At 60.3% G+C, this 57,293-nt stretch carries 49 protein-coding genes and 2 tRNA genes (2 of these 51 only partly in view); 32 read left to right on the top strand and 19 right to left on the bottom strand.

All coding sequences use genetic code 11. The features are described from left to right. From ACQY47_RS12020 to ACQY47_RS12005, 4 genes are all read right to left on the bottom strand, one after another. Positions 1-948, bottom strand: partial view of an ABC transporter permease gene (locus ACQY47_RS12020; RefSeq protein ID WP_428557151.1) — the 5' portion only. 606 nt of this gene lie to the left of the window's left edge; 948 of the gene's 1,554 nt are visible here — the first part of the coding sequence; the start codon lies at positions 946-948; its stop codon lies off the left edge, out of view. Then, the gene (locus tag ACQY47_RS12015) at positions 948-1,973 is read right to left on the bottom strand and encodes an extracellular solute-binding protein (RefSeq protein WP_017138455.1); all 1,026 of its coding nucleotides are present in this window, start codon (positions 1,971-1,973) and stop codon (positions 948-950) included. Before ACQY47_RS12015 ends, ACQY47_RS12020 begins: the two co-directional genes overlap by 1 nt. A gap of 144 nt (positions 1,974-2,117) precedes the next feature. After that, a tRNA-Leu gene (locus tag ACQY47_RS12010) sits at positions 2,118-2,204 on the bottom strand. A gap of 153 nt (positions 2,205-2,357) precedes the next feature. Next, positions 2,358-2,444, bottom strand: a tRNA-Leu gene (locus tag ACQY47_RS12005). A 224-nt stretch (positions 2,445-2,668) separates the two neighbouring features. Between ACQY47_RS12005 and rnr the strand changes: the two genes are divergently transcribed. The 13 genes from rnr to ACQY47_RS11940 all read left to right on the top strand — a co-directional run bounded on the left by rnr (position 2,669) and on the right by ACQY47_RS11940 (position 21,017). Beyond that, the gene (gene rnr / locus ACQY47_RS12000; RefSeq protein WP_017138454.1) at positions 2,669-5,305 is read left to right on the top strand and encodes a ribonuclease R; all 2,637 of its coding nucleotides are present in this window, start codon (positions 2,669-2,671) and stop codon (positions 5,303-5,305) included. Beyond that, positions 5,302-6,057 (top strand): 23S rRNA (guanosine(2251)-2'-O)-methyltransferase RlmB, encoded by a 756-nt coding sequence (gene rlmB / locus ACQY47_RS11995; protein ID WP_017138453.1) that lies wholly within the window; start codon positions 5,302-5,304, stop codon positions 6,055-6,057. Before rnr ends, rlmB begins: the two co-directional genes overlap by 4 nt. Before the next feature lie 327 nt (positions 6,058-6,384). After that, positions 6,385-6,807, top strand: coding sequence for a 30S ribosomal protein S6 (gene rpsF, locus ACQY47_RS11990; RefSeq protein WP_003217491.1), 423 nt, complete (start codon positions 6,385-6,387; stop codon positions 6,805-6,807). A gap of 28 nt (positions 6,808-6,835) precedes the next feature. Then, entirely contained in the window at positions 6,836-7,066 is a 231-nt protein-coding gene (rpsR, locus tag ACQY47_RS11985; RefSeq protein WP_002551829.1) for a 30S ribosomal protein S18, read from the top strand. A gap of 36 nt (positions 7,067-7,102) precedes the next feature. Next, the gene (locus tag ACQY47_RS11980; protein WP_099548099.1) at positions 7,103-7,996 is read left to right on the top strand and encodes a hypothetical protein; all 894 of its coding nucleotides are present in this window, start codon (positions 7,103-7,105) and stop codon (positions 7,994-7,996) included. An 18-nt stretch (positions 7,997-8,014) separates the two neighbouring features. Further along, positions 8,015-8,461, top strand: coding sequence for a 50S ribosomal protein L9 (rplI, locus tag ACQY47_RS11975; RefSeq protein ID WP_003171376.1), 447 nt, complete (start codon positions 8,015-8,017; stop codon positions 8,459-8,461). Positions 8,462-8,571: 110 nt separating this feature from the next. Further along, positions 8,572-9,969, top strand: coding sequence for a replicative DNA helicase (dnaB, locus tag ACQY47_RS11970; protein WP_017138451.1), 1,398 nt, complete (start codon positions 8,572-8,574; stop codon positions 9,967-9,969). Positions 9,970-10,159: 190 nt separating this feature from the next. Further along, complete coding sequence (locus ACQY47_RS11965) at positions 10,160-12,463, top strand: YgiQ family radical SAM protein (RefSeq protein WP_138451339.1); 2,304 nt, start codon at positions 10,160-10,162, stop codon at positions 12,461-12,463. Between the two features lie 161 nt (positions 12,464-12,624). Beyond that, positions 12,625-13,557: an NAD synthetase gene (locus ACQY47_RS11960; RefSeq protein WP_099548100.1), complete on the top strand. Its 933-nt coding sequence runs from the start codon at positions 12,625-12,627 to the stop codon at positions 13,555-13,557. Next, positions 13,554-14,003, top strand: coding sequence for a hypothetical protein (locus ACQY47_RS11955; protein ID WP_428557150.1), 450 nt, complete (start codon positions 13,554-13,556; stop codon positions 14,001-14,003). The genes ACQY47_RS11960 and ACQY47_RS11955 overlap by 4 nt, the downstream gene beginning before the upstream one ends. 187 nt (positions 14,004-14,190) lie before the next feature. Continuing rightward, positions 14,191-17,481, top strand: coding sequence for a DUF2126 domain-containing protein (locus ACQY47_RS11950; protein ID WP_428557149.1), 3,291 nt, complete (start codon positions 14,191-14,193; stop codon positions 17,479-17,481). A 159-nt stretch (positions 17,482-17,640) separates the two neighbouring features. Beyond that, entirely contained in the window at positions 17,641-20,127 is a 2,487-nt protein-coding gene (locus ACQY47_RS11945) for a circularly permuted type 2 ATP-grasp protein (protein ID WP_017138446.1), read from the top strand. Further along, positions 20,127-21,017 (top strand): transglutaminase family protein, encoded by an 891-nt coding sequence (locus ACQY47_RS11940; protein WP_428557148.1) that lies wholly within the window; start codon positions 20,127-20,129, stop codon positions 21,015-21,017. The genes ACQY47_RS11945 and ACQY47_RS11940 overlap by 1 nt, the downstream gene beginning before the upstream one ends. A 46-nt stretch (positions 21,018-21,063) precedes the next feature. Here the strand turns inward: ACQY47_RS11940 and ACQY47_RS11935 are convergent, their stop codons facing one another. After that, complete coding sequence (locus ACQY47_RS11935; RefSeq protein ID WP_056860514.1) at positions 21,064-21,246, bottom strand: hypothetical protein; 183 nt, start codon at positions 21,244-21,246, stop codon at positions 21,064-21,066. A 333-nt stretch (positions 21,247-21,579) separates the two neighbouring features. Here ACQY47_RS11935 and azu point away from each other — a divergent pair, with 333 nt between their 5' ends. Beyond that, complete coding sequence (azu, locus tag ACQY47_RS11930) at positions 21,580-22,026, top strand: azurin (RefSeq protein ID WP_017138443.1); 447 nt, start codon at positions 21,580-21,582, stop codon at positions 22,024-22,026. Between the two features lie 124 nt (positions 22,027-22,150). On the opposite strand, the gene nadE is transcribed toward azu, so the two are convergent. The 3 genes from nadE to ACQY47_RS11915 all read right to left on the bottom strand — a co-directional run bounded on the left by nadE (position 22,151) and on the right by ACQY47_RS11915 (position 25,298). Next, positions 22,151-22,978 carry an ammonia-dependent NAD(+) synthetase gene (gene nadE, locus ACQY47_RS11925; protein WP_065930662.1) on the bottom strand — a complete coding sequence of 276 codons (828 nt, stop codon included), beginning with the start codon at positions 22,976-22,978 and terminating at the stop codon, positions 22,151-22,153. A 3-nt stretch (positions 22,979-22,981) separates the two neighbouring features. Continuing rightward, the gene (pncB, locus tag ACQY47_RS11920) at positions 22,982-24,196 is read right to left on the bottom strand and encodes a nicotinate phosphoribosyltransferase (RefSeq protein ID WP_017138441.1); all 1,215 of its coding nucleotides are present in this window, start codon (positions 24,194-24,196) and stop codon (positions 22,982-22,984) included. A 214-nt stretch (positions 24,197-24,410) separates the two neighbouring features. Further along, positions 24,411-25,298, bottom strand: coding sequence for a LysR family transcriptional regulator (locus ACQY47_RS11915; RefSeq protein WP_017138440.1), 888 nt, complete (start codon positions 25,296-25,298; stop codon positions 24,411-24,413). A 153-nt stretch (positions 25,299-25,451) separates the two neighbouring features. Between ACQY47_RS11915 and amaB the strand changes: the two genes are divergently transcribed. The 9 genes from amaB to ACQY47_RS11870 all read left to right on the top strand — a co-directional run bounded on the left by amaB (position 25,452) and on the right by ACQY47_RS11870 (position 36,612). Next, positions 25,452-26,942: an L-piperidine-6-carboxylate dehydrogenase gene (gene amaB / locus ACQY47_RS11910; RefSeq protein WP_017138439.1), complete on the top strand. Its 1,491-nt coding sequence runs from the start codon at positions 25,452-25,454 to the stop codon at positions 26,940-26,942. Between the two features lie 156 nt (positions 26,943-27,098). Further along, entirely contained in the window at positions 27,099-28,382 is a 1,284-nt protein-coding gene (gene amaA, locus ACQY47_RS11905; RefSeq protein WP_428557147.1) for an L-pipecolate oxidase, read from the top strand. Positions 28,383-28,756: 374 nt separating this feature from the next. Then, on the top strand, positions 28,757-29,893 hold the full coding sequence (locus tag ACQY47_RS11900) for a branched-chain amino acid ABC transporter substrate-binding protein (RefSeq protein ID WP_177033422.1): 1,137 nt from the start codon (positions 28,757-28,759) through the stop codon (positions 29,891-29,893). Between the two features lie 249 nt (positions 29,894-30,142). Further along, complete coding sequence (locus ACQY47_RS11895) at positions 30,143-31,057, top strand: ABC transporter permease subunit (protein ID WP_017136076.1); 915 nt, start codon at positions 30,143-30,145, stop codon at positions 31,055-31,057. Positions 31,058-31,059: 2 nt separating this feature from the next. Further along, positions 31,060-32,337 (top strand): high-affinity branched-chain amino acid ABC transporter permease LivM, encoded by a 1,278-nt coding sequence (livM, locus tag ACQY47_RS11890; RefSeq protein ID WP_017136077.1) that lies wholly within the window; start codon positions 31,060-31,062, stop codon positions 32,335-32,337. Further along, the gene (locus ACQY47_RS11885; protein WP_017136078.1) at positions 32,334-33,209 is read left to right on the top strand and encodes an ABC transporter ATP-binding protein; all 876 of its coding nucleotides are present in this window, start codon (positions 32,334-32,336) and stop codon (positions 33,207-33,209) included. Before livM ends, ACQY47_RS11885 begins: the two co-directional genes overlap by 4 nt. After that, the gene (locus ACQY47_RS11880; RefSeq protein ID WP_069786861.1) at positions 33,206-33,922 is read left to right on the top strand and encodes an ABC transporter ATP-binding protein; all 717 of its coding nucleotides are present in this window, start codon (positions 33,206-33,208) and stop codon (positions 33,920-33,922) included. The genes ACQY47_RS11885 and ACQY47_RS11880 overlap by 4 nt, the downstream gene beginning before the upstream one ends. An 822-nt stretch (positions 33,923-34,744) precedes the next feature. Then, complete coding sequence (locus ACQY47_RS11875) at positions 34,745-35,509, top strand: SDR family oxidoreductase (RefSeq protein WP_058422443.1); 765 nt, start codon at positions 34,745-34,747, stop codon at positions 35,507-35,509. A gap of 197 nt (positions 35,510-35,706) precedes the next feature. Then, the gene (locus ACQY47_RS11870) at positions 35,707-36,612 is read left to right on the top strand and encodes a cation diffusion facilitator family transporter (protein WP_170040310.1); all 906 of its coding nucleotides are present in this window, start codon (positions 35,707-35,709) and stop codon (positions 36,610-36,612) included. Positions 36,613-36,714: 102 nt separating this feature from the next. Here the strand turns inward: ACQY47_RS11870 and ACQY47_RS11865 are convergent, their stop codons facing one another. The 5 genes from ACQY47_RS11865 to ureE form a co-directional block, all read right to left on the bottom strand. Further along, positions 36,715-37,824, bottom strand: a complete 1,110-nt coding sequence (locus ACQY47_RS11865; protein ID WP_169986511.1) for an AGE family epimerase/isomerase — start codon at positions 37,822-37,824, stop codon at positions 36,715-36,717. A 171-nt stretch (positions 37,825-37,995) separates the two neighbouring features. Then, complete coding sequence (locus ACQY47_RS11860; RefSeq protein WP_428557146.1) at positions 37,996-38,568, bottom strand: HupE/UreJ family protein; 573 nt, start codon at positions 38,566-38,568, stop codon at positions 37,996-37,998. Positions 38,569-38,591: 23 nt separating this feature from the next. Next, the gene (ureG, locus tag ACQY47_RS11855; RefSeq protein ID WP_017136796.1) at positions 38,592-39,206 is read right to left on the bottom strand and encodes an urease accessory protein UreG; all 615 of its coding nucleotides are present in this window, start codon (positions 39,204-39,206) and stop codon (positions 38,592-38,594) included. A 9-nt stretch (positions 39,207-39,215) separates the two neighbouring features. After that, positions 39,216-39,890, bottom strand: coding sequence for an urease accessory protein UreF (locus tag ACQY47_RS11850; RefSeq protein ID WP_428557145.1), 675 nt, complete (start codon positions 39,888-39,890; stop codon positions 39,216-39,218). Beyond that, positions 39,887-40,387: an urease accessory protein UreE gene (gene ureE / locus ACQY47_RS11845; protein ID WP_017136794.1), complete on the bottom strand. Its 501-nt coding sequence runs from the start codon at positions 40,385-40,387 to the stop codon at positions 39,887-39,889. Before ureE ends, ACQY47_RS11850 begins: the two co-directional genes overlap by 4 nt. Before the next feature lie 339 nt (positions 40,388-40,726). On the opposite strand from ureE, the gene ACQY47_RS11840 reads away from it, so the two are divergent. Beyond that, on the top strand, positions 40,727-41,215 hold the full coding sequence (locus tag ACQY47_RS11840) for a C40 family peptidase (RefSeq protein ID WP_017136793.1): 489 nt from the start codon (positions 40,727-40,729) through the stop codon (positions 41,213-41,215). Between the two features lie 6 nt (positions 41,216-41,221). Here ACQY47_RS11840 and ACQY47_RS11835 read toward each other — a convergent pair whose 3' ends face one another. Together ACQY47_RS11835 and ACQY47_RS11830 are read right to left on the bottom strand one after the other, a co-directional pair. Then, a complete protein-coding gene (locus ACQY47_RS11835) occupies positions 41,222-41,854 on the bottom strand; it encodes a TetR family transcriptional regulator (RefSeq protein ID WP_017136792.1) in 633 nt (210 codons plus the stop codon). Between the two features lie 164 nt (positions 41,855-42,018). Beyond that, positions 42,019-42,429 (bottom strand): hypothetical protein, encoded by a 411-nt coding sequence (locus tag ACQY47_RS11830; RefSeq protein WP_099548110.1) that lies wholly within the window; start codon positions 42,427-42,429, stop codon positions 42,019-42,021. Positions 42,430-42,775: 346 nt separating this feature from the next. Between ACQY47_RS11830 and ACQY47_RS11825 the strand changes: the two genes are divergently transcribed. Next, complete coding sequence (locus tag ACQY47_RS11825; protein WP_428557144.1) at positions 42,776-44,842, top strand: AsmA family protein; 2,067 nt, start codon at positions 42,776-42,778, stop codon at positions 44,840-44,842. A 135-nt stretch (positions 44,843-44,977) separates the two neighbouring features. Here ACQY47_RS11825 and ACQY47_RS11820 read toward each other — a convergent pair whose 3' ends face one another. Continuing rightward, entirely contained in the window at positions 44,978-45,508 is a 531-nt protein-coding gene (locus tag ACQY47_RS11820; protein ID WP_017136789.1) for a ferritin-like domain-containing protein, read from the bottom strand. 98 nt (positions 45,509-45,606) lie between these two features. Then, the gene (locus ACQY47_RS11815; RefSeq protein ID WP_428557143.1) at positions 45,607-46,503 is read right to left on the bottom strand and encodes a LysR substrate-binding domain-containing protein; all 897 of its coding nucleotides are present in this window, start codon (positions 46,501-46,503) and stop codon (positions 45,607-45,609) included. 137 nt (positions 46,504-46,640) lie between these two features. Here ACQY47_RS11815 and ACQY47_RS11810 point away from each other — a divergent pair, with 137 nt between their 5' ends. Both ACQY47_RS11810 and ACQY47_RS11805 read left to right on the top strand, forming a co-directional pair. Beyond that, positions 46,641-47,282, top strand: coding sequence for an FMN-dependent NADH-azoreductase (locus ACQY47_RS11810; RefSeq protein ID WP_428557142.1), 642 nt, complete (start codon positions 46,641-46,643; stop codon positions 47,280-47,282). 75 nt (positions 47,283-47,357) lie between these two features. After that, positions 47,358-48,248 (top strand): esterase/lipase family protein, encoded by an 891-nt coding sequence (locus ACQY47_RS11805; RefSeq protein WP_428557141.1) that lies wholly within the window; start codon positions 47,358-47,360, stop codon positions 48,246-48,248. 113 nt (positions 48,249-48,361) lie between these two features. Here ACQY47_RS11805 and ACQY47_RS11800 read toward each other — a convergent pair whose 3' ends face one another. Beyond that, a complete protein-coding gene (locus ACQY47_RS11800) occupies positions 48,362-49,249 on the bottom strand; it encodes a DMT family transporter (RefSeq protein ID WP_017136787.1) in 888 nt (295 codons plus the stop codon). 98 nt (positions 49,250-49,347) lie between these two features. Here ACQY47_RS11800 and ACQY47_RS11795 point away from each other — a divergent pair, with 98 nt between their 5' ends. From ACQY47_RS11795 to ACQY47_RS11785, 3 genes are all read left to right on the top strand, one after another. Beyond that, positions 49,348-50,136: an AraC family transcriptional regulator gene (locus ACQY47_RS11795; protein ID WP_017136786.1), complete on the top strand. Its 789-nt coding sequence runs from the start codon at positions 49,348-49,350 to the stop codon at positions 50,134-50,136. 72 nt (positions 50,137-50,208) lie between these two features. Next, positions 50,209-50,511, top strand: coding sequence for a PsiF family protein (locus ACQY47_RS11790; protein WP_017136785.1), 303 nt, complete (start codon positions 50,209-50,211; stop codon positions 50,509-50,511). Between the two features lie 234 nt (positions 50,512-50,745). Next, complete coding sequence (locus ACQY47_RS11785; protein WP_017136784.1) at positions 50,746-51,759, top strand: AI-2E family transporter; 1,014 nt, start codon at positions 50,746-50,748, stop codon at positions 51,757-51,759. A gap of 123 nt (positions 51,760-51,882) precedes the next feature. Here ACQY47_RS11785 and ACQY47_RS11780 read toward each other — a convergent pair whose 3' ends face one another. Beyond that, a complete protein-coding gene (locus ACQY47_RS11780) occupies positions 51,883-53,157 on the bottom strand; it encodes an Hsp70 family protein (RefSeq protein ID WP_428557140.1) in 1,275 nt (424 codons plus the stop codon). 239 nt (positions 53,158-53,396) lie between these two features. On the opposite strand from ACQY47_RS11780, the gene ACQY47_RS11775 reads away from it, so the two are divergent. Next, on the top strand, positions 53,397-54,335 hold the full coding sequence (locus ACQY47_RS11775) for a DnaJ C-terminal domain-containing protein (RefSeq protein WP_169986503.1): 939 nt from the start codon (positions 53,397-53,399) through the stop codon (positions 54,333-54,335). 103 nt (positions 54,336-54,438) lie between these two features. Beyond that, positions 54,439-57,293, top strand: partial view of an NEL-type E3 ubiquitin ligase domain-containing protein gene (locus ACQY47_RS11770; protein ID WP_428557139.1) — the start only. 3,160 nt of this gene lie beyond the right edge of the window; the window shows 2,855 of its 6,015 coding nt (coding positions 1-2,855); its start codon is at positions 54,439-54,441; its stop codon lies off the right edge, out of view.

The raw sequence follows: 57,293 nt of genomic DNA, 5'->3' as shown, positions 1-57,293 counted from the left end.
ACCAATCTCGGCCACCGGGAATGCCGCCGATGAGCCCACTGCCAGCCAATAAGCGAGCATCCCCAGCGGAATGCCGCTGCCAATGATCGCCAGCGCCAGGCAGTACAGCTGGCCCACGGTCGACCATTTGCCCAGCTTGACCTGTTCAGCATGCCGCGCCGCGCCCTGGCCGATGCGCACATGCCGGCCCTTGCCGCGCACCCGCAGCTCCAGCCACAGCAGTGTCAGGCACATCACCAGCAGCACCGCCGAGAGCATCGCGGCATTGGCGTTGCTGAATTCCAGTTCGAACTGTTGGTAGATCGCGGTGGTAAAGGTTTGCAGGCCGATGATCGACAGCGCGCCGAATTCCACCAGCATATGCAGCGCGATCAGCAGGGCTCCGGCCAGCAGCGAGGGCCAGAGCAACGGCAGTGTAATTCGGAAAAAAACGCCCCAGCGATTCAGTCCCAGCGTGCGGGCCGACTCTTCAAGGGATGGATCAAGATTGCGCAATGTCGCCGCCACCGGCAGAAACACCAGTGGGTACTTGGACAGGGTCATCACCAGTATTGCCCCGCCAAGCCCTTCGAAGTTGGCGCTCAGCGAGACCCAGGTAAAGCTGCTGACAAAGGCCGGTACCGCAAACGGCAGGCACAGGATTACTCCCCAGATGCGTCGCCCCGGCAGGTTGCTGCGCTCCAGTAGCCACGCCAGTGACAGGCCGATCACGCCGCAAGCCACCGTCACCCCAACCATCAAAGCCAAGGTGTTGCGCAACAGCCCGAACACATACGGCCGCCACAGCAGGTGCACCGCCTCCGCCCAGCCGGCCTGCCAGGCCTTGGCCCCGACATATACCAACGGCAGCAGGCTCAGGCCAACCAGAAACAGCACGGGTAACAACAGCCAGATCGACGGGCGTTTGCGCCGGGGGCTGAACACCCCGGCGGGTAGCGATGGGTTCATCAGTTCAAGCCAACGTCACGTTCCAGGTCCAGGGCTTCTTCGGCGTTGCCAAGGTCTGCCGGGGTGACTTTCGGCGGTTGCAGCTCGCTGAACGGCTTGAGGCCGCGATTGGATTGCATGCCCTTGCGCAGCGGGTATTCGGCCGAGGTATTGGTGATGACGCGCTGGCCTTCTTCACTGGCCATGAATGCCAGGAGTTGCTGGGCTTCTTTGGGGTGCTTGCTGGATTTGAGCGCCGCCGCCGAGGACACGGTGATCAGGCCGCCCACATCGCCATCGGTGAAGTAATGCAGCTGAGAATCCAGGTTGGTTTTTTCTTTTTTCAGGGCGAACCAGTAGTAGTTGTTCACCAGCACGGTGGCGACTTCGCCGTTTTCCACGGCCTTGAGCGCGACCATATTGTTGCTGTACACCTTGCCGAAGGCGCGCAGGCCGGTCAGCCATTCTTCAGCAGCTTCGCGACCGTGCAGCTTGATAATCGCCACGGCCTGCTCCTGAAATGCGCCACTGGTGGGCACAAAGCCGACTTTGCCTTGCCACTCGGGGCCAGCGAAATCGAGTACCGATTTGGGCAGGTCTTTTTCGGCGATCAGTTTGGGGTTAAAGGCCACGACGCGGGTACGAGCGGTCACGCCCATCCAGTCACCGTTGCTGCCGACGTAATCCTTGGGCAATACGTCCAGCGTGCTCGCATCAATCTTGGCCAGCAGGCCTTGCTCGCCGAGTTTGTTCAGCGGCGGCGATTCTTCGGTGTAGATCACATCGGCAGGGGAGCGCGCGCCTTCTTCCACGACCTGGCTGGCGAGCTGGTTGCTGCTGCCTTTGCGCACGTTGACGTGAATGCCGGTCTTGGCTTCGAAGGCCTTGGCGAGTTCATCGCCGACTTCTTTGTGCTGGCCGTTGTACAGGGTCAGGGACACCTTGTCGGCGGAGTAGGCGGTGGGCGAGAGCAGCGTCAAGCCAAGCAGGGTGAGGGTCAGGCCACGCAGAAGGGATGTCTTGAGACGGTTATCGCGGATCATCATCCGAAGTGTTCCTCGCTTGTATGCAACAAATCATTGCAAGGATAAACGATAAAACTTCTCAAGTGCGGATGAGGGGAGAATCCTTGGGGAAGTTTTCAAACCCCGGAAACGAAAAAACCCGCTTTCGCGGGTTTGATCTGAATTTGGTGCCCAGGAGAAGACTCGAACTTCCACGACCTTGCGATCACCAGCACCTGAAGCTGGCGTGTCTACCAATTTCACCACCTGGGCATTATCAACAACGCTTGCGCTGTTGATGGAGCGAACTATACGGAGCGCTTTTTAATCTGTAAACCCCTGATATCAAAAATATAATTCAATATTCTTGTTAAAAATCAGAGGCCTGAAACGAAAAAACCCGCTTTCGCGGGTTTAATCTGAATTTGGTGCCCAGGAGAAGACTCGAACTTCCACGACCTTGCGATCACCAGCACCTGAAGCTGGCGTGTCTACCAATTTCACCACCTGGGCAGCATCAACAACGTTGCCGTCGTCGATGGCGCGCACTATACGGAGGCGATTTTGAGCTGTAAAGCCCTGCGATGAAAAAAGCCCGGAAAATTTCGCCAATGGTCATTCAAGGCGCTTTCCGAGGGCTGCAAAGGCCTTTTAAACGCTTGTTGACACCTGAAATTTCCCGTTTCAATACGCGTATGCCAAACTAACCCGCATATAGACAAGGTGAAAACTCTCTAATGGCCGATTGGCAGTCCCTCGATCCCGAGGCCGCTCGTGAAGCGGAAAAATATGAAAACCCTATTCCTAGCCGCGAACTGATCCTGGCGCATCTCGCCGATCGTGGTTCGCCTGCTAGCCGCGAGCAGTTGGTTGAAGAGTTCGGTCTGACCACCGAAGACCAGCTCGAAGCCCTGCGCCGCCGTTTGCGTGCCATGGAGCGCGATGCTCAACTGATCTACACCCGTCGTGGCACCTATGCGCCTGTGGATAAGCTCGACTTGATCCTGGGCCGCATCGCCGGCCATCGGGATGGCTTCGGCTTCCTGATCCCGGATGACGGCAGCGACGACCTGTTCATGAGCCCGGCGCAAATGCGCCTGGTATTCGACGGCGACCGTGCCCTGGCCCGCGTTTCCGGCCTGGACCGTCGTGGTCGCCGTGAAGGCGTGATCGTCGAAGTGGTGTCCCGTGCCCACGAGTCCATCGTTGGCCGTTACTTCGAAGAAGGCGGCATCGGCTTTGTAGTGCCGGATAACCCGAAGGTCCAGCAGGAAGTGCTGATCACCCCGGGTCGCAATGGCGCCGCCAAGGTCGGCCAGTTCGTCGAGGTGAAAATCACCCACTGGCCAACCGCGCGCTTCCAGCCACAGGGCGATATTGTTGAAGTGGTCGGCAATTACATGGCGCCGGGCATGGAAATCGACGTTGCGCTGCGCACCTACGATATTCCTCACGTCTGGCCGGAGGCTGTGCTCAAGGAAGCCGCCAAGCTCAAGCCGGAAGTGGAAGAGAAAGACAAGGAAAAACGCATCGACCTGCGCCATCTGCCGTTCGTCACCATCGACGGCGAAGATGCCCGCGACTTCGACGATGCGGTCTATTGCGAAGCCAAGCCTGGCAAGCTGCGCCTGTTCTCCGGCGGCTGGAAGTTGTTCGTCGCGATTGCCGACGTGTCCAGCTATGTGAAGATCGGTTCGGCCCTGGATAACGAAGCCCAGGTGCGCGGCAACTCCGTGTACTTCCCTGAGCGCGTGATCCCGATGCTGCCTGAGCAGCTGTCCAACGGCCTGTGCTCCCTGAACCCGAAAGTCGACCGTTTGGCCATGGTGTGCGAGATGACCATCTCCAAAACCGGCGAAATGACCGACTACCAGTTCTACGAAGCGGTGATCCACTCCCAGGCGCGCCTGACCTACAACAAGGTCAGCACCATCCTGGAAGCCCCGAAGACCAGCGAAGCCAAGGCCTTGCGTGGCGAATATGCCGACGTAGTGCCGCACCTCAAGCAGCTTTACGCGCTGTACAAGGTGTTGCTGGGCGCACGTCATGTACGTGGCGCAATCGACTTTGAAACCCAGGAAACCCGGATTGTCTTCGGTTCCGAGCGCAAGATCGCGGCCATTACGCCGACCACGCGTAACGATGCGCACAAGCTGATCGAGGAGTGCATGCTGGCGGCCAACGTGGCCACCGCAGAGTTCCTCAAAAAGCACGAAATTCCTGCCCTGTACCGTGTTCACGACGGCCCGCCGCCGGAGCGTTTGGAAAAACTGCGCGCTTTCCTCGGTGAGCTTGGCCTGTCCCTGCACAAAGGCAAGGACGGCCCGACGCCGAAGGATTACCAGGCGCTGCTGGCCAGCATCAAGGACCGTCCGGATTACCACGTGATCCAGACCGTGATGCTGCGCTCTCTGAGCCAGGCGGTGTACAGCGCCGATAACCAGGGCCACTTCGGCCTGAATTACGAGGCGTACACCCACTTCACTTCGCCGATTCGTCGTTACCCGGACCTGCTCACGCACCGGGCGATCCGCAGCGTGATCCACTCCAAGCAGAACACCCCGCACGTCAAGCGCGCCGGTGCCATGACCATTCCGAAGGCACGGATCTATCCGTACGACGAAGCGGCCCTGGAACAGCTGGGCGAGCAGTGCTCCATGAGCGAGCGCCGCGCCGACGAAGCCACCCGCGACGTAGTGAACTGGCTCAAGTGCGAGTTCATGAAAGACCGCGTGGGCGAGTCGTTCCCAGGTGTGATCACTGCCGTGACGGGTTTTGGCCTGTTCGTCGAGCTGACCGACATTTACGTCGAAGGCTTGGTGCACGTCACTGCGCTGCCGGGCGATTACTACCACTTCGACCCTGTGCATCACCGCCTGGCGGGCGAGCGCACCGGTCGCAGCTTCCGTTTGGGCGACACCGTGGAAGTGCAGGTCATGCGCGTCGACCTCGACGAGCGCAAGATCGACTTCGGCATGCCCGACAAGCCGACCGAAACACCGACTGGCCGTAAAAAGCGTGGCAGCGAACCGACTGCGCCAGCCAGCAAAGGCAAGGGCGCGCCTGCGAAAGCAGCGGCCACCGAGCCTGCGCCAGCCAAGGCTGCTCGTCGTTCGTCCACCAAGGAGAAGGCCCCGGAGGCCTACCGCCCGAGCGATGCAGCGGCGAAAAACGCTGAAGTGCGCAAGAGCCGTGAGTTGAAGCAGCAGTTGCTCAACGAAGCCAAAAGCGGTGGTAAAGCGGCGTCTGGGGGAAAGTCCCACGGGGCGGAAAAGCCGTCGAGCAAACCGAGTAAACACCGTAAAGGCCCGCCTAAAGCGGGTTCGGCTCCCGCGAAAAGCGGCGGGTCGCGCAAACCTAAGGCCAAGTCATGAGTCTGGAAAAAATCTACGGCGTGCACGCCGTAGAAGCACTGCTGCGTCATCACCCTAAACGCGTCAAGCAGGTGTGGTTGGCCGAAGGCCGCAGCGAGCCGCGTGTACAAGCGCTGGTCGAGCTGGCTACGCAAAACAAGGTTGCCATCGGCCAGGCCGAGCGCCGTGAAATGGACGTGTGGGTCGAGGGCGTTCACCAAGGCGTGGTTGCGGACGTAAGCCCGAGCCAGGTCTGGGGCGAAGCGATGCTCGACGAGCTGCTCGACCGTACCGAAGGCGCACCGCTGTTGCTGGTGCTGGACGGCGTGACCGACCCGCACAACCTCGGCGCTTGCCTGCGTTCGGCCGATGCCGCCGGTGCGCTGGCGGTCATCGTGCCTAAAGACAAGTCGGCAACGCTGACGCCGGTCGTGCGTAAAGTCGCGTGCGGTGCGGCGGAAGTGATCCCGCTGGTGGCCGTGACCAACCTGGCGCGTACCCTGGAGAAACTCCAGCAGCGCGGCCTTTGGATCGTGGGCACCGCAGGCGAGGCCGAGGTCAGCATTTATGACCAGGACCTCACCGGCCCGACCATCCTGATCATGGGTGCCGAAGGCAAAGGCATGCGTCGCCTGACCCGCGAGCATTGCGATTACCTGGTGAAATTGCCGATGGCCGGTAGCGTCAGCAGCCTCAACGTGTCGGTTGCCACCGGCGTGTGCTTGTTCGAGGCCCAGCGTCAGCGCGGTGCCAAGGCCAAGAGCAAGAAGTAACCCGATCAAAAATGTGCGGCCGGGCTTGTGTGGGAGCAGGCTTGCCTGCGATAGCATCACCTCTGTATCACTGATACACCGAGGTGCCTGCATCGCAGGCAAGCCAGCTCCCACAGAATTTCAGCTCCCGCAGTCGTTTCAGGGTGTTTGGAAGATTGTTCAAATAATCACCAATCACCTTGCGCCGTTTCTCCCCCTTCTCTACAATTGCGCCCCTTGCCTTCCTGGCAGGCACCTATGTGCCTCCCTGCGGCAAGATCCATAAGTGTCATTCACTCCTTGTCTGACCGTTTTTGAGCGGCAGGCTACAACCCGTAAGGAGCATTCATGCGTCATTACGAAATCATCTTTTTGGTCCACCCGGATCAAAGCGAGCAAGTCGGCGGCATGGTTGAGCGTTACACCAAGCTGATCGAAGAAGACGGCGGCAAAATCCACCGTCTGGAAGATTGGGGCCGTCGTCAACTGGCCTACGCAATCAACAATGTTCACAAGGCTCACTACGTGATGCTGAACGTTGAGTGCACTGGCAAGGCCCTGGCCGAGCTGGAAGACAACTTCCGCTACAACGATGCAGTGATCCGTAACCTGGTCATCCGTCGCGAAGAAGCCGTTACCGGCCAATCCGAGATGCTCAAGGCTGAAGAAAACCGCAGTGAGCGCCGTGAGCGTCGCGACCGTCCTGAGCACGAAGGCGCTGAAAGCGCTGATAGTGATGACAGCGACAACAGCGATAACGCTGACGAGTAATCCACGGACCTTTTAAGGAGCCTATCAAATGGCACGTTTCTTCCGTCGTCGTAAATTCTGCCGCTTCACCGCTGAAGACGTGAAAGAGATCGATTACAAAGATCTCAACACTCTGAAAGCCTACGTATCCGAGACCGGCAAAATCGTTCCAAGCCGTATCACCGGTACCAAAGCACGTTATCAGCGTCAGCTGGCCACCGCTATCAAGCGCGCCCGCTTCCTGGCCCTGCTGGCCTACACCGACAGCCACGGCCGCTGAGACCGGGCAGTCGACAAGTAGTAAGGGATTGAATGCATGCGCGCCTTAGCTGAGTTCATCATGCGCGGTCGCGTGCAGGCCACTCTGGTAGTGGCCGGATGTGCGGCATTGCCGCTGCTTTATTGGTTGGGTGCTGCTGCAGGTTGCCTTGTGCTCCTGCGGCGCGGTTTGAAGGACGCCCTTGGCGTTCTTGCCCTGGGATTGTTGCCGGCCTTGATCTGGTGGCTGCAATTTGGTGATCCACGGGTACTTCTGGTACTGCTGGGGTCATCGAGCCTTGCGTTGGTTTTACGCGCAAGTGAGTCCTGGGTCCGCACGCTGCTGGTCAGCGTGGCATTGGGGTTGGTGTACTCAGTGATGCTTGGCGCGGCTTTCCGCCCGCAAATCGAAGCGCTGTCGCAAGAGATCGTCAAGATCCTGCCGATGGCCCTCGGGGATCTCTACCAGCAATTGTCGGTAGATGAGCGAGCGCGGTTTGCGTCACTGATTGCCCCGGTCCTGACCGGCCTGATTGCGGCATTGTTGCAGGTCGTCAGCGTGCTGAGCCTGATTGTTGGGCGTTATTGGCAAGCGTTGTTGTACAACCCGGGTGGTTTTGGTCGCGAATTTCGCAGTATCAGAATCCCAGCGGGGCCGGCGATGTTGCTGCTGGCGTGCATGGTTGTCGGGCCGAACTTCGGCCCACAGATGGCCTTGCTGGCGCCGATTTGCAGTGTACCGCTGGTGTTTGCCGGGCTGGCCCTGATTCACGGGCTGGTTGCGCGAAAGCGCCTGGCCAAGTTCTGGCTGGTGGGGTTGTACGTCACGATGTTGCTGTTTATGCAGCTGATCTATCCGTTACTCGTGGTTTTGGCCATTGTCGACGGCCTGATTGATTTTCGCGGTCGTCTGGCGTCGAAAGACGCCGATAACGCGAACGGTGAAGGTTAAAAGTTAGAGGATTTTCACATGCAACTGATCCTTCTGGAAAAAGTCGCCAACCTGGGCAACCTGGGCGACAAAGTGAACGTTAAGGCCGGCTACGGTCGTAACTACCTGCTGCCATACGGCAAAGCCACCGCTGCAACCGCTGCCAACCTGGCTGCGTTTGAAGAGCGTCGTGCTGAGCTGGAAAAAGCCGCAGCAGACAAAAAAGCTTCGGCCGAAACTCGCGCTGCCCAACTGGCTGAGCTGGAAGTGACTATCACTGCCACCGCCGGTGACGAAGGCAAGCTGTTCGGTTCGATCGGCACCCACGACATCGCTGATGCACTGACCGCCTCCGGCGTTGAAGTGCAGAAGAGCGAAGTTCGTCTGCCGAACGGCACCATCCGCAACGTAGGCGAATTCGACGTAGCCGTGCACCTGCACGCTGAAGTTGAAGCCACCGTACGCGTTGTAGTGGTAGCAGCTTAAGCAACACCTAACTGACTGGCACCTCGCGTGCCAGGCGGTTAACATCGGGCACGATCCTGTTTACAGGTCGTGCCTTTTGTTTTTCTACACACCCCTAATTCCAAGTGGCCATGAACGATATTTCAGCTCCTGAGCAATACGATCTGCAAACCGCTGCCCTGAAGGTGCCGCCGCATTCCATCGAGGCCGAACAGGCCGTGCTCGGTGGCTTGATGCTGGATAACAACGCCTGGGAACGCGTGCTGGATCAAGTCTCGGACGGTGATTTCTATCGCCATGACCACCGCCTGATCTTCCGCGCCATTGCCAAGCTGGCCGACCAGAACTCGCCGATCGACGTGGTAACCCTGGCCGAACAGCTGGACAAGGAAGGCCAGACCTCCCAAGTCGGTGGTCTGGGCTACCTGGGTGAGCTGGCGAAAAACACGCCATCCGTCGCCAACATCAAGGCGTATGCGCAGATCGTTCGCGAGCGCGCCACCCTGCGCCAATTGATCGGTATCAGCACCGAAATCGCCGACAGCGCCTTTAACCCTGAAGGCCGCACTGCCGCCGAGATCCTCGACGAAGCTGAGCGCCAGATCTTCCAGATCGCCGAAGCGCGGCCGAAAACCGGCGGCCCAGTCAGCGTCAACGACCTGTTGACCAAGGCCATCGACCGCATCGACACCTTGTTCAACACCGACAACGCCATCACGGGTATTTCCACCGGCTACACCGACCTCGACGAGAAGACCAGCGGCCTGCAGCCGTCTGACTTGATCATCGTCGCCGGCCGTCCATCCATGGGTAAAACCACCTTTGCGATGAACCTGGTGGAAAACGCCGTGTTGCGCAGCGACAAAGCCGTACTGGTTTACTCGCTGGAGATGCCAGGTGAATCGCTGATCATGCGTATGCTTTCCTCGCTTGGCCGTATCGACCAGACCAAGGTGCGAGCCGGTCGCCTGGAAGACGACGATTGGCCGCGCCTGACGTCGGCGGTCAACTTGCTTAACGACCGCAAGCTGTTTATCGATGACACCGCCGGTATCAGCCCATCAGAGATGCGTGCACGTACTCGCCGGCTGGTGCGTGAGCACGGCGACATCGCCCTGATCATGATCGACTACCTGCAGCTGATGCAGATTCCAGGCTCCAGCGGTGACAACCGCACCAACGAGATTTCCGAAATCTCCCGGTCGCTCAAAGCCCTGGCCAAGGAATTCAACTGCCCGGTGGTGGCGCTGTCCCAGCTCAACCGTTCCCTTGAGCAACGCCCGAACAAGCGCCCGGTGAACTCCGACTTGCGTGAATCCGGAGCAATCGAGCAGGATGCTGACGTGATCATGTTCGTGTACCGCGACGAGGTGTATCACCCCGAAACGGAACACAAAGGCATTGCCGAAATCATCATCGGCAAGCAGCGGAACGGGCCAATCGGCTTTATCCGCTTGGCGTTTATCGGTAAATACACGCGCTTCGAGAACCTGGCGCCGGGTAGCTATAACTTCGACGATGATGAGTAAGTTTCAGCGCCTGTAAGGGCCTTATCGCAGGCAAGCCAGCTCCCACACTCGAACGGTGAATACCTTCAAATGTGGGAGCTGGCTTGCCTGCGATTGCATCAGCACAATTCCGACCATTACCGTCGGAATTGGTCAAAATTTGTGCTATATTCCGCGCCCGCGATTTTTCATCTCAACACCGGTCACCGTCATGCAAACAGCCAAGCCGTTATTTGACTATCCCAAGTACTGGGCCGAATGTTTCGGTCCTGCGCCATTCCTGCCGATGAGCAGGGAGGAGATGGATCAGCTTGGCTGGGATTCCTGCGACATCATCATCGTCACCGGTGATGCGTATGTGGATCACCCGTCGTTTGGCATGGCGATCATCGGCCGGCTGCTGGAGTCCCAGGGCTTTCGCGTCGGGATCATTGCGCAGCCGAACTGGCAGTCCAAAGACGACTTCATGAAGCTCGGCGAGCCGAACCTGTTCTTCGGCGTCGCGGCCGGCAACATGGACTCGATGATCAACCGTTACACCGCCGACAAGAAAATCCGCTCCGACGACGCCTACACCCCAGGCGGCATGGCCGGCAAACGCCCGGACCGCGCCAGCCTGGTGTACAGCCAGCGTTGCAAGGAAGCCTACAAGAACGTGCCGATCGTACTTGGCGGCATCGAAGCGTCCCTGCGCCGCATCGCCCACTACGACTACTGGCAGGACCGTGTGCGCAACTCGATCCTGATCGATGCCTGCGCCGACATCCTGCTGTACGGCAACGCCGAGCGGGCCATCGTCGAAGTTGCCCAGCGCCTGTCGTGGGGCCACAAGATCGAAGACATCACCGACGTGCGCGGCACCGCGTTCATTCGCCGTGACACGCCTGCAGGCTGGTACGAGGTGGACTCCACGCGTATCGACCGTCCGGGCAAGATCGACAAGATCATCAACCCGTATGTGAATACCCAGGACACCCAGGCCTGCGCCATCGAGCAGGAAAAAGGCCCGGTTGAAGACCCGGAAGAAGCCAAGGTCGTACAAATTCTTGCCAGCCCGCGCATGACGCGTGACAAGACGGTCATTCGTCTGCCGTCCATGGAAAAAGTCCGTGGCGACTCGGTCCTGTACGCCCACGCCAACCGCGTGCTGCACCTGGAAACCAACCCAGGCAATGCCCGCGCTTTGGTGCAGAAGCATGGCGAAGTGGACGTGTGGTTCAACCCGCCGCCCATCCCGATGACTACCGAAGAAATGGACTACGTGTTCGGCATGCCTTACGCCCGCGTCCCGCACCCGGTGTACGGCAAGGAAAAGATCCCGGCCTACGACATGATCCGTTTCTCGGTGAACATCATGCGTGGCTGCTTCGGTGGCTGTACTTTCTGCTCGATCACCGAGCACGAAGGCCGCATCATCCAGAACCGTTCCGAAGAGTCGATCATTCGCGAGATCGAAGAGATCCGCGACAAAGTGCCAGGCTTCACCGGCGTGATCTCCGACCTCGGCGGCCCGACCGCGAACATGTACCGCATCGCCTGCAAGAGCCCGGAAATCGAATCCGCGTGCCGCAAGCCGTCATGCGTGTTCCCGGGCATCTGCCCGAACCTGAACACCGATCACTCCTCGTTGATTCAGCTGTATCGCAGCGCCCGTGCGTTGCCGGGTGTGAAGAAGATTCTGATTGCTTCCGGCCTGCGCTACGACCTCGCGGTCGAGTCGCCGGAATACGTCAAGGAGCTGGTTACCCACCACGTCGGTGGCTACTTGAAGATCGCCCCGGAACACACCGAGGAAGGTCCGCTCAACCAGATGATGAAACCGGGCATTGGCAGCTATGACAAGTTCAAGCGCATGTTCGAGAAGTACACCAAGGAAGCGGGCAAGGAGCAGTACCTGATCCCGTACTTCATCGCCGCCCACCCGGGCACCACCGATGAAGACATGATGAACCTGGCCCTGTGGCTCAAGGGCAACGGCTTCCGCGCCGACCAGGTGCAAGCGTTCTACCCGTCGCCGATGGCCACCGCCACCGCCATGTACCACTCGGGCAAGAACCCGCTGCGTAAGGTCACCTACAAGAGCGACGCGGTCACCATCGTCAAGAGCGAGGAACAGCGCCGTCTGCACAAGGCCTTCCTGCGCTACCACGACCCGAAAGGCTGGCCGATGCTGCGTGAAGCACTGACGCGCATGGGCCGCGCCGACCTGATCGGGCCGGGCAAGGATCAGTTGATCCCACTGCACCAGCCGTCCACCGACAGCTACCAGAGCGCCCGTCGCAAGAACTCGACGCCGGCTGGCAGCCATAAGGTTGCGAAGGAGACCACCACCAGGATCCTCACCCAGCACACCGGCCTGCCACCGCGCGGCAGTGATGGCAGCAACCCGTGGGACAAGCGTGAGCAAGCCAAGGCGGCAGCTCAGGCGCGTAACAAGCAGGCGGCTAAAGAACGCAGTGATGCGGCGAAGGGCAAGGGCGGCAAGCCTGCGCGCAAGCCGGTCGTGCCGCGCTGATCGCAACCTGAATATGCAAAACGCCAGCCTCGTGCTGGCGTTTTGCTTTCTATTCGCTGGCGTGCCTGTTTGTTAAGGTGGCGCCCATTAGATCGCCATCGCAGGCAAGCCAGCTCCCACAAAGCCGGCCCGGCCACCCTCATATTCAAGGAAGAACACCCATGAGCAACCCCTTGCTCTCCATCGGCATGGACTCCAACCGCTCCCAATTCATGGCGCGCCAGCGCATCGAAAGCCAGATCAACCTGCCACGGTTGTTCGCCGCCATCGATGCCGACCCCGGCATTGTCGGCGCCGGTGTGGTGTACATCGACGCCGACTTCAATGTCATCACCCTGCGCGAATTCAAGCCCCTCTGCAGCATCAAGCCCAAGCGCATCATTTTGCGCGAAGCACAGAAGTACATTTCGCCCGCGCAATTTGTGGAGCAGGTCAAGACCGACCCACGGGAAGAACGCCTCAGAAAAGAGGCGTTTGATATGGGCTTGTCGTGCACCGCCGCGATTATCGGTTGGATCGTGGTGTTCAGCGGCAGCGTCGCCGTGCCTTTTACGGCGGGCGCCAGCGCGTTCGTGGTGGGCATTGGCGTGACGGCGGCGCTGGCCAGCAGTGCGCAATGCGGGTTTGGCGTGGCGCGTACCTACAACGAGATACTCGACCCTGACGCTAACGACCGGATGGATGACGCCGAATGGTTCGGCGCTGTTTCAACCATCCTTGATACGGCTTCCCTGGTGGGGATCGGCACCGGCGCGCTGACCACGGTGAAGCTGCTCAGGGCCAAAAAGGCTGCCGCTCTGGGCAAGAGTTGGTATGAATTGCTCAAGGGTTTAAATCGCCAGGAACGCAAGAAACTGACCAAGGAGCTGCTAAGCCTGCGCGACCCCAGCCTGACGCCCAAGTTACTCAAGTTGCAGCAGCGTGCAGGCAAACTGACCAAGAGCTTCAGCTCCACGGAAATTCGGCATGCCACCCTGACCCAGATGAAAGACGCATTGGGCGGCATCCTCGGTATCGTGGGCAGCTACCGCAGCGGTAGCGTGGGTACTGCCACCACCCTTGCAATCGGCTTGTACGAGGACCTCACCGAATGAAAGGTTTCCCCGACATGGGCAGTTTCCTCGCGCGCTATTTCCCGGTGTTCATGGGCACGATCTTCATGGCGATCTTTTCCGGCGCGTCTGCTGTATCCCTCGCCGGCGTGACGTATTTGCGTGGTGTCGATCCGTCGCTTAAATCCGACTACTCAGGCCTGGCGATTTTGCTGCTGGTGGCGGTGCTGGTCTTTGCCAACGTGATGGTTACGCGTGGCCGCCCATGGGCCACCGGCCTGGTGGCGGGTTACCTGGGTTGCTGCCTGCTGTTCGTGCTGCCGATGATCCAGTACCCCATTCCCAAACTGGTCTACGGTTCGGCTGTGCTCTTTCCGCTGTTGGGGTTGCTCCTGCTTAACAGCAAGCGCCACCGCGAAATGCGCCAAAAGCTGCTCGAAGTCCGCCACCTTCGCGAAGCCACGATCGCTCGCCACAAAACGCGCTGACTGGGTAGATTCACCACCCGGCCTCACACGCACGCCACAAATATGTGCAAGCCTTGCACCACGGCACCCACGTTGGCGCCGTTTTGGTGCTGTACTGCACCGGGTCTTACGATAAAGCGCAATGACGGCCGCTCTGGCATAAGTCTTGCGCGCTTTGTGTTCATGCCCTGGCTCGCAGGAGGCCGCCGTGTCGATTCATGTCGCGTTGCACCACGTTACGCATTACCGCTATGACCGCGCTGTCGAACTCGGCCCACAGATCGTGCGCTTGCGCCCGGCTGCCCATAGCCGCACGCGGATCTTGTCTTACGCGCTCAAAGTGCTGCCCGAGCAGCACTTCATCAATTGGCAGCAAGACCCGCAGGGCAATTACCTGGCGCGCCTGGTATTCCCGGAAAAGACTGATGAGTTGCGCATTGAGGTCGACCTCGTCGCCGAGATGGCGGTATTCAACCCGTTCGATTTTTTCCTCGAGCCCTACGCCGAAAAAATCCCCTTCAGCTACGCCGCCGATGAGCAGCGCGAGCTGGCGCCGTACCTGGAAACCTTGCCGCTGACGCCAAAGTTTGCCGCCTATCTGGCCGGCATCGACCGCACGCCGCTGCCGGCGGTGGATTTTCTGGTGGGGCTCAATCAGCGCCTGGCGGCCGACATTGGCTATTTGATCCGTATGGAACCGGGCGTACAAACGCCGGAATTCACCTTGGGCGCCGCTTCCGGCTCCTGCCGCGATTCGGCGTGGCTGCTGGTGCAACTACTGCGCAACCTGGGGTTGGCGGCGCGGTTTGTGTCGGGCTACTTGATCCAGCTCACCGCCGACGTCAAAGCCCTCGATGGCCCGTCCGGCACCGAAGTCGACTTCACCGACCTGCACGCCTGGTGCGAGGTGTATTTGCCCGGCGCGGGCTGGATCGGCCTGGACGCCACCTCCGGGCTGTTCGCCGGTGAAGGGCATATCCCATTGGCCTGTAGCCCTGATCCTTCGTCCGCTGCGCCAATCAGCGGGCTGGTGGAACCCTGCGAGTGCGAATTTACCCACGAGATGTCGGTGGAGCGCATTTGGGAAGCGCCGCGCGTCACCAAGCCCTACACCGAAGAGCAATGGCTGGCGATCCAGGCGTTGGGCCGGCAGATCGACGCCGACCTGCTCAAGGATGATGTACGCCTGACCATGGGCGGCGAACCGACCTTTGTCTCCATCGATGATCCCGACGGCGCCGAGTGGAACACCGCGGCGCTGGGGCCGGACAAGCGTCGCCTGTCCGCCGAGCTGTTCCAGCGCATGCGTGCCCACTACGCGCCCAAAGGCCTGGTGCATTTCGGCCAGGGCAAGTGGTACCCCGGCGAGCAACTGCCACGCTGGTCGCTCAATTGCTACTGGCGCCGCGACGGCGTGCCGATCTGGCACAACAGCGCGCTGATCGCCGATGAACAACAGGACTACGGCGCCGATGACGTGATGGCCGGGCGCTTCCTGGCCAGTGTCGCCGAGCGCTTTAAACTGCCGGCACGCTTTGTGTTCCCGGCTTTCGAAGACAACTTCTACTACCTGTGGCGCGAAGGTGCGCTGCCGCAAAACGTCACCGCCCAGGACCCGCACCTGAGTGATGACCTGGAGCGCGAGCGCCTGCGCAAAGTGTTCAGCCAGGGCCTGGATAAAGTCATCGGCCAAGTGTTGCCGCTGGCGCGCACGGCGGCCAATGACCGCTGGCAGAGTGGGCGCTGGTACCTGCGTGATAACCACTGCCGTCTGGTGCCGGGTGATTCGCCGTTGGGTTACCGCCTGCCGTTGGCCTCGCAGCCATGGGTGACGGCGGCGGAATACCCATTTGTGCATCCCACCGACCCGAATCAGGATCAGCCGGAACTGCCGACCACCGCGCAACTGCAAAGCCATGGCACGCCTGCGCCGAGCGACGAGCGCGTGCCCAAGGTCGACGAATCCGCCGATTGGCTGACTCGCACCGCCTTGTGTGCCGAAGCACGGGAAGGGCGTTTGTACCTGTTTATGCCGCCGCTGGAACGCGTCGAGGATTACCTGGAGTTGGTGGCCGCTATTGAAGCCACCGCCGAAGAACTGCATTGCCCGGTGTTGCTGGAAGGGTACGAGCCGCCGTTCGATACGCGCTTGAGCAACTTCCGGGTCACGCCGGACCCGGGTGTGATCGAGGTCAATGTGCAGCCGTCCGCCACTTGGGATGAGCTGGTAGAACGCACCGAGTTCCTCTACGAAGAGGCGCGGCAAACCCGCCTGACCACCGAAAAGTTCATGATCGACGGGCGCCACACCGGCACCGGCGGTGGTAACCACTTTGTGCTGGGCGGCGCTACGCCGAAAGACTCACCGTTCCTGCGCCGCCCGGATTTGCTGCGCAGCCTGATCAGCTACTGGCATAACCATCCGTCCTTGTCGTACCTGTTTTCCGGGCTGTTTATCGGCCCGACCTCCCAGGCGCCACGGGTGGATGAAGCGCGTAACGACGCGCTGTATGAGCTGGAAATCGCCTTCGCACAAATGCCCGAGCCTGGCGAAGAATGCCCGCCGTGGCTGGTCGACCGGCTGTTGCGCAACCTGCTGATCGACGTGACCGGCAACACTCACCGCGCCGAGTTCTGCATCGACAAACTCTACTCGCCCGATGGCGCCACTGGCCGCCTGGGTCTGTTGGAATTGCGTGCGTTCGAAATGCCGCCCCATGCGCGCATGAGCCTCACCCAACAGTTGCTGTTGCGAGCCTTGGTCGCGCGCTTCTGGCGTGAGCCGTATGCGCCAGCAAAACTGGCGCGCTGGGGCACTGAGCTGCACGACCGTTTCTTGCTGCCACACTTTATCGAGCAGGATTTTGCCGACGTGATCGTCGAGCTGAATGCTGCTGGTTACCCGCTGCGCGCCGAATGGTTTGCCGCGCACCTGGCGTTTCGTTTCCCCAAGGTCGGCGACTACGCCGTCAGCGGTATCGAACTGGAGTTGCGCCAGGCGTTGGAGCCTTGGCACGTGCTGGGCGAAGAAGGCGCCGTCGGTGGCACGGTGCGTTACGTGGACTCATCCCTGGAACGCTTGCAGGTGAAGTTGAGCGGCTTGGCGCCGCAACGCTACCTGCTGACCTGCAACTGCATCCCGGTGCCGTTGCAGCCGACCGGGCGTATCGGCGAGTTCGTCGCTGGCGTGCGTTATCGCGCCTGGCAACCGGCCAACTGTTTGCAACCGACCATTGCGGTGCATGCGCCGTTGGTGTTCGACTTGCTCGATACCTGGATGCAACGCTCGCTGGGCGGCTGCCAGTACCACGTCGCGCATCCGGGTGGGCGCAATTACGACAGCTTGCCGGTGAATGCCAATGAGGCGGAGAGCCGGCGCATGGCGCGGTTTTTCCGCCTCGGCCACAGCCCAGGCAAATTGCCTGTGCCGCCCTTGGTGATTAACGATGAACTACCAATGACCCTGGATTTGCGGCGTTTCCCCAATAAAAATGACTAAATGAGATCTAAAATGTGGGAGCTGGCTTGCCTGCGATAGCGGTGTATCAGCCAGCCAATCAGGTGGTAGGAAAACCGCTATCGCAGGCAAGCCAGCTCCCACACAAGATCGCGTTGAATTTGAGTTAATCTGAGCCCCCTTGCCTCTGCCGAGCGTTCCATGCCCGACTTGCTCGACCGTTACCCGCTCACTGCGGGCACCTATCACGAACTGCTCGACGACAGTGGCGCGGTGCGTGCCCATTGGCAGCGCCTGCTCGATCACCTGCAACGCAGTACGCCCGTGCAACTGGCCCAGCGCCAGGCGTTGCTGACCCGGCAGATCCAGGAAAACGGCGTGACCTACAACGTCTACGCCGACCCCAAAGGCGCCGACCGCCCGTGGGAGCTGGATTTACTGCCCCATGTGCTGGCCGCCGATGAGTGGCAGCATCTGTCGGCCGGTATCGCCCAGCGTGCGCGCTTGCTCAATGCCGTGCTCGCCGACCTGTACGGCCCGCAGCGCTTGATCAAAGAAGGCCTGTTGCCGGCCGAACTGGTGTTCGGGCACAACAACTTCCTGTGGCCGTGCCAGGGCATTCAGCCGCCGGACGGCGCGTTTCTGCACCTGTATGCCGTGGACCTGGCGCGCACCCCGGATGGCCGTTGGTGGGTCACCGCCGACCGTACCCAGGCGCCATCGGGCGCAGGTTACGCGCTGGAAAACCGCACCATCGTGTCCCGTGCATTCCCGGATCTGTACCGCGATTTGCAGGTTCAACACCTCACCGGTTTCTTCCGCACGCTCCAGGAAACCCTGGCCCGCCAGGCGCCCGGTGACGACCAGCCGCCGCTGATCGTGCTGCTCACGCCGGGGCGTTTCAACGAAAGCTATTTCGAACACCTCTACCTGGCGCGCCAGCTCGGCTACCCGTTGGTGGAAGGCGGCGACCTCACGGTGCGCGACAGCACGGTGTTCCTCAAAACCCTCAGCGGCCTGCGCCGGGTGCACGCGATCATGCGGCGCCTGGACGACGATTTCTGCGACCCGCTGGAGCTGCGCACCGACTCGGCGCTGGGCGTGCCCGGCCTGCTGGATGCGGTGCGCCAGGGCAATGTGCTGGTGGCCAATGCCTTGGGCAGCGGCGTGCTGGAGTCGCCCGGTTTGCTCGGCTTTCTGCCGAAGATCAACGAGTTTTTGTTTGGTGAAGAACTGATCCTGCCGTCCATCGCCACCTGGTGGTGTGGCGAAGCGCCGGTGCTGGCCGAAGCCTTGGAAAAGCTGCCGGAATTGCTGATCAAACCAGCGTTTCCTTCGCAAAGCTTCGCGCCGGTATTCGGCCGCGATTTGAACGAAGAGCAACGCCTGGCCCTGGCCGAACGCATGCGTGCGCGGCCTTACGCCTATGTGGCCCAGGAGCTGGCGCAACTGTCCCAGGCGCCGGTATGGCACACCGTCGACGACCATCTGCAACACCGTGCCATCGGCATGCGCGTGTACGCGGTGGCCAGCGCTGACGGCTACCGTGTACTGCCCGGCGGCCTGACTCGCGTGGCGGCTGAGGCGGATGCCGAAGTGGTGTCGATGCAGCGTGGTGGCGCGAGCAAAGACACGTGGGTGCTCGGCGATCGCGCTGTCGGCGGCGAGCATTGGCGCGCGCAACGGGCGATTGGCGTACATGATCTGGTGCGGCGCGACCCTTATCTGCCGTCGCGCGTGGTGGAAAACCTGTTCTGGTTTGGCCGTTACTGCGAACGCTGTGATGACAGCGCGCGCTGGCTGCGCATTGTGCTGGCACGCTATGTCGATGGCGACGACCCGCAAGCCTTGCAGGCCGCTGTCGAGCTGGGCGAGACCCTGCGCTTGTTGCCGGAGGAGGGCGAACTGCCCGAGCGCCTGCTTGCCGCTTTGCTCGGCGATGACTGGCCGTCGAGCCTGCGCGCCAACCTGCAACGCTTACAGTGGGCGGCGTCCCAGGTGCGCGGCAAGTTGTCCCGCGAGAACTGGCAAGCGCTGGTGGAGTTGCAGCGCGAAGCCCTGGAGCTGGAAAGCGAGGCCCCGGATTTTGGCGAGTTGCTGGACTTCCTCAACCGCCTGGTGATGTCCCTGGCGGCGCTGTCCGGGTTCGCCCTGGATGACATGACCCGCGACGAAGGCTGGCGCTTTTTGATGATGGGCCGGCGTATTGAGCGCCTGCAATTTCTCAGCAGCAGCCTCGCCGCGTTCCTGCGTGGCGTGGCGGTATTTGATCAGGCCGGGCTGGAATGGCTGCTGGAGCTGGGTAATAGCAGCATCACCTATCGCTCGCGTTACCTGGCCGTGCCGCAACTGATCCCGGTGCTCGACTTGTTGCTGCTCGATGAACAGAACCCGCATGCGGTGCTGTTCCAGTTGAAGCTGGTCAGCCGCACCCTGCGGCGTCTCAATGATGACTTTGGCGTGCCACGGGAAACCGGCCTGGCGCCGTTGGTGGAGCGCCTGTCGCGTTTTGATCTGGGCTGCCTGGAGAACCCGCTGTTCGGCGAATCCAGCGTACGTGCCGCGTTGGACGGCCTGGCGGACCTGCTGCAAGCGGTCGCCGATGAGAGCGGGCAAGTGTCGGATCGCCTGGCGTTGCGCCACTTTGCCCATGTGGATGATGTCAGCCAGCAAACGGTGTCGGTGTGATGAGTGCGCGCTACCAGATTTTTCACGATACCCATTACCACTACGACAGCCCTGTGTCCCTGGCCCAGCAGTTGGCACACCTGTGGCCGCGGCCGTGCGCGTGGCAGCGCTGCAGTTCCCAGCAATTGGATATCAGCCCGCAGCCGTCGTCGCGTCGTGATGAGCTGGACGTGTTCGGCAACCCGATCACCCGGCTGGCGTTCGAGCGGCCCCATGATGAATTGCTGGTCAATGCCGGGCTGACCGTGGAAGTGCTGGCGCGGCCAGCGCTGGATTTCCAGCAGTCACCGCCTTGGGACCAGACGCGCGACAGCCTGACCTACAGCAGCCAGGTACTGTCGCCTGAAATGCTCGAAGCCTGCCGTTATCGCTTCGAGTCGCCCTACGTGCATTTGAAAAATACCTTCGTCGAGTTCTCCGAAAGCTGCTTCCCACCAGGCGTGCCGATGCTGCTGGGTGTACAGGCCTTGATGCAGAAGATCTTCAGCGAATTCACCTTCGATGCCGAAGCCACCCAGGTCGCCACGCCCTTGGTGGAAGTGCTGGAGCGCCGACGCGGCGTGTGCCAGGACTTCGCTCACCTGATGCTCGCGTGCCTGCGCTCGCGGGGCCTGGCCGCGCGTTACATCAGCGGCTACCTGCTGACCCAGCCACCGCCCGGCCAGCCACGGCTGATCGGCGCTGATGCCTCCCACGCGTGGGTCTCGGTGTTTTGCCCGGTGGCGGGCTGGGTGGATTTTGATCCGACGAATAACGTGCAGCCGGCACTGGAGCACATCACCCTGGCCTGGGGCCGTGATTTCTCTGATGTGTCGCCGTTACGTGGGGTGATTCTGGGAGGAGGGAACCATGACCCGGAGGTTCGGGTGACGGTGATGCCGCTGGAGTAACAGTGGGTTGGGTTGAGCAGGGAGGGCCTGCTCACCCCAACAAAATTTATTCAGCCGGGTCTTTCGGTGTCTCGGTGTCATCAGCAGCCACTTCACCTTCAGCATCCGGGTTCAGTGCGCCTGCTTCTTCATCTGCAGCGACTTTCTTGCGTTGCAGCTTTTCCTCTTTCTTCTGCTCCTTGGCCAAGTCTCTCTGACGTTTGGCGAAGGAATAATTAGGTTTGGCCATGGGCGATCCTCTAGGGTCGAAGGTGAGGGTGGGCGGCGCGCAGCTGCCTTGGGTCGCTATGGTAGCAGCTTAGCAGCGCGATTGGCCTTCACTTACCGCAGGCATACGCGGCCAAGAGGCCGTTGAAGAACTGATTGAAGTGCATGGCAGACGCTCCGGTGGGTGATTGAGCGATCATAAGCGGGTGGCGGTTGTTTGGCTGGTAGATTGTGTTGATCAGTCTGATAGCCTAAAGTTGTATACAATCTGTTGATTCAGATCATAAGAATTTCAGCCTGCTTGGGGCACCCTAGTCGCAATACGCGTTTTTTAAACCCTGCCTTGGAGATTCACATGTTTGCCAAAATCGTTGCTGTTTCCCTGCTGACACTGGCGAGCGGCCAGTTGCTTGCTGCAGAGTGCGCGGTCACTGTTGATTCCACCGACCAGATGTCCTTTAACACCAAAGAAATCACCATCGACAAGAGCTGCAAGAAGTTCACCGTGAACCTTGAGCACTCCGGCAGCTTGCCGAAAAACGTCATGGGCCATAACTGGGTGCTGAGTTCCGCCGCCGACATGCCTGGCGTTGCCAGCGACGGCATGGCCGCCGGTATCGACAAAAACTACCTCAAAGACGGCGACACTCGCATCATCGCTCACACCAAGATCATTGGTGCTGGTGAGAAAGATTCGGTGACCTTTGATGTGTCGAAACTGGCTGCCGGCACGGATTACGCGTTCTTCTGCTCGTTCCCAGGCCACATCTCGATGATGAAAGGCACTGTGGTCGTTAAGTAACACCGCGTTATCGTTCTTCGCAGGCAAGCCAGCTCCCACATTTGACCGCGTTCCCCTGTTGGAACTCGGTCAAGTGTGGGAGCTGGCTTGTCTAATCTTCGCACCGCTGCGATTGCGGTCTACCTCACGGCGCAAATGGCATGACGCGCTTGTGCTCAGTCTTGCGATACGTGTCGCAGATAATCTTGAACGCTTCCTCACGCACCGGCTCGCCGTGCAGGAACGCATCGATCTCGGCGTAGGTCACGCCGTGTGAGGCTTCGTCCGGTTTGCCCGGCGACAGGTCTTCAAGGTCGGCAGTCGGGATCTTCTCGACCAGCGACTCCGGCGCACCGAAGTGCCGCGCAATCGCGCGCACCTGGTTCTTCACCAGCCCGCTCAACGGCGCCAGGTCGCAGGCACCGTCACCGAACTTGGTGAAAAAGCCCATCACCGCTTCCGCTGCATGGTCGGTACCGATCACTAGGCCACCGGCCGCGCCGGCGATGGTGTACTGCGCCACCATGCGCATGCGCGCCTTGGTGTTGCCCAGCACGAAATCACGGGAAACCGCCGCCTTGCCTTCAAACGCCGCCACTTCATTGGCCAGGGATTTCACCGCCGGGCCGATGTTCACGGTGTGGCGTTCGTCCGGGTCGATAAAGTCCACCGAAGCCTGGGCGTCGTGTTCGTCGAATTGGGTTTCGTAGGGCAGGCGCACCGCGATAAAACGGTAGGCTTCATCACCTGTGCTGGCGCGCAGTTCTTTCATTGCACGCTGGGCCAGCAGGCCGGCGGTCAGCGAGTCGACACCGCCGCTGATGCCCAGCACCAAGCTCTTGAGCCCGGAATTGCGCAGGCAGTCCTGGATAAACCCTACGCGGCGCGCCACTTCGGCCTCAAGGGCGGCCTGGTCGTTGAACGGTGCTTGGACCTTGAGCTGCTGCGCAATCTCACGCTGTACGGCTTGCATGATTCACTCCTTGCTGGAAAGGGCAGGTACTTTAAAAACGTGACGCAAATAGGCGACAAAATTGGGGTCGGTGCAGTGGGTCTTGCCCGCCTCATCGGAAATTTTCGCGACGGGCTGGCCATTGCAGGCGGTCATTTTAAGCACGATGCTCATCGGTTCAACACCCGGAATGTCACAGGTCAGGTTGGTGCCGATACCGAAGCTGACATTAATGCGACCGCGCAATGCGCGGAAAATCTCCAGGGCCTTGGGCAGCGTCAGGCTGTCGGAGAACACCAGGGTCTTGCTCATCGGCTCGATACCGAGCTTGTGGTAGTGGGCGATGGCTTTCTCGGCCCATTGAATCGGGTCACCGGAGTCGTGGCGCAGGCCGTCGAAGAGCTTGGCGAAGTACAGGTCGAAATCGCCCAGGAACGCGTCGGTGGTGATGCAGTCGGTCAGTGCGATGCCGAGCAGGCCACGGTATTCGCGTACCCAGCAATCGAGGGCGGCGATCTGGCTGTCGATCAGGCGCGGGCCGAGTTGTTGGTGGGCCATGATCCATTCGTGGGCCATGGTGCCCAGCGGTTTCATGTCGAACTCGCGGGCCAGGTGCACGTTGCTGGTGCCGACAAAACGCCCGGGGAAGTCGTGCTTGAGCACGCTGACCACTTCTTCCTGCACGCGGTACGAGAAGCGCCGGCGGGTGCCGAAGTCGGCCACTTGCAGCTCCGACAGTTCTTCGCTGCTGGCATTGGCGGACAGCCAGTCGAACTTGCGGTACAGCTGTTCGCGGGCCTGTTCGAGGATGACGGTTTGGTAGCGGTAGCGGTTACGCACTTCGCTGACGATGGCCAGCATCGGCACTTCAAACAGGATCACATGCAGCCACGGCCCGCGCAGGCGGATAAACAGCTCGCCGTTTTCGATGCCGGTTTGCACGTAGCGCAGGTTGAAGCGAAACAACCCCAGAAAGCGCAGGAAGTCCGGCTTCATAAAGCTGATGCGTTCCAGGAAGCCCAACTGGTCGGGGCTCAGGCTCAACTCGGCGAGGCGTTCGATCTGGTAGCGGATTTCCGCCAGGTACGGGCGCAGGTCTTCACTGTTGCGGCAACGAAACTCCCATTCAACTTCCACGTTCGGGTAGTTGTGCAGCACCGCCTGCATCATGGTCAACTTGTAGAAGTCGGTGTCGAGCAGGTTCTGCACGATGCGATCGGCAAACACACTCTCGCTCATAACGGGAATCTCCAGACGGGTCGGCGATGGGCGCCGGCCTTTACGCACAATTAAGGAAGGGTGCTAGTGGCGCATAGACCTGTAGGGTTTTGCCAGTGATTTTTTCAGTGCGGCCACTGGCCTCATCGCAGGCAAGCCAGCTCCCACACTTGAAATGCATTCCAAAGGTGGGAGCTGGCTTGCCTGCGATGACGGTGGTACAGCCCAAAAAGAGCTAAACCTGCTCCATCATCCACTTCACAAACTCACGCACCTTGGGCACCTCCGCCGAATGCTCGGGATACGCCAGGTAATACGCATCCTGGCTGGGCATCGCATGCTGCCAGGGAATCACCAGCTTGCCCTCGGCCAGCTCTTCTTCCACCAGAAAGCGCGGCAACAAGGCCACGCCACAGCCGACCTGCGCGGCCCGAATGCACATATAAAAGGTATCAAAACGCGGCCCGTGGTAGCTGTGCTCGGTCTGGTAGCCCTGGCTGGCGAACCAGTCATGCCAGCCCTGCGGTCGCGAGGCGTTTTGCAGCAGCACCAGGTTGCTCAACTGCGTGGGGTCGGTGAATGGCTGCGCAGGCAAGCTCTCCGGCGCACACACCGGCACCAACTCTTCGCTGAACAGTTTCAGGCTCTCGGTGCCCGGCCGTGAACGCTGGCCGAAGTAGAAAGCCATGTCGGCCTTGCCTTGCAACAGTTCGTCCGGCTCCTGCTCGTTGCACAGGTCCAGGTGGATCTGCGGGTGACGCAAACGCCAGCCCTTGAGGCGCGGCACCAGCCAGCGCGCGCCGAACGTGTAGGGCGTGGACACGCGCAGCACTTCGGTCTCGCCGCCGTAGGAGCGCAGGTAGTGGGTGGACATCTCCACTTGCGTGAGGATCTTGCGCACTTCCACCAGGTACAAATCCCCTGCCGGGGTCATCTGCAAGCGGCGGCGCACCCGGCGAAACAATAGGTGTTGGAGCAATTCTTCCAGCTGCGCGACCTGCTTGCTCACCGCGCTTTGCGTGAGGTTCAGTTCCTCGGCAGCGCGGGTGAAGCTCAGGTGGCGGGTGGCGGCTTCGAAACACTGCAGGGCGGTGATCGAGGGCAAATGTCTTTTATTCAGCACGGCACGCCTCTTTTTATTCTTTGCATGAGTAAACGGAATGATATCTCGCCTAATCGTCGTTTGTTGGCAAGTCTTGGGCCAGCTACAAATAAGGTCTGGATCGCCGTGTCTGTGGCGGCGCGAATTTTCTGTTTGAGTTTGAAGGAGTGACCCATGGTTGCCGCATTGCTTGACCGTCTCGGGGTAAACCCGGCGCTGTACCAGTCGGGTAAACAGCCCGTGCATTCGCCGATTGATGGCAGCCGTATCGGCAGTGTGCACTGGGAAGGTGCCGCTGAAGTGGAGCAGCAGGTCAGTCGCGCCGAGCATGCATTCGAGGCCTGGCGCAAGGTGCCGGCACCGCGTCGCGGCGAGCTGGTGCGCCAGTTCGGCGATGTATTGCGCGAATATAAAGCCGACCTGGGCGAGTTGGTGTCGTGGGAGGCCGGCAAGATCACCCAGGAAGGTTTGGGTGAAGTGCAGGAGATGATCGACATCTGCGACTTCGCCGTGGGCCTGTCCCGCCAGTTGTACGGCTTGACCATCGCCTCCGAGCGCCCAGGCCACCACATGCGTGAAACCTGGCATCCGCTGGGTGTGGTCGGCGTGATCAGCGCCTTCAACTTCCCGGTCGCCGTGTGGGCGTGGAACACCACGCTGGCGCTGGTGTGCGGCAACGCGGTGATCTGGAAACCCTCGGAAAAGACCCCGCTGACCGCGTTGGCCTGCCAGGCATTGTTCGAGCGCGTACTGAAGAAGTTCGATGGCGCCCCCGACTACCTCAGCCAAGTGATCATCGGCGGCCGTGACGCCGGTGCGGCGCTGGTGGATGACCCGCGCGTTGCGCTGATCAGCGCCACCGGCAGCACGCGCATGGGCCGCGAAGTGGCGCCGAAAGTCGCCGCACGTTTCGCCCGCAGCATCCTTGAGCTGGGCGGCAACAACGCGATGATCCTCGGCCCAAGCGCCGACCTCGACATGGCCGTGCGCGCCATTCTGTTCAGCGCCGTCGGCACTGCCGGCCAGCGTTGCACCACCTTGCGCCGTTTGATTGCCCATGAGTCGGTCAAGGAAGAAATCGTTACCCGTCTCAAAGCCGCCTATTCCAAAGTGCGCATCGGCCACCCGCTGGAAGGCAACCTGATCGGCCCGCTGATCGACAAGCACGGCTTCGAGAACATGCAGGACGCCCTGGAGCAAGCCTTGAGCGAAGGCGGCAAGGTGTTCGGCGGCAAGCGCCAGTTGGAAGACAAGTTCCCGAATGCCTACTACGTGTCGCCGGCCATTGTGGAGATGCCCGAGCAAAGCGACGTGGTGTGTACCGAAACCTTCGCGCCGATTCTGTATGTGGTTGGCTACAGCGACTTCACCGAAGCCTTGCGCCTGAATAACGCCGTGCCGCAAGGCCTGTCCTCGTGCATCTTCACCACCGACGTGCGTGAAGCCGAGCAGTTCATGTCGGCGGTGGGCAGTGACTGCGGCATCGCCAACGTCAACATCGGCCCGAGCGGCGCGGAGATTGGTGGCGCGTTTGGCGGTGAGAAAGAGACCGGTGGGGGGCGTGAGTCGGGTTCGGATGCATGGCGCGGGTATATGCGTCGCCAGACCAATACCGTGAACTACTCGTTGGAGCTGCCCTTGGCCCAAGGCATCACCTTCGACTGATCCCCCAAGTCGAAGTGGGATCAATGTGGGAGCTGGCTTGCCTGCGATAGCGGTGGTGACTGATACACCGCTATCGCAGGCAAGCCAGCTCCCACATTTGGTCTCATTTGCAATTCAGAACAATAGTTGTTTGTTGGGTCTCATCGGAGTCTGGCAATGGCACTACGCGAAACATGTTTATGGGAACAACTCACCCCGGGCCGGCCCGATCGCGCCGCGCTCAAGGGCGAGGTCAAGGTTGATGTGTGCGTGATCGGTGCCGGTATCACCGGCTTGTCGGCCGCCATTCATTTGCTGGAACAAGGTAAAAGCGTCGCCGTGCTGGAGGCTCATCGCACCGGCCATGGCGGTTCGGGGCGTAACGTCGGGCTGGTCAACGCCGGTATGTGGATCCCGCCGGACGAGATCGAAGCCGGTTTTGGCGAGGCGGTGGGCAGTCAGCTCAACCGCATGCTGGGCGCGGCGCCGTCGCTGGTGTTCAGACTGATCGACAAATACAAGATTGATTGCCAACTGCGCCGTGAGGGCACCTTGCACATGGCGCATAACGCCCGTGGCGAGGCGGATTTGCGCAGTCGCGAAGAGCAATGGAAACGCCGTGGCGCCCCCGTCGAGCTGCTCACGGGCCAGGCGTGTGAACAGGCCACCGGGACCAAAAAGATCGCCGCCGCCCTGCTGGACCGGCGCGCTGGCACCTTGAACCCAATGGCCTACACCAGTGGCCTGGCGAATGCCGCCGTGGGGCTTGGCGGGCAACTGTTCGATCATTCGCCAGTCACTCAGCTTGAACGCCAAGGTGCAGTCTGGTCGGTGCAGACCACCCAAGGTTCAGTGCAGGCGGCGCAAGTGGTGATCGCCTCCAACGCCTATACCGAAGGTGAATGGACTGAGCTGCGGCGCAACTTTTTCCCCGGCTATTACTACCAGGTCGCCTCGGCACCGCTGACGGACGACGCCGCCAAACAGATCCTCCCCGGCGGGCAGGGCTCGTGGGACACACGCCAGGTGTTAAGCAGCATCCGCCGCGACGCGGATGGTCGCTTGTTGCTCGGCAGCCTGGGCAATGGCAACCAGAAACCGACGTGGTTCCTCAAGGCGTGGGCCGATCGGGTGCAGCAGCATTACTTCCCGTACCTCAAATCGGTGCAGTGGGAATGCACTTGGACCGGCTGCATCGCCTTCACCCCGGACCACCTGATGCGCCTGTTCGAGCCGGCCCCTGGTCTGGTCGCCGTCACCGGTTATAACGGACGCGGCGTGACCACGGGCAGTGTGGTGGGCAAGGCCTTTGCAGACTATTTGTGTCACCAGAACCCACAGGCGCTGCCGATCCCGTTTGCGCCGATGCAACCGCTGGCCGGGGTGGGCCTGCGCAGTTGCCTGTATGAAGCGGGGTTCTCGCTGTATCACGCCGGGCAATGCCTGCGGATCGTGGTCTGATCAGCGAAATACCTGTCAAAAGCCTGCATCTTCTTAGCAGGCTACTAATCTGTATTGGTGCAAGTCGTAGCAATCACGCACTGTAAATGTGCAGTTCCGTTACGCACATTGTTACAGCTGTAGGAACTGTCGTTTATGCATCCGGTTGCAGGTGCGACCTGCCAGGGTTGTACTTTTTGGATCCATCGGTTGCACCTTTCGATGCTAGACGGTTGCACGTACTGGCAAAGGGAGTCGAAACGCCTGTAATAACAATGACACCGTGTCTTTTTGAAGAATAAAAAAGTAATGGCACGCGCCTTGCTCTGGGCTTTCCTGTGAAAGTTTGACGCGAATTCGTAGTGCCAATAAACAAAAACCTCGGAGCACCACTCATGTCCCAGACGTTTTACAAGAAAGGTTTTCTGGCCCTCGCCGTTGCAGCGGCGTTGGGTGTTTCTGCGTTTGTTCAAGCTGATGTGAAGATTGGCGTGGCAGGCCCGATGACGGGCGCCAACGCAGCTTTCGGTGAGCAGTACATGAAGGGTGCCCAAGCGGCAGCCGATGTTATCAACAAGGCCGGTGGCATCAACGGCGAGCAGATCAAACTGGTTGCCGGTGATGACGCCTGTGAGCCCAAGCAAGCCGTGGCCGTGGCCAACCGCCTGGTCGACCAGGACAAAGTGATCGGCGTGGTCGGGCACTTCTGCTCGTCCAACACCATCCCGGCGTCTGAAGTGTATGCCGATGCGGGCATCATCATGATTACCCCGGGCTCCACCAACCCACAGGTAACCGAGCGTGGTCTGAGCGCCGTGTTCCGCATGTGCGGGCGTGACGACCAGCAAGGCATCGTGGCCGGCGACTACATTGTCGACGTGCTCAAGGGCAAGAAAGTCGCGGTCATCAACGACAAGGACACCTACGGCAAAGGCCTGGCCGATGCTACTGCTGCCCAGTTGACCAAGCGCGGCGTCAAGCCGGTGCTGGAAGAAGGCCTGACCCGTGGCGAGAAAGACTTCAGCGCCCTGGTTACCAAAATCCGCTCCACTGGTGCGGACGTCGTGTACTTCGGCGGCCTGCACCCGGAAGCCGGTCCGCTGGTTCGCCAGATTCGTGAAGCCGGCCTCAAGGACGTCAAGTTCATGTCCGATGATGGTGTCGTGACCGACGAACTGGTTGCCACCGCTGGCGGCAAGCAATACGTGGATGGCGTGTACATGACCTTCGGCGCCGACCCGCGCCTGCTGCCAGACAGCAAAACCGTGGTGGAAGAGTTCCGTAAAAACGGCACCGAGCCGGAAGGCTACACCCTGTACGCCTACGCCTCGATCCAGGCTCTGGCCGCTGGCTTCAACGGCGCCAAGTCCGACAAGGGCGAAGACGCCGCCAAGTGGCTCAAGGCTCACCCGGTGAAAACCGTGATGGGTGAAAAAGCCTGGGATACCAAGGGCGACCTGAAAATCTCCGACTACGTGGTTTACCAGTGGGATAAAGACGGCAAATACCACCAGCTGGAAAAGCAGAAGTAAGAACAAGCACCACGGAACCCATGTAGGAGCGGGCTTGTTGTGGGAGCTGGCTTGCCTGCGATACAGGCACCTCGGTACTTCAGTAATACCCAGGTGATGCAATCGCAGGCAAGCCAGCTCCCACACAAGCCAGCTCCCACACAGGGCCCCGCTCCCACAGGGAGTGGTGTTGATATCGATATCTGTCTTTTCCTCCAGAAGCGCCGCGCACTCAACCGTGTGCAGGTGCTCACCGCGTGAGATTGCGTTATGGATGGTATTTTCCTGCAGCAACTGGTCAACGGCCTGACCCTCGGGTCGGTCTACGGCCTGATCGCCATCGGCTACACAATGGTCTATGGCATCATTGGCATGATCAACTTCGCCCACGGCGAGGTTTATATGATTTCCGCTTACCTCGCGGCGATCAGTCTGGCACTGCTGGCTTACTTCGGCATCGAATCCTTCCCGCTGCTCATTCTCGGCACTCTGATCTTCACCGTGGTCGTCACCGGCGTGTACGGTTGGGTCATCGAGCGTGTCGCCTACAAACCGCTGCGCAACTCCACCCGGCTGGCACCGTTGATCAGCGCCATCGGTATCTCCCTGATCCTGCAAAACTATGCGCAGATCGCTCAGGGCGCGAAACAACAAGGCATTCCAACCCTGCTGGCCGGCGCCTGGCGCGTCGATATCGGCACGGGCTTCGTGCAGTTGACCTACACCAAGGTGTTTATCCTGGTGGCCGCGTTTCTCGGCATGGGCCTGCTGACCTACATCATCAAATACACCAAGCTCGGCCGCATGTGCCGCGCCACCCAGCAAGACCGCAAGATGGCCTCGATCCTGGGCATCAACACCGACCGCGTGATCTCCTACGTGTTCGTCATTGGTGCCGCCATGGCCGCCCTGGCCGGCGTGCTGATCACCCTCAACTACGGCACCTTCGACTTCTATGCCGGCTTCATCATCGGCATCAAGGCATTTACCGCAGCGGTACTCGGCGGCATCGGCTCCCTGCCTGGGGCGATGTTGGGCGGGATCATCCTGGGTATCTCCGAGTCGCTGTTCTCGGGGTTGATCAACTCTGACTACAAAGACGTGTTCAGCTTCTCCCTGCTGGTGGTGATTCTGATCTTCCGTCCTCAGGGCCTGCTTGGTCGCCCACTCGTGGCTAAGGTGTAAACATGTCTGCTGCCAAATCTATCGATATCAAGAAAAGTGTGGTCGATACGGTCCTTGCCGGGCTGATTTCGTTGATCGTGTTCGGTCCGATTGTCGGCGTGGTCCTCGACGGCTACAGCTTTAACCTCGAGCCTGCGCGGGTGGCCACGTTGGTCGCCATCGTGATGGCCGGGCGCTTTGCCTTGAGCCTGTTCCTGCAAACCCCCAAGGGCGTGAAGATCCTGCAGGGTTTCGAGAGCAGTGGCTCCGGCGTGCACGTGTTGCCGCCGGACTACAAATCGCGGCTGCGCTGGATCATCCCGGCACTGATCGTGATCGCGATCGTGTTCCCGATCTTCGCCAACAAGTACCTGCTGACCGTGGTGATTCTCGGGCTGATCTACGTGTTACTCGGCCTTGGCCTGAACATCGTGGTGGGCCTGGCCGGTTTGCTCGACCTGGGTTACGTGGCGTTCTATGCCATCGGCGCCTACGGCCTGGCGCTCGGTTATCAATACCTGGGCCTGGGCTTCTGGAGTGTGTTGCCTCTGGCGGCCATCGCTGCCGCGCTGGCGGGCTGCATACTCGGGTTCCCGGTGCTGCGAATGCACGGTGACTACCTCGCCATCGTGACCCTGGGCTTTGGTGAAATCATCCGCCTGGTGCTCAACAACTGGCTGTCGTTCACCGGTGGCCCCAACGGTATGCCGGTGCCTTCGCCGACTTTTCTCGGCCTGGAGTTCGGGCGCAAGGCCAAGGATGGCGGGATTCCGTTCCACGAGTTCTTCGGCATCGATTACAACCCCAACATCAAGTTCATGTTCATCTACATCGTGCTGTTCCTGGTGGTACTGGCCGTGCTGTACATCAAGCACCGCCTGACCCGTATGCCGGTTGGCCGCGCCTGGGAAGCCTTGCGCGAAGATGAAATCGCCTGCCGTTCCATGGGCCTGAACCATGTACTGGTCAAGCTTTCGGCGTTCACCATCGGGGCCTCGACTGCGGGGCTGGCCGGGGTGTTCTTTGCCAGCTATCAGGGCTTCGTCAACCCGTCGTCGTTTACCTTCTTCGAGTCGGCGCTGATCCTGGCCATCGTGGTGTTGGGCGGCATGGGCTCGACAGTCGGTGTGGTGATTGCGGCGTTCGTCTTGACCGTCGCGCCGGAGTTGCTGCGCAGCTTCTCCGAGTACCGTGTGCTGCTGTTTGGCGTGTTGATGGTGGTGATGATGATTTGGCGGCCACGCGGGCTGATCCGCATCAGCCGAACCGGTGTGACCCCACGTAAAGGAGTGGCGCCATGAGCAAAGAAGTCGTCCTCTCCGTGGAACACCTGATGATGCACTTCGGTGGCATCAAGGCCTTGAGCGATGTGAGCCTCAAGGTCAAACGCAACTCGATCTTCGCCCTCATCGGCCCCAACGGCGCGGGCAAGACCACGGTGTTCAACTGCCTCACCGGCTTCTACAAAGCCAGCGGCGGCAAGATCGAACTGAACATTCGTGGCAAGCAGACCAACGTGATCCAGTTGCTCGGCGAACGCTTCAAGGCCGTCGACTTCGTGTCGCCAAAAAGCTTCTTCAGCCGCGTGTATTACAAGATGTTCGGCGGCACCCACCTGGTCAACCGCGCAGGGTTGGCGCGGACCTTCCAGAACATTCGCCTGTTCAAGGAAATGTCGGTGCTGGAAAACCTGCTGGTGGCCCAGCACATGTGGGTCAACCGCAACATGCTGGCGGGCATCCTCAACACCAAGGGCTACCGCAAGGCCGAAAGCGATGCTCTCGACCACGCCTTCTATTGGCTGGAAGTGGTGGACCTGGTCGATTGCGCCAACCGCCTGGCCGGTGAGCTTTCCTACGGCCAGCAACGCCGCCTGGAAATCGCCCGCGCCATGTGCACTCGGCCGCAGATCATCTGCCTGGACGAACCGGCAGCGGGCCTCAACCCGCAGGAAACCGAAGCCCTCAGCGCGATGATTCGCCTGCTGCGCGACGAACACGACCTGACAGTGGTGCTGATCGAACACGACATGGGCATGGTGATGAGTATTTCCGACCACATCGTGGTGCTCGACCACGGCAACGTGATCGCCGAAGGCGGCCCGGACGCGATCCGCAACGACCCGAAAGTGATTGCCGCCTACCTGGGCGCAGACGAAGAGGAGCTGGTATGAGTGCACCTATCCTCGAAATGAAGGACCTGGACGTGTTTTACGGCCCGATCCAGGCCCTGAAAAAAGTCTCGCTGCACATTAACGAAGGCGAAACCGTGAGCCTGATCGGCTCCAACGGCGCGGGTAAATCCACGCTGCTGATGTCGATTTTCGGCCAGCCGCGCGCCGAGTCCGGGCAAATTCTGTACAACGGCGTCGACATTACCCACAAGTCGTCCCACTACATCGCCTCCAACGGCATTGCGCAGTCGCCGGAAGGGCGGCGGGTGTTCCCCGACATGACCGTGGAGGAAAACCTGCTGATGGGCACCATCCCGATTGGCGACAAGTATGCGCAGGAAGACATGCAGCGCATGTTCGAGCTGTTCCCTCGGCTCAAGGAGCGGCGCACCCAGCGCGCAATGACCATGTCGGGTGGCGAGCAGCAAATGCTCGCCATCGCCCGCGCGCTGATGAGCCGGCCCAAGTTGCTGTTGCTGGACGAACCGAGCCTGGGCCTGGCGCCCATTGTGGTGAAGCAGATTTTTGCCACACTGCGCGAGCTGGCGGCCACCGGGATGACTATCTTCCTGGTGGAACAGAACGCTAACCACGCGCTGCGTCTGTCGGACCGGGCGTATGTGATGGTTAACGGCGAGATCCGCCTGACGGGCACCGGTAAGGAGTTGCTGGTGAACGAGGAAGTGCGCAACGCCTACCTCGGCGGGCATTGATCTAAAGGCCTGACGCAATAACCCCATGTGGGAACCGGCTCTCTGTGGGAGCTGGCTTGCCTGCGATGCAAGCACCTCGGTCTTTCAGGTAGACCGAGGAGATGCCATCGCAGGCAAGCCAGCTCCCACATGAAACGGTTCCCACAGGTGTTTTTGGGGTGTTTTCAGTGCTCCCGCCAAATTGTGGAAAACAAATCCAGCCCACCTCCAAAGCGCGACATATAGCCGCCGCAAATCCCTGTTTTGTCACAGTTTTGACTTGTCCCCATCCGCTGTGGAACCGGCTGTGGGTAACGTGGGAGTAGCTGGCTGCAAGCCTTTAAAAACGGGGCTTGCAGCGTGGTGGTTGTTTATTGATCAGCCAGTTTTTGGTGGCCTGCCGAGGGCTTTGTCAACCTGTTTAAAGACACAGGTATATGACTGATTTATGTCGGAACAGCCTGTGGATAAGTCTGTGACTAAACTCTGGAAAGACGGCCGCAGAGGCCGGAATGACTGGCCTGGAGCCATCGTTCGGATTTTCCCTCTTGCCATTGGGCTACATACGCCTTGGCCAAGGTCAAGCAAAAAACTTTCTGAAATCGCCTGCAAGCCTTGTATAGAGCGGCTTGGCGCTTTTTACACTTGCCCCCAAAGACTGTGGGCGCAGTTGTGGATAACCTGCGTGCATATGGCTGCACGCCACGTTCTATAAGGCTTTGCCTGATGTGATCAAAAAACAACCAGTCGTGTATGAAGTTATGCGCTTAGCGGTTGCTGCAATCGCGGCGTAAGGGCATTCTGCTGGCTGTTTTTTTTCCCGATGCCCGCAAGGAGAACACCATGTCCGACACGCTGTTTATTACTGGCGCCACCTCAGGTTTCGGCGAAGCTTGCGCCCGTCGTTTTGCCGACGCCGGCTGGAAACTGGTGCTTACCGGCCGTCGTGCTGACCGTTTGAATGCCTTGGTCGAAGAGCTTTCCAAGCAGACCGAAGTGCATGGCCTGGTGGTGGACGTGCGTGACCGCAAGGGTATGGAAGAGGCCATCGCCAACCTGCCGCCGTCGTTCGCCAAGTTGCGCGGGCTGATCAACAACGCCGGCCTGGCCGTGGGCACCGACCCTGCGCCCAAGTGCAGCCTCGACGATTGGGAAACCATGGTCGACACCAACATCAAAGGCCTGCTGACCACCACCAACCTGCTGTTGCCGCGCCTGATCGCCCACGGCCGTGGCGCCGGCATCATCAACCTGGGGTCCATCGCCGGTAACTACCCATACCCGGGCAGCCACGTGTATGGCGGTTCCAAGGCGTTCGTGAAGCAGTTCTCGCTGAACCTGCGTTGCGACCTGCAAGGCACCGGCGTGCGCGTGACCAACATCGAGCCAGGCCTGTGTGAGAGCGAGTTCTCGCTGGTGCGCTTTGGCGGTGACCAGGCGCGTTATGACGCGACCTATGCCGGTGCCGAGCCGATCCAGCCGCAGGACATTGCCGACACGATCTTCTGGGTGATGAATACCCCGGCGCACGTGAACATCAACCGGTTGGAGCTGATGCCGGTGAGCCAGACCTGGGCTGGGTTTGCGATTGAGCGTGGGGCCAAGTAAGGCTTAAGACCGCGTTGCGTCCTTCGCAGGCAAGCCAGCTCCCACACTTGACCGAGTTCCTGCATGAGAATGCGGCCGAATGTGGGAGCTGGCTTGCCTGCGATGGCGGCAAATCGGCCAAAACAGGACATAAGGTACACTCCACGCCTGAAAACCCCTCCGCACTGTGCGGTTTAAAGGTTTTGACGGGAGGAAATGTGAGTAACCGAGGTGAGCAGGCACTGCTCAAACAATCGACGATTCTGATGTTCGCGGTCGCGATCGCCGGGATTGTCACGGGTGTGATATCTGGCGCCCAGTCCATTCTATTCGACGGCTTTTTCTCGCTGATCGCCACCGCCATCAAGGTGTTGATGCTGATCACGGCCAAGCTGATCGCCAAGAAAAGCAACGAGCGTTTCCAGTTCGGCTACTGGCACCTGGAACCGATGGTGCTGCTGATCGAAGGCAGCTTCCTGTTGTTGATCGCGATCTACGCGTTTCTCAACGGTGTGTTCGGCATCATCAATGGCGGGCGTGAGATTGAGTTGGGACTGGTGATCGTCTACGCGGCAGTGTTTACCGTGGTCGAGTTTGCCTACTTCTTCTACGTGCGCTATCGCAATCGCAAGCTCAAATCTTCACTGATCCAGTTCGACAACATCAGTTGGCTGGTGGACGCGATGCTGTCGGTGGGCTTGCTGATCAGCTTCCTCGCTGCGCTGTTGCTCAAGTCCCAGGGCTATGGCGAGTGGGCGGTGTATGTCGACCCATTGATCCTGATTCTGCTGGCCCTGAGCATGCTGGCGCCGGCGTTCAAGATCCTGCGCCCGGCGTTGCGTGAGGTGCTGGGAATTGCCCCGGACCACTTGGATGACAAAGTGCGCGAAGTGATGGATGCCGCCCAGGCCAAGCACGGTTTCGATGACTACGTGTCTTACGTGCAAAAGCACGGGCGGGCGCGGTTTATCGAGATTCATGTGGTGTTGCCGGCCAATTACCCGGTAGATAACGTGGCGACGCTTGATGGGCTGCGCGAGGAGATATCCACAGGGTTGGGTACGCCGGATGCGGCGCGTTGGTTGACGATCAGTTTTACCGGGGATCGCAAGTGGATTGCATGACAGTCAGGTAGACCGCTATCGCAGGCAAGCCAGCTCCCACATTTGACTGTGTTCACACATCAAAATGTGGGAGCTGGCTTGCCTGCGATGAGGCACTAAAGGTCAACCAAGATGCTGGATCAGCCCCTGATAGCAAGTCGCCAAGTGATACGGTGTAGTCGACGGCATATCCCGCCGGCTCACTGCGCCCTTGGCATCCAGGCATTCATGCCAGCCTTTCTCATGCAAAAAGTTCTGTTGCAGCGCCAGCAATTGGCGTTGCAACACCGCCTCACTGCCCGGCCGCAAGGTCAGCGCCCGCAGGTATTCAGCCTGTGCCCATATCCGTTGCGTGCCGTCGCGCACGCTGCCATCCAGCGCGAGCATGCCGCTGACCGCGCCACTTAACTTATCCACACCCTTAAGCTCTGCATAGGCAAATGCCCGCGTCAGCGAGGCATGCAAGGGTGTGCCGCGCAGTACCTCTGAAGAGTCGAGCAAAAAGAACCACTCGAACTGGTGTCCCGGCTCAAACCAGTTATCCACAGCGCCCAGCGGTTTTTCCATCATCACGCCGTGCTGGCGGTCGATGAAGCGCTTCTGCAGGGCGGTGGCGAGGTCCAGCAACGCATCCTGGGTGATCGCGTCTTCACGCACGGCCAGGGTGGCGAGGAAACCTTCGGCCAGGTGCATCAGTGGGTTTTGCAGTGGGCCGGACTTGAGCGATGACCAGTTGCGCTCCAATACGGCTTCGTACAGGCCGTCGCCGGTGGCGAAACGTTCGGCGACCACGGCCAGGGCCGCATCGAGTACCGACTCCACCAACGGCTCGCGTACTTTGGCCCAATAGTGGGCGCAGGCGAAGATGATGAAGGCGTGGGTGTAGAGGTCTTTGCGCTTGTCCAGCGGTTTGCCGTGGGCGTCGATGCTGTAAAACCAACCGCCGTGTTCGGCATCATGAAAATGCCGTTGCAGCGAACGAAACAGCGCCGCTGCACGCTCTTCGGCAAACGCTGCACCCGGCTCGCCGATCAGGCTGGCGAACAGGTACAACTGCCGGGCGCAGGCCATGGCGCGGTAGCGTTGCGGGGGCAATGGCTGGTGATCGGCGCCCAGCGCCTCGTAGGGCAGCGCCAAGTCGGCGTTCCAGCCCGGGCCTTGCCACAGCGGCACGATCAGGGTGTGGAAGTGCGTGAGCACGGCATTCAAGGAAGGTTGGGAAGCGATGGGCATCGGCTGGCGTCGTCACGGCAGAGGTGTAGGCGCGCATGGTAGCAGGCTTGAGTTCTGTGGTGTTTGTGCCACCGCCATCGCAGGCAAGCCAGCTCCCACCTTTGGATCTGTGAACACAGTCAAAGGTGGGAGCTGGCTTGCCTGCGATGGGGGCCTCAGCAGCGGCGCAAATCAGCCCGCCAGCAACCAAACCCCGGTTGCCGCCGAAGCTGCCCCGGCAACCCGTACCAGCGGCGCCGCAGCAGCCGGCAGGAAACGCACCACCGCATACCCGGCAGCATGCAGCGCTGCCGTCGCGGCCACAAAGCCGGCCGCATACGCCCACGGGCTGGACATGTCCGGCAGCTCCAGGCCGTGCGCCACACCGTGGAACAGCGCAAACAACGCCGTCGCCGCCACCGCCACAAACAACGGAGGCCGCACTGCCAGCGCTACCGCCAAGCCCAGCGCCAGTACCGAGGCAGCAATCCCGCTTTCCAGCGCCGGCAGTTCCAGGCCTTCAAAGCCGAGCAGGCCGCCCACCAGCATGGCGCCGACAAACGCGCAAGGCAGTGCCCAGCGCGCCTTGCCTTGTTGCTGCGCGGCCCACAACCCGACCGCGACCATGGCCAGTAAATGATCAATACCGCCCAATGGGTGGCTGATACCGGCCACCAGACCATTATCGCCATGCCCGGGGTGAGCGAAGGCAAGGGCCGGTGCCAGCAGCAGGGCGGCGGTTGCAAGAATTTTGTTGAGTCCCATACAGGCTCCTTTTGGGGGTGTGATCAGGCTGCAGTCAGCAAACCCTGACGTTCGATAAAGGCGACGATTTCATCCAGGCCGATGCCGGTTTTCTGGTTGCTGAACACAAAGGGCTTACCGTTGCGCATGCGTGTGGTGTCGCTGTTCATCAGTTCCAGCGAGGCGCCGACCAGGGGCGCCAGGTCGATCTTGTTGATGACCAGCAAGTCGGATTTGCAAATACCGGGCCCACCCTTGCGCGGCAGCTTGTCACCGGCAGACACATCGATCACGTAGATGGTCAGGTCCGAGAGTTCCGGGCTGAACGTGGCCGACAAGTTGTCGCCGCCAGACTCCACCAGGATCAGGTCCAGGCCGGGGAAGCGGCGGTTGAGTTGGTCCACCGCTTCGAGGTTGATCGAGGCATCTTCACGAATCGCCGTGTGCGGGCAGCCGCCGGTTTCCACGCCGATGATGCGCTCGGGCGCCAGTGCCTGGTTGCGCACCAGAAAATCCGCGTCTTCGCGGGTGTAGATATCGTTGGTGACCACCGCCAGGTTGTAGCGGTCGCGCAGCGCCAGGCACAGCGCCAGGGTCAGGGCGGTCTTGCCGGAGCCCACTGGGCCGCCGATGCCGACACGCAAAGGTTGTGTGTTCATGTAGGTCTCCTAGGAACGGAACAGGCGGCTGTATTGGCGCTCATGGGCCATACACGCCAGGGACAGGCCGAACGCGGCGCTGCCGAAATGGGGAGGGTCGATGCGTGCCGCGTCCTGCTGGGCTTGTTGCAACAGGGGCAGCAATTGGCTGGTCAGGCGTTGGGCGGCTTGCTGGCCCAGCGGCAGGGTTTTCATCAGCACCGCCAATTGGTTTTCCAGCCAGCTCCACAGCCACGCGGCCAGTGCGTCATCAGGGCTGATGTGCCAGGCGCGGGCGGCCAAGGCCCAGCCCAAGGCCAGGTGCGGTTCATCACGTTGGGCCAGAAAGTGGCGCGCGGCGTCGTCCAGCTCCGGTAAACCGTTGAGCAGCTGTTGCAGGGAATAGCCCATCTGGCGACTTTCCTGATACAGCTCGCGGGTCTCGCGGCTGGCGCGGTGCTCTTCGCACAGCTGCGCCAAATGCGGCCAATCCTGTTCGGCGGCGGCGCGGCAATGGGCGAGCAACAGCGGCGCTTCAAAACGGGCGAGGTTGAGCAGCAACTGGTCGCTGATCCAGCGCCGGGCACTGGCTGCATCATTGACGCGGCCGTTCTCCACCGCCATCTCCAGGCCTTGGGAATAGCTGTAGCCACCAATCGGCAATTGCGGACTGGCCAGACGCAACAGCGCCCAGGCTGGGTTCATAGACGCACGCCGAACTGGTGCAGTTTGGGCGGGTAATTGAAGTCTTCATCGCCATGACGCGAATGATGATGGCCACCGCCATAGGCACCGTGTTCCGGCTGGAACGGAGCCTCGAGGGTTTGCGTGGTGGCGCCGAGCTGTTCGAGCATGGCTTTGAGTACGTAGTCATCGAGCAGGCGCAGCCAGCCGTCGCCGACTTGCAAGGCCACATGGCGGTTGCCGAGGTGATACGCCGCGCGGGTCAGTTCAAAGGCGTTGCTGCAGGTCACGTGCAGCAGCTGTTCAGGGCGGGCGACCACGCGTACCACGCGCCCGTCTTCCGCTTGCAGGCATTCGCCATCGTGCAGCGGCGGCTGGCCACGCTCCAGAAACAGGCCGACGTCTTCGCCGTCGGCACTGAAACAGCGCAGGCGGCTTTTGCTGCGGGCTTCGAAGTTCAGCAGCAGTTCGGCGGCCCAGAGGGCTTGGGGGGCGATTCGGCGGTGGATCACCAGCATCAGGAGGCTTCCAGCTATGAGCGATAAATGAGCTAGAGCAAGGGGCTTGCCAACCGTGTGTATGGGCGGGAAATCCCTGTAGGCAAGCACGGACATGCCACCGAATAGGGCGTCAGCCAATGGCTGTCGCGCTTCAAATTGGTGCGCTATTGGATTTATAGCACTGGATGGGGGCGCTTTTCGTTGAGAACCGTTGCGTGAAGGATGAAATTTCCTTCATCTGTTTCGCACTGGATTTTTCTTGGATTTGTCCTACGTGATTGAAGGATTTGCCGTTCAAAAAGTTACGCGCTGTTTCATTACGATGTGCGCCGTGTTTAATCCACTGCGACGCCGAGCATGTTCAAAGTATTTTTGGTTTCACTTATTCTCAGCTTGTCCTGCGCCGTCATACCGGCCTCGGCCAATTTAAAAGCGCCTGTGGCCTTTGAACCTTCCGCCACCATCGACAACGTGATCGATCGTGCCCATGAGCTGCTAGGAACGCCCTATAAAAGCGGCGGTACCAAGGTTAACCAGGGGTTTGATTGCAGCAGCTTCCTGGTCTACCTGTTCAAGACCGAAGCCAATATCCGCCTTCCGCGCACCACCACAGAAATGCATCGATCAAGCGCCGCGACTGTTCAGCGCGAGGCGCTCAAGCCCGGCGACGCGGTATTTTTCAAAGGCAATGGGCGCGGACAGGTCAGCCATGTCGGCCTTTATATCGGCAAGGGCAAATTCATCCACTCGCCCAGCACCGGCAAACGCGTGCGTATCGATTCATTGAGCAACAGCTACTGGAAAAAGCACTACACCACCGCCAAGCGCTTCCACACTGCGGGCTGACCGGGCTTATTCGGTGCTGCCCAGCCCTTGCCAATGCTTGAGGCCGATAAAGATAAAGCGCAGTTGCTGGGTGATTTTCGCCTGGGGCGTAAGGTGGGCAGGCAGGGCCTGGGCCGGTGGGTCGATGATGTCGGGCAGGGTGGCGAACACACTCTTGACGATCAGGTCGGCCATCACATGTAAGCCGTCGGCATCCAGGTGCTGGAGCTTGGGCATCAACGTAAGGTCGGCAGCCAAGTCGCTGGTGATGTCTTCACGCAGCGCCCCGATGGCTTGGCGCACGGCCAGGCAGCCACCGTATTGCTCGCGGGCCAGGAACAGGAATTGTGAACGGTTGGCTGAAACCACGTCCAGAAAGATCCGCACGGAGGCATCAATGATGCCGCCCATCACGAACTCGTTGTGACGGACCAGGCGAATGGTGGCGCGGAAGGTCTGGCCGACTTCACTGACCAGCACGAGCCCCAGCTGGTCCATATCCTCAAAGTGACGATAGAACCCGGTCGGCACAATCCCGGCGGTCTTGGCCACTTCGCGCAGGCTCAGGCTGCCGAACCCACGGCCACACTCCATCAGATGGCGGGCTGCGTCCATCAAGGCGAGGCGGGTCTGTTGCTTCTGTTCGGCGCGGGGCAGCATCGGCGGGCGGGCTTTGTCGGCAAGTACAGCGACGCACTCTAGCAAAACAGCTTCAGCTACGTCGAACTTGGCGGGGTGTTGGGGTGTGATGCAGTTCAGATAAGCATCAGATAAAAGCAAAAGCCCGATCTTCAGATCGGGCTTTTTTCTCGGCCACCACGGGGTTAGCTCTGTGCTTGATGCAGTTCTTGCAGACGGTCAGCACCGCCTTCAACAACGCCTTCGGTGTAAGCGCGTTTGTGGGCTTGCTCAGCACCGCCTTCTACCAGGCCTTTTTGTTCCAGACGATCACGGCCACCTTCAGCAACGCCTTCGGTGTAAGCACGTTTGTTGGCTTGTTCAGCGCCACCTTCTACCAGGCCTTTCTCTTCCAGGCGGTTGCGACCGTTTTCAGCAACGGCGCCTTTGGCGTAGTCACGGTTTTCGTCTTCTTGCGAACCGCTGCGGGCCAGGGTCTGGCTCGACTGAACGGCTTGAGCTTTGTTCTGTGGGGTAGCTTGTTCAGCGGCTGGAAGGGCAAATGCGCTCGAAGCCAGGACCGACAGCAGAACAGTAGCGAGTATTTGGCGTTTCATGATGGGTTGCTCCTTGGGAGGGCGATAAAGTGGGTACAGGGCTAATGTTACTCTCGAGAAGTCGATATAAAAGTTCATAAACACAATGGTAATAATCAACAGAATTGATTGTTCCCCGCAGAGGCTCTAGAACGCGCCTCTCAAGCCCGCGCTTTTGCACCGTGGTGGGTATTTTCGACACGAACCTGGGTAACAATGGTGCGCTGTCGATGATGAAAACTGTCTGGTCGATCAGGAATGTGGCTTTTTGCGACTAAATCGCTGATCGGGTTAAACCCCCCGGCGGTTTGCCAGTCGTAGCCTTATAAGCTTTAGTTTTGCTATCTGTGTTGAGGAGTCCTGTGCAATGACGCGCACTCGTAAAATCGTGGTTTGGAGCTGCGCCAGCTTCGCTGTGTTAATCGCTATCGTGGTCTTGGTGCTGGTGTTCTTTGATTGGAACCGCATCAAGCCGCCGCTCAATGCCAAGGTCTCCGAAGAATTGCATCGCCCGTTTGCCATTAATGGCAACCTCGCCGTGGTGTGGGCGCGCGAGGCCGATGAAGGCGGTTGGCGTGCCTGGGTGCCGTGGCCGCACGTGATTGCCGAAGACCTGACCCTGGGCAACCCGGACTGGTCAAAAAAACCGCAGATGGTCACGCTCAAACGCGTTGAGCTGCGCATCTCGCCCCTGGCGCTGTTGGCTCAGCGCGTGGTGATCCCGCGTATCGACCTCACCGAGCCAAGCGCCGACTTGCAGCGCCTGGCTGACGGTCGCGCCAACTGGACCTTCAAGTTCGACCCCAAAGACTCCAACGCCGAGCCCTCCAGCTGGGTGGTGGACATCGGCTCCATCGGTTTCGACAAGGGCCACGTGACCCTCGACGACCAAACCCTCAAGACCCAGTTGGATGTGATCATCGACCTGCTTGGCAAGCCGATTCCCTTCGGTGAAATCGTCGGCGACGCGGATGCCAAGAAGGCCCTGGAAAAAGGCTCGGCGCCGCAGGACTACGCATTCGGCCTCAAGGTCAAAGGCCAGTACCACGGCCAGAAACTCGACGGCACCGGCAAGATAGGCGGGCTGTTGGCCTTGCAGGACGCGGCCAAGCCGTTCCCGCTGCAAGCTCAAGTGAAAATCGCCGACACCAGCATCGCACTGGCCGGCACCCTGACCGATCCGCTGAACCTTGGCGCCCTGGACCTGCGGTTGAAACTGTCCGGTAGTAGCCTGGGCAACCTTTACCCGCTGACCGGCGTGACGCTGCCCGATTCTCCGGCCTATTCCACCGACGGCCATCTGATCGCCAAGCTGCATGAGGCCAGCGGCGCGTCATTCACCTATGAAAACTTCAACGGCAAGATCGGCAACAGTGATATCCACGGCAACCTCAGCTACGTCGCCAGCCAGCCACGCCCCAAGCTCAGCGGTACGCTGGTGTCCAACCAACTGCTGATGACCGACCTTGCACCGTTGATCGGTGCCGACTCCAACGCCAAGCAAAAGGCCCGTGGTGGCGAGAGCAAGCAACCGGCGACCAAAGTGCTGCCGGTGGAAGAGTTCCGCACCGAGCGCTGGCGCGACATGGACGCCGACGTGGAATTCACCGGCAAACGTATCGTGCACAGCGCCGACTTGCCGTTCACCGACCTCTACACCCACTTGGTTCTCAACGATGGCGAGCTGAGCCTGCAACCCCTGCGCTTTGGCGTGGCGGGTGGCAAGCTGGATGCGCAGATTCGCTTGAACGGGCGGATCACGCCAATGGAAGGCCGTGCCAGGTTGACTGCACGCAACTTCAAGCTCAAACAGTTGTTCCCGACGTTCGAACCGATGAAAACCAGCTTTGGTGAGCTCAACGGCGATGCTGATATTTCCGGGCGCGGCAACTCCGTGGCGGCCTTGTTGGGCACCTCCAACGGTGACCTGAAAATGCTGATCAATGACGGCGCCATCAGCCGCGGCCTGATGGAAATTGCCGGGCTCAACGTGGGCAACTACGTGGTCGGCCGCTTGTTTGGCGACAAGGAAGTGAAGATCAACTGCGCGGCGGCAGACTTTGGCATCAAGACGGGTTTGGCGACGACGCGGCTGTTTGTGTTCGATACCGAGAACGCGATTATCTATATCGATGGCACGGCGAACATGGCGACCGAGCAGTTGGACTTGACCATCACGCCAGAGTCCAAGGGCTTTCGCTTGTTCTCCCTGCGTTCACCGTTGTACGTCAATGGCCCGTTTATCAAGCCTAATGCGGGTGTAAAGGCCGTGCCGCTGATGTTGCGGGGTGCCGGCATGGTCGCGCTGGGTGTGATCGCCGGCCCGGCTGCCGGGTTGCTGGCGTTGGTCGCTCCGAGCGGTGACGAGCCCAACCAGTGCGCACCGTTGCTGCAACAGATGAAGGAAGGCAAGGCGCCCAAGACTGTCAAGTAGCTGAAGGACCCGGCGCAAAAAAATGTGGGAGCTGGCTTGCCTGCGATAGCGGTGTAACAGTCGATACAGGCACTGACTGTTGGATTGCTATCGCGGGCAAGCCCGCTCCCACATGGGGTTCAGCGGTGAAGCGCGTTACAGGTCCTGCAGAATATCCGCCATGTCATCGGCGTGTTCTTCTTCCTGGGCCAGGATATCTTCGAAGATTCGACGTGTAGTCGGGTCTTTATCACCGATGTACTGGATGATTTCGCGATAGCTGTCCACCGCGATCCGTTCGGCCACCAGGTCTTCGTAGACCATTTCCTTCAGGGTATTGCCGGCCACGTATTGGGCGTGGGAGTTCTTCGACAGCAGGTCGGGGTTGAACTCCGGCTCACCGCCCAACTGCACGATGCGTTCGGCCAGTTTGTCGGCGTGTTCGGCTTCCTGGGTGGCGTGCTCCAGGAACTCATCGGCCGCGACACTGGCTTTCAGGCCGCTGGCCATGAAGTAGTGACGCTTGTAGCGCAACACGCAGACCAGTTCAGTGGCCAGCGACTCATTGAGCAGGCGAATAATTTCCTCACGGTCGGCGTCGTAGCCTTCGGTCACGGCACCGTTCTCGACGTGCTGGCGGGCGCGGCTGCGCAGGGTTGCAACGTCGGTCAAGTTTGCTTGGGTCATCTCAATCTCCTGGTGCTAATCCGGTTTTGCGCCACGCTCTGTCGGCGTGATCACTCCAAGTTGTGAGTCCCGGGCAGCGCAAAAAGTTTTATCGGATTTCACACCGCCTGACCGGACAGCCTGGCTTCCTCCCGCACCCACTGGAAAAATGCCCGCACCGGCGGATGCCGCTCACGGCCCGGCACACAGAGCGCGCTATAGCCGGCACCGCCCACACTGACCTGCGGCCGATAGGGCACCAGCAGACCGCTGGCAACGCTTTCGGACACCAGGATATTGCTCGCCAGCACCAATCCCTGCCCAGCAATCGCCGCCTGCAGTGCGTAGTGTTCCTCGTCGTATTCGCGCAACGGACCCAGGCCAAGCCAAGCTTCACCTGCTTTGTCACACCAGGCTTGCCAGCCCAGGGCGTACAGTTCGGAGTTGTGCCAGCGCACACTGATAAGGGTCGGTACCTGGGTACTGGCGCGCGCGACCTGCTCGGGCGAGCCGTACACCGCAAAACACTCGTCGAACAAACATTGGCCGTACAGATGGGGGTAATCGCCCAGGCTGTAGCGAATCACCAGGTCGACGCTGGCGTCCTGTTGCAGGTCGACCACCTCACATTGGGTGTCCAGGCGCAGGTTGATATCCGGATGAGCGGCGTAGAAACGCCCCAGCCGTGGCACCAGCCATAACGCTGCAAAGGCGGGCGTGGTCGAGACGGTGAGGTGCCCGGTGCTGCGTTGTGGGCGCAAGGTGTCGAGGCTCTGGGCCACCTCCAGCAATGCGCCATGCAGACTGCGAAACAGCCGCTCGCCGCTGTCGGTCAGGCGCACCCGGCGCGGCAGGCGCTCGAACAACGGCACGCCCAGCCAGGTTTCCAGCGAGCGAATCTGATGCGACACCGCCGTGGGGGTCACCGACAGTTCCTCAGCCGCCGCCTTGAAACTCAGCAGGCGCGATGCGGATTCAAAAGTGCGCAGGGCAGTAAGCGGCAGCGAGGCAAACATCTCAACTCCATGGATGAATTGAGTTCATCCGGATTAACTATTGCTCATTTGTCGGTGAGCACCCACAGCTCTAGATTGAATGGCAGAAAGGGTGACCATCCAGGTTGCTTGAGTCTACTCCGTGAAGGGCTTAACAGATGAAAAAAATGCTTGTTGTTCATGCCAGTCCGCGTGGCGAACGTTCGCACTCGCGGCGTCTGGCCGAGTCGTTTCTGGAGGCCTGGCAAGCCGCCAACCCCGGCGCCCAACTGACCCGCCGCGAAGTCGGCCGCGCAGCCATTCCCCATGTCAGCGAAGCCTTTGTGGCGGCCAATTTCTACCCTGAGCCGCAATCATTGCCGAAGGTGATGAAGGCCGATCTGCAACTGAGCGATCAACTGGTTGGCGAACTGATCGAACATGAGCTGCTGGTCATCTCCATGCCGCTGTACAACTTCGGCGTACCCAGCGGCCTCAAGGCCTGGATCGATCAGATTGTGCGCATGGGCCTCACCTTCGATATCACCTTGGATAGCCACGGCAACGCGCAATACCAGGCGTTGCTCAAGGGCAAGCGCGCGTTGATCATCACCAGCCGAGGCGGCAATGGGTTTGGCCCAGGTGGCGAGAACGAGGCGATGAACCACGCTGACCCGCACCTGCGCACAGTGCTGGTCTACATCGGTATCGACGACATTCAGGTGATTGCCGCCGAGGGTGAGGAATCGGACAAAAGTGTGTTCCTGCGCGCCTGTGAAGAGGCCGAGCGCCAGTTGCACGATCTGGCCGGGCATTTCTAATGGCGCGGTCATGGGGCAGTCATGTCGGTTGGTCTAGGATGGCGTTATCGCTTCCCCTACCAGGATGTTCGCCCTATGCCCGATTCCCTCGCCACGCGTTACCCCCTGGTGCTGGTACCCGGCATGCTGGGCTTTGTGCGCGTAGGCTTTTTCCCTTACTGGTACGGGATTGTCCCGGCGCTGCGGGCGGGTGGGGCGCAGGTGTTTGCGATTCAGGTGGCGCCGCTGGATTCCAGCGAGGTGCGTGGCGAGCAGTTGCTGGTACACATTGCGCAGATTCGTCGCGAGACCGGCGCCGACAAGGTCAACCTGATCGGCCATAGCCAGGGCGCGCTCACCGCGCGTTATGCCGCTGCCAGGCGCCCGGAGTGGGTGGCGTCAGTGACGTCGGTGGCTGGCCCCAACCATGGCTCGGAGCTGGCGGACCATATCCACGCCCATTACCCGGCTGACAGCGTGAAAGGCAGGCTGATGAGCGCGGTGTTTCATCTGGTCGCCTGGTGGATGGGCCTGCTGGAAACCGGCTATCGCGGCCCGCGCTTCAAGGCCGATCTAGAGGCTTCGCACCATTCGCTGACCAGTGCCGGTGTGGCGTTGTTTAACCGCCAGTATCCTCAAGGGCTGCCCGCTACCTGGGGCGGGCAGGGCGCCGAAGTGGTCAATGGCGTGCGTTATTACTCGTGGTCCGGCACCTTGCAGCCGGGCAAGACCGATCGTGGGCGCAACCTGCTGGACGGCACGAATCGCAGTTGCCGGTTGTTCGCCCGCAGCTTTGTGCGCGAGAAGGGCCAGTGTGACGGCATGGTCGGGCGCTACAGTTCGCACCTGGGCACGGTCATCGGCGATGACTACGCCCTGGATCACTTCGATATCGTCAACCAATCCATGGGGTTGGTGGGCAAAGGTGCGGAGCCGATTCGGTTGTTTGTCGAGCATGCGCGGCGGCTGAAGGCGGCGGGGGTTTAACCGGGAGACCGGGTTATCGTTCATCGCAGGCAAGCCAGCTCCCACAGTTGGCCCCATTCCAAAGTTGGAACCCGGTCGAATGTGGGAGCTGGCTTGCCTGCGATAGCGATCTGTCAGGCGACGCCAACCTCACGGCGCACCGGCGTAATCCAACGCTCCGACAAAATCACCCCACCCAAGGTCAGCAAACCGCCGACCAAGTGATACATCGCCAGTTTTTCCTTCAGCACCACCGCCGCAATCAATGCGGTAATCAACGGCAGCAAGTTGAAAAACAGTGTGGTGCGGCTTGGCCCCAGGTGTTTCACCGAGTGCATCCACGCCAGTGGCGCCAGCATCGACGCCAGCAGGCACGCGTACAGCACCAGTGGGATATTCGCCCAGCCCAAGCCGGCCTTGGCCGAGAACAGGAACAGCGGAAACAGCACCACCACCGCCACCAGTATCTGCAAATACAGCAACACCAGCGGCGGCAGGCGCAGCTGCCATTTTTTCAGCAGGGTGCTGTAGACCGCGTAGGCCAGGGTGGCGAACAGCATCATGGCGTCACCCAGGTTGAGCCCGTGTTGCAGTAACGCGCCGAGGCTGCCGGCTGATACCACTACCACAACGCCTGCGAACGACAGCACTGCGCCGGTCAGCGCGCCGAAGGTGAGGCGTTGGCCGAGGCTGATGATGGCAGCGGTCAGCGACATCAACGGCATCAGCGACAGGATGATGCCCATGTTGGTGGCACTGGTCAGCGTCGCGGCGTAATAGGCCAGGCTTTGATACACCGCCATGCCCAGCACGCCGAGGATGAAGATCTTGCCCAGGTTCGGGCGGATCAGCGCCCAGTTGGCCAGCACCGGCTTGAGCATGAATGGGGTAAACAGCAACGCCGCCAGCAACCAGCGGTAAAAGCCGATTTCGGCGGGGAAGATCGAGCCCACGGCCAGTTTGTTGACCACGGTGTTGCCGGCCCAGATAAAGATGGCCAGCAGGGGGTACGCGTATTGCATCGAAAGAAACCAGGTGTGTTGATGAGCCGCGATTATCCCCCTGTCTGGATAGAAGCCTATACTGCGATCCAGACAACCGACCTTTGTATCCAGACAATATGGCCAGACACACCGTACGCCTCGCGGATTTTCGCAGCCTGCCGAGTCCGGTCTACTTCCGCTACTCCGAATTTGCGCCCGACACCGAGTGCACGCCGCACCGGCATGGCTGGGGCTCGCTGGACTATTCGGCCAATGGCGTGATGCGCATGGAGGTGGCCGGCAGCCGCTTTATGTCGCCTCCGCAGTACGCGGTGTGGATCCCACCCAATACCGAGCACAGCTCCTACAACGCCCAGGCGATTGTGTATCGCTCCGTGGGCCTGGCCCCGGCATTGTGCGCGCAACTCCCGCAGGCGCCGTGCACCTTGGCGATCAGTGACATTCTCAAGGCCATCCTCAGCGATTTTGCCCAGCGTGACGTCAATGTTCCTCAGAGTGAGGCCGATATACGCCTGGCCCAGGTGCTGGTGGACCAGCTCAAACAGGCGCCGATGCATGATTGCTTTCTGCCTTACGCGCGCCACCCCGGGCTGCTCGGCGTGCTCGAAGGCATGCAGGCCGACCCTGGCGACAATCGCCCGCTGGCGCAGTGGGCGGAGCAGGTGCATGTGAGTGAGCGCACCTTGGCACGCCAATTTGTGCGCGAGCTGGGCATCAGCTTCGGCGAATGGCGCCAGCGCCTGCGCTATCTTGCCGCCATCGAAGCCCTGGACAGCGACCGCAGCGTGCAACATGTAGCCTTTGACTTGGGTTACAGCACGGCCTCGGCGTTTATCGCCATGTTCCAGCGTCACGCCGGCTGCACCCCGGAGCAGTACCGACGGTCGAATATTCGCGGACGCTGAAGATGTAACAGGTTTTGACTACACTGCTGCGTAGGCCGTGCCCCTTTGGTGCGGTAACAGGGAGAAAACTCCATGAAGATGCTGCGTATTCCGTTGTTGATGATGGGCCTGCTGCTGTGTTCCCAAGGCTTCGCTGCCACAGCCCAGCAAAATAAAATGACCACCTGCAATGCACAAGCGACCACCAAGACGCTCAAAGGTGATGACCGCAAGGCCTTTATGAAGACCTGCCTGTCGGCGCCAGCTGCCAACGATGCCAAGACCCTGACCCCACAGCAGCAGAAAATGAAAGACTGCAATGCCTCGGCGAAAACCAAGGCGTTGGCTGGCGATGCGCGTAAAACCTTTATGAGCACCTGCCTCAAAGGCAGCTAACAACATAGATCCCATGTGGGAGTCGGGCTTGCTGTGGCGAGCAAGCTTGCTTGCGCTGGGGTGCGAAGCGCCCCCAAAAAAGCGGGCTCCAGCTGCGCTGTCGAACGGGAGCCAGCTCCCTCGCCACTGCAAGCCAGCTCCCACACTGACGGTGTTCACAATTCAGACCTCTCGCTTGATTCCCTCAAGGCTGGCAGACTGCCCATCCTTTAACGCCGTTCGTTTTGAGGCTGTATGCCAACGTTTTCTCAGCGTCACGTGTTGTTGCTGGTCAGTTGCGTCATCATTTTCGGCGGGCTATTGCTGGTCCTGCCGCTCAAGCTGTTGCCGAGCTTGCTGGCCGGCCTGCTGGTTTATGAACTGGTCAACATGCTTACCCCGCAGTTGCAGCGACTGATTGAAGGCCGGCGTGCGCGTTGGCTGGCAGTAGCGTTGCTGGGCACCTTGATCGTCAGCGTGTTGACCCTGATCTTTGCCGGCGCCATCAGTTTTCTGCTCCACGAAGCGGAAAACCCCGGGGCTTCCCTGGACAAATTCATGGGCGTGGTCGACCGCGCGCGCGGGCAACTGCCGCCGTTCGTCGACGCCTACCTGCCCGCCAGTGCCGCCGAATTCCGCGTGGCCATCGGCGATTGGCTGAGCAAACACCTGAGTGAGCTGCAACTGGTCGGCAAAGACGCCGCCCACATGTTCGTCACCCTGCTGATCGGCATGGTGCTCGGCGCCATTATCGCCCTGCAGCGAGTGCCCGACCTGACCAAACGCAAACCCCTGGCGGCCGCGCTGTTCGACCGCCTGCACCTGTTGGTCCAGGCGTTTCGCAATATCGTCTTCGCCCAGATCAAGATTGCCGCGCTCAATACGGCCTTCACTGCGATTTTTCTCGCGGTTGTGTTGCCGCTCTGCGGCATTCACCTGCCTTTGACCAAAACCCTGATCGTGCTGACCTTCCTGGTCGGCCTGCTGCCGGTGATCGGCAACCTGATCTCCAACACCCTGATCACCATCGTCGCGCTGTCGCTGTCGATCTGGGTGGCGGTGGCGGCGTTGGGATATCTGATCGTGATCCACAAGGTCGAGTACTTCCTCAACGCGCGCATTGTCGGCGGGCAGATCAGTGCCAAATCCTGGGAATTGCTCCTGGCGATGTTGGTGTTTGAAGCCGCATTCGGCCTGCCGGGTGTGGTGGCGGGGCCGATTTATTATGCGTATTTGAAGAGTGAGTTGAAGCTGGCGGGGATGGTTTAACTGGCCCGTTAGCTCGTTCCCACGCTCTGCGTGGGAATGCCGCCCTGGACGCTCTGCGTCCGCTCTTGAAGTCGTGACGCGGAGCGTCACAGGATGCATTCCCACGCGGAGCGTGGGAACGATCTACTCCATTGCGCCGTAACGCTTGCTCGCCTCAATCGCCAGACCGCTGCCGATACTGCCGAAGATATTGCCTTCCACATGCCGCGCATTCGGCAGCATCGCCGAGATGCTGTGGCGCAGTGCCGGAATGCCGCTGGAGCCGCCGGTGAAGAACACCGTGTCCACCTGGGCCACGCTCACCGAGGCATCGTTAAGCAGTTGCGTGACGCTGTTGCGCACACGCTCCAGCAACGCGTCGATGGACGACTCGAACAATGCCCGGCTCAGGTCGACGCTCAGGCGTTTTTCGATGCGGTCCAGGGCCACGTGGCGGCTGTCTTCGTGGGTCAGCTGGATCTTGGTTTCTTCCACTTCCATGGCCAGCCAGTGCCCGGCACGCTGTTCGATCAGCTTGAACAAGCGGTCGATGCCGCCGGTGTCTTCGATGTCGTAGCGCATGCTGCCCAAGGCCAGCTGGGATTTTTGCGAGTACACCGAGTTGATGGTGTGCCAGGTGGCCAGGTTCATGTGGTGGCTGGTGGGCATGTAGGCGCCGCTTTTCATGCGGCTGCCATAGCCGAACAGCGGCATCATGCCTTGCAGGCTCAGCTGTTTGTCGAAGTCGGTACCGCCGATGTGCACGCCGCCGGTGGCGAGGATGTCGCTTTGGCGGTTGTCGTTGTGACGACGGTCCGGCGACAGGCGCACCAGCGAGAAGTCAGACGTACCGCCGCCGATGTCGACGATCAGCACCAGTTCTTCTTTCTCGATGGTGGACTCATAGTCAAACGCGGCCGCAATCGGCTCGTACTGGAACGAGATGTCCTTGAAGCCGATCTTGCGCGCTACGTCCACCAGGGTGTTTTCGGCTTCCTGGTCGGCCATCGGGTCGTCATCGACGAAGAACACCGGGCGGCCCAGCACCACTTCTTCGAACTCGCGACCGGCGTTGGCTTCAGCGCGGCTCTTGAGCTGGCCGATAAACAGCGCCAGCAGGTCGGTGAACGGCATGGCCGTGCCGAGCACGCTGGTGTCGTGCTTGATCAGCTTGGAACCCAGCAGGCTCTTGAGCGAGCGCATCAGCCGGCCTTCGTAGTTTTCCAGGTATTCGTGCAGCGCCAGGCGACCGTACACCGGGCGGCGCTCCTCGAAGTTGAAGAACACCACCGACGGCAGGGTGATCTTGTCGTCCTCCAGCGCGATAAGCGTCTCCTCGCCGGGGCGGATCCAGCCGACGGTGGAGTTGGACGTGCCGAAGTCGATGCCGCAGGCACGGGCTGGGGATGTGTTGTTCATGTCTTCCAGGTTCCGGTTAAAAAAACGGCCGCGCAGTGTATGTCACTCGCGCGCAGATGCGTAGGCCGACTATCCGCTAAATCGTGCTTGAAAGTTGGGTATTTGCCCCCACATCTGTTGCATACGGCTAGCGCCGATAACACTTTGACGCACCCCCAGGCCACACCACTCAACAGGTGCAAAGCAGCGCACGTTGTGCCCCGGGCTGTGCGATCTCGATTAAGGATGGTGAACTGCCGATGGATTTCAAAGACTATTACAAGATTCTGGGTGTCGAGCCGAGCGCCGATGACAAGGAAATCAAGGCCGCCTATCGCAAGCTCGCACGCAAGTATCACCCGGACGTGAGCAAGGAAAAGGACGCCGAAGAGAAATTCAAGGACGCGTCCGAAGCCTATGAGGCGCTCAAAAGCGCCGACAAACGCGCCGAGTACGATGAGCTGCGTAAATACGGCCAACATGGCCAGCCGTTCCAGGGGCCACCGGGCTGGCAGAGCCGTGGTGGTTATGGCGGTGGCCAGGACACGGGCGACTTCTCGGACTTCTTCAGCTCGATCTTCGGCGCGCGCGGCGACGCCTTTGGCGGCGGCCAGCGCCGTCCTACCGGGCGCAAGGGCCAGGATGTGGAGATGCAACTGAGCGTTTCCCTTGAGGAAACGCTGTCCACCGAGTCCAAGCAGATCAGCTTCCAGGTGCCGCAATACGATGCGTCTGGCCGGCATGTCAGCAATACCGTCAAGAGCCTGAATGTGAAGATTCCGGCCGGTGTGGCCGATGGCGAGCGCATCCGCCTCAAGGGCCAGGGCGCACCGGGTGTGGGCGGTGGTGCCAATGGCGACCTGTACCTGATCATCAAGTTTGCGCCGCACGCCAAGTTCGAGGTGGATGGCGAAAACCTGATCATCAACCTGCCGCTGGCCCCGTGGGAGCTGGCGTTGGGCGCGGAAGTCGCAGTGCCGACCCTTACCGGCAAGATTAACCTCAAGGTGCCGGCCGGCAGCCAGAACGGCCAACGCATGCGCGCAAAGGGCCATGGCTTGTTGAACAAGGCCGGGCAACGCGGTTATCTGTTTATCCAGCTCAAGGCTGTGATGCCTAAGGCTGCAGACGATGAGGTCAAGGCATTGTGGCAGGCGCTGGCTGAAAAGGCCGCTTTCGACCCCCGTGAGCACTTCTGAACGAGCTGACCCGATGAGTTTTCGAGCTTGCTAAATAGTTAGCTCCAGCAAAAAAACGCACTGCATAGGATGACAATCTTTCTCACCACAAGGTTGTCATCCCATGCTCGAACTTCAGGTTATTGGCCCCTCCACGCTCCCGCCCGGTGAACAGGGACAACACTACGAATTAATCAAACAGGCGATCCCGTCCTGCCTGGTCAGCAGTTCACCTGAGCGGCGCCAGGCCCTCAAACAGACCCCCGCGAATATCCCCTCTTGGTACGACGCCACGTCTCAATCGCAGAAGGATCAGCTCAAGACGCTGTTGGAGAGCCGTTGCCACTCCCTGAATGAGCTGGAGAAATCCCTAAGCAAAGTCCAGGCGCTGGAAGCATTCGCCCAGCCGTTATTGGAAGCGGCATTAAAGGCTGCCGGTTATGCGCTGGACGTCAATCAAACCTGGTTGCGCCTGTATGTTCCGGTTGAAGACGCCTTTGGCAAAAAAACCGGCGGTTCCAGGGTCAAGACGTTCTCCTTGCTCAAGGCTGCCCTGGGCAACTTTGAGGCGCGGGAGGCCGAGGACGGTTTTTACGATAGCGTTTCGGGATTTATCACCGAGCCGGATACTCGCGAGCACTTTGAACGCCACACCACGACCCTGAAAATTCATGAGTTCGCCCAGTTATGCCGTGATCTCGATTTGGGGAGTCAATACCAGGCTCACCTCAGGGCGCAGTTGATACCTGATGATGTACGGTCCCGTGCCGAGTTTCGGGATCGCTTCATCCGCCATCAGAAAGATGCCTTCAAGGCGGCGGCGTATCTGGCCTTGCTCAAGGGTGATATCGGTGCCACCGATTACACGTTGCTGATGCGTGTGACGGCTGGCGAAAAGCACATCGTGATCGGCAACCAGCCGGTCGGTTACTGCTGCTTGAGCCTGATGAACCTGCACCTGCATGACTGCCTGATCATCGCCCCATGCGCCAAGCAGCGTTATTCGAGCTGGGTTATCGTCTATATTCCTGACCACCTCGAGCACCCCATCAAGCGTTATGAAACGTTTAATGAGTTTCGCAACGAATTGACTGATCACCTGACCGCGAGCGTCAGCGAGGGTGCCGACCGCTCCAAGGGGGTACAAACCACGCAATACCAGCAGCTTTTTGCCCAGTTTGTAGCCTATAAGGATCGCGCTTACTACTACCGCAGGCTGACCGAACTCGTGGTGGATGCGCCACCGCAACCGTTCGGTTCACAGGCGCTGCGTTCGGAATGGGGGCGTTTACTGACGGCCCCATTCTTTTCCTCCGGCTCGTCGCTGGGGGAGCCGCAACCGACCGTACGCGTTCCGATAAAAGCCCCCGAATTCAATATTCAGGCCATCGAAATCGCTGGCCTCTGGCGGGCTGCGGACTTGTGGGTGTATCGCCATGCCAGTCTGCGCACGCGACTGTTTAACGATGCCCAACACCAGGCCGTGAGCACTGAGGCTGCTGACAAGGCATCGAGTTCAAGGCGTGCAGCCCATTACCTGAGTATCGGCATGTTCGGCCTGAACCTGGTGGGGATGGCCGTGCCACCCTTGGGCCTGGTGATGGCCGGGGTGATGGCCGGTCAGCTGCTTTACGAGGTCTTTGAGGGTGCGGTCGAACTCAGTGAAGGCGACCGCGAGGCAGGTTGGGCGCATGTTACCGACGTGGTGGAAAACCTGGCGACGCTGGCGGCGCAGGCGGTGGCGTTGCGCTTCACAGTGTCACCCTTCATTGAACGGCTCAAAGCCGTCACGTTGCCCGGCGGCAAGATCCGCCTGTGGAAGCCTGATCTTGCGCCCTATAAGGTGCCTGTCGAGCTGGACACAGGCGCCAAGCCAGACGCTTTGGGCCTTTACTCCCACGACGGCCAGTTGATTTTGCACCATGAGGGTGACCACTATCGAGTTGGGCAGGACCCCGTCACTGGGCAGTATCGCATCCAGCACCCCAGCCGCCCTGGTGCGTATGAGCCGCAGTTGGAGCATAACCATGCTGGCGCCTGGAGCCATGAAATCGAGCAGCCGCTGACCTGGGACAAACCGACCCTGATGAGGCGCCTGGGGCTGGAACAGCGTGGGCTTGACTCCGCGACGCTGGAACAAGCCCGTATGGCCAGCGGTGTCGAGGAAGACGTCTTGCGCCAGACCTTTGTTGAGCATGACCCGGTGCCTTTGTTGTTGGATGACACGATCCAGCACTTCAAGGCTCATCAGGCACTGACGACGTTTGTCGAGCAATTGAGAAGCAGCGACTCGGCCGTCTATGCCCAGGCGGACCTCACGCTGCTGCTGCAAATCATGCGTCGACGAGGGATGTTGCCTGATGCGCCGCTGCGGGTCATGGACAGCCACAACAGGATGTTGTGGGAGGAGACCTTCGCAACTGCCCCCAAACGCGTAGTGGTGGTCCGTGACAACCAGTTGGCGAGCGGTGAGTGGCTTAATGAGGTGCTGTTCAGCTTGCAAGGCGTGGACCCCACGCTCCGGGATATCCCTGGCAGTGCCGAAGAGTCGCTGGCGGTGCGGGCCGGCAAGCTGCGTGAACACATCGCCAATGTCGTCGATACCTTTAAGGGCTCGCTGGTCGAAGAGCGCTATCAGGCCTTGAATGCCACGAACGATCCTGATGTGCGCCTGCTCATGGCGACTTACCCCAGGCTGCCAGCGTCGATGGCTACTGAGTTGCTCAGAAGGCTGAGCGTTGAACAGTTGCACACCTTTCGAGATACCGGATTTCTGCCCCAGGAACGTATTGAGCAGGCGAGGTGGCTTGAGCAGGAAACCCGGGTATCGCGTGCCTATGAAGGCCTGCACCTGGACACTCTGGCAAGCATCGACAGCCAGCGCCTCGCCTTGCGCACTTTGGAAACCTTGCCTGGATGGCAGCGTGGAACGCGGGTGGAGTTGCGTCACTACTCGGCCCAAGGCACGTTGCTGGATGC

The organism is Pseudomonas edaphica (genome assembly GCF_965277385.1).
Lineage (GTDB): Bacteria > Pseudomonadota > Gammaproteobacteria > Pseudomonadales > Pseudomonadaceae > Aquipseudomonas > Aquipseudomonas edaphica.
This window is presented reverse-complemented; position numbering and strand designations above follow the sequence as displayed.

Excerpts from the sequence above, each read along its gene's own strand:
- amaB (WP_017138439.1), top strand. The coding sequence starts at position 25,452 with ATGGTTGCCGCATTGCTTGACCGTCTCGGGGTAAACCCGGCGCTGTAC.
- dnaB (WP_017138451.1), top strand. The coding sequence starts at position 8,572 with ATGAACGATATTTCAGCTCCTGAGCAATACGATCTGCAAACCGCTGCC.
- ACQY47_RS11940 (WP_428557148.1), top strand. The coding sequence starts at position 20,127 with ATGAGTGCGCGCTACCAGATTTTTCACGATACCCATTACCACTACGAC.
- ACQY47_RS11960 (WP_099548100.1), top strand. The coding sequence starts at position 12,625 with ATGAGCAACCCCTTGCTCTCCATCGGCATGGACTCCAACCGCTCCCAA.
- ACQY47_RS11800 (WP_017136787.1), bottom strand. The coding sequence starts at position 49,249 with ATGCAATACGCGTACCCCCTGCTGGCCATCTTTATCTGGGCCGGCAAC.
- ACQY47_RS11850 (WP_428557145.1), bottom strand. The coding sequence starts at position 39,890 with ATGAACCCAGCCTGGGCGCTGTTGCGTCTGGCCAGTCCGCAATTGCCG.
- ACQY47_RS11840 (WP_017136793.1), top strand. The coding sequence starts at position 40,727 with ATGTTCAAAGTATTTTTGGTTTCACTTATTCTCAGCTTGTCCTGCGCC.
- ACQY47_RS11795 (WP_017136786.1), top strand. The coding sequence starts at position 49,348 with ATGGCCAGACACACCGTACGCCTCGCGGATTTTCGCAGCCTGCCGAGT.
- ACQY47_RS11815 (WP_428557143.1), bottom strand. The coding sequence starts at position 46,503 with ATGTTTGCCTCGCTGCCGCTTACTGCCCTGCGCACTTTTGAATCCGCA.
- rlmB (WP_017138453.1), top strand. The coding sequence starts at position 5,302 with ATGAGTCTGGAAAAAATCTACGGCGTGCACGCCGTAGAAGCACTGCTG.
- livM (WP_017136077.1), top strand. The coding sequence starts at position 31,060 with ATGTCTGCTGCCAAATCTATCGATATCAAGAAAAGTGTGGTCGATACG.
- rplI (WP_003171376.1), top strand. The coding sequence starts at position 8,015 with ATGCAACTGATCCTTCTGGAAAAAGTCGCCAACCTGGGCAACCTGGGC.
- ACQY47_RS11780 (WP_428557140.1), bottom strand. The coding sequence starts at position 53,157 with ATGAACAACACATCCCCAGCCCGTGCCTGCGGCATCGACTTCGGCACG.
- ACQY47_RS11885 (WP_017136078.1), top strand. The coding sequence starts at position 32,334 with ATGAGCAAAGAAGTCGTCCTCTCCGTGGAACACCTGATGATGCACTTC.
- ACQY47_RS11965 (WP_138451339.1), top strand. The coding sequence starts at position 10,160 with ATGCAAACAGCCAAGCCGTTATTTGACTATCCCAAGTACTGGGCCGAA.
- ACQY47_RS11820 (WP_017136789.1), bottom strand. The coding sequence starts at position 45,508 with ATGACCCAAGCAAACTTGACCGACGTTGCAACCCTGCGCAGCCGCGCC.
- ACQY47_RS11825 (WP_428557144.1), top strand. The coding sequence starts at position 42,776 with ATGACGCGCACTCGTAAAATCGTGGTTTGGAGCTGCGCCAGCTTCGCT.
- ACQY47_RS11860 (WP_428557146.1), bottom strand. The coding sequence starts at position 38,568 with ATGGGACTCAACAAAATTCTTGCAACCGCCGCCCTGCTGCTGGCACCG.
- ACQY47_RS11895 (WP_017136076.1), top strand. The coding sequence starts at position 30,143 with ATGGATGGTATTTTCCTGCAGCAACTGGTCAACGGCCTGACCCTCGGG.
- ACQY47_RS11790 (WP_017136785.1), top strand. The coding sequence starts at position 50,209 with ATGAAGATGCTGCGTATTCCGTTGTTGATGATGGGCCTGCTGCTGTGT.
- ACQY47_RS11830 (WP_099548110.1), bottom strand. The coding sequence starts at position 42,429 with ATGAAACGCCAAATACTCGCTACTGTTCTGCTGTCGGTCCTGGCTTCG.
- ACQY47_RS11785 (WP_017136784.1), top strand. The coding sequence starts at position 50,746 with ATGCCAACGTTTTCTCAGCGTCACGTGTTGTTGCTGGTCAGTTGCGTC.
- ACQY47_RS11900 (WP_177033422.1), top strand. The coding sequence starts at position 28,757 with ATGTCCCAGACGTTTTACAAGAAAGGTTTTCTGGCCCTCGCCGTTGCA.
- ACQY47_RS11835 (WP_017136792.1), bottom strand. The coding sequence starts at position 41,854 with ATGCTGCCCCGCGCCGAACAGAAGCAACAGACCCGCCTCGCCTTGATG.
- azu (WP_017138443.1), top strand. The coding sequence starts at position 21,580 with ATGTTTGCCAAAATCGTTGCTGTTTCCCTGCTGACACTGGCGAGCGGC.
- amaA (WP_428557147.1), top strand. The coding sequence starts at position 27,099 with ATGGCACTACGCGAAACATGTTTATGGGAACAACTCACCCCGGGCCGG.
- ACQY47_RS11980 (WP_099548099.1), top strand. The coding sequence starts at position 7,103 with ATGCGCGCCTTAGCTGAGTTCATCATGCGCGGTCGCGTGCAGGCCACT.
- ACQY47_RS11865 (WP_169986511.1), bottom strand. The coding sequence starts at position 37,824 with ATGCCCATCGCTTCCCAACCTTCCTTGAATGCCGTGCTCACGCACTTC.
- ureG (WP_017136796.1), bottom strand. The coding sequence starts at position 39,206 with ATGAACACACAACCTTTGCGTGTCGGCATCGGCGGCCCAGTGGGCTCC.
- ACQY47_RS11935 (WP_056860514.1), bottom strand. The coding sequence starts at position 21,246 with ATGGCCAAACCTAATTATTCCTTCGCCAAACGTCAGAGAGACTTGGCC.
- pncB (WP_017138441.1), bottom strand. The coding sequence starts at position 24,196 with ATGAGCGAGAGTGTGTTTGCCGATCGCATCGTGCAGAACCTGCTCGAC.
- ureE (WP_017136794.1), bottom strand. The coding sequence starts at position 40,387 with ATGCTGGTGATCCACCGCCGAATCGCCCCCCAAGCCCTCTGGGCCGCC.
- ACQY47_RS11810 (WP_428557142.1), top strand. The coding sequence starts at position 46,641 with ATGAAAAAAATGCTTGTTGTTCATGCCAGTCCGCGTGGCGAACGTTCG.
- ACQY47_RS11805 (WP_428557141.1), top strand. The coding sequence starts at position 47,358 with ATGCCCGATTCCCTCGCCACGCGTTACCCCCTGGTGCTGGTACCCGGC.
- rpsR (WP_002551829.1), top strand. The coding sequence starts at position 6,836 with ATGGCACGTTTCTTCCGTCGTCGTAAATTCTGCCGCTTCACCGCTGAA.
- ACQY47_RS11775 (WP_169986503.1), top strand. The coding sequence starts at position 53,397 with ATGGATTTCAAAGACTATTACAAGATTCTGGGTGTCGAGCCGAGCGCC.
- ACQY47_RS12015 (WP_017138455.1), bottom strand. The coding sequence starts at position 1,973 with ATGATGATCCGCGATAACCGTCTCAAGACATCCCTTCTGCGTGGCCTG.
- rpsF (WP_003217491.1), top strand. The coding sequence starts at position 6,385 with ATGCGTCATTACGAAATCATCTTTTTGGTCCACCCGGATCAAAGCGAG.
- nadE (WP_065930662.1), bottom strand. The coding sequence starts at position 22,978 with ATGCAAGCCGTACAGCGTGAGATTGCGCAGCAGCTCAAGGTCCAAGCA.
- rnr (WP_017138454.1), top strand. The coding sequence starts at position 2,669 with ATGGCCGATTGGCAGTCCCTCGATCCCGAGGCCGCTCGTGAAGCGGAA.
- ACQY47_RS11955 (WP_428557150.1), top strand. The coding sequence starts at position 13,554 with ATGAAAGGTTTCCCCGACATGGGCAGTTTCCTCGCGCGCTATTTCCCG.
- ACQY47_RS11880 (WP_069786861.1), top strand. The coding sequence starts at position 33,206 with ATGAGTGCACCTATCCTCGAAATGAAGGACCTGGACGTGTTTTACGGC.
- ACQY47_RS11945 (WP_017138446.1), top strand. The coding sequence starts at position 17,641 with ATGCCCGACTTGCTCGACCGTTACCCGCTCACTGCGGGCACCTATCAC.
- ACQY47_RS11875 (WP_058422443.1), top strand. The coding sequence starts at position 34,745 with ATGTCCGACACGCTGTTTATTACTGGCGCCACCTCAGGTTTCGGCGAA.